Genomic DNA, 56357 nt, shown 5'->3' with positions numbered 1-56357 from the left:
TCCACCGAGCATGCCAGCCTGATCGTTTCCCTTACCCAACTGGGTTATGCCCTGGGCCTGTTGTTGCTGGTGCCGCTGGCCGACCTGCTGGAAAACCGCCGCCTGATGGTGGCTACCGCTGTCCTGGCCTGTTTCAGTCTGCTGCTGGCGGGCACCAGCAGCAGTGGTCAGGGGCAGTTGTTCCTGGGTTACGCACTGCTGATCGGTTTCAGTTCTGTGTCGGTGCAGATGCTTATCCCGCTGGCGGCGCACCTGGCGCCGGAACAGCAGCGTGGCCGGGTGGTGGGGAATATCATGGGCGGCCTGCTGCTGGGTATCCTGCTGGCGCGCCCGGTTTCGAGCCTGGTGGCTGACCACTTTGGCTGGCGCGCGGTGTTCATTGGCGCCGCCGGAGCCATGCTGGCGATCATCCTGTTGCTGGCGCTGACACTGCCGCAGCGTCGTCCCGAGCACAAGGCCAGCTATGCCGGGCTCATGCTGTCGCTGCTCACTCTGCTGCGCCGTTATCCACTGCTGCGCCACCGTTCGTTGTACCAGGCGTTGATGTTCGCAGCGTTCAGCCTGTTCTGGACGGCCGTGCCGATGGCCCTGGCCAGTGAACACGGCCTGTCGCAGAGCCAGATCGCCGTGTTCGCCCTGGTCGGTGCAGTGGGCGCCATCGCTGCGCCCATGGCCGGGCGCCTGGCGGATGCCGGGCATGCCCGCGCCGGCTCGCTGTTGGCGCTGATGCTGGCGCCGGTGGCCTTGCTGCTGGGGCTATCAAGCCCGGGTTACAGCGTGATTGGCCTGGGCCTTACCGGCGTGCTGCTGGACTTTGCGGTGCAGATGAACATGGTCATTGGCCAGCGCGAAGTGTACGCACTGGACCCGGCCAGCCGCGGGCGGCTGAACGCGGTGTACATGACCAGCATCTTCCTTGGCGGGGCGCTGGGGTCGGCGGTGGCCAGCGCGTTGTTCAGCCAGTTTGGCTGGCAGGGGGTGGCGCTGGTGGGGGCAGGCTTGCCGGGTGTTGCGTTGCTGGTCTTCCTGCTGAAGGCCCGGCGCGCCTGAACAGGGAGCGTGCTATCGGCCAAGCGGCAGCGCCACGCCAATCAAGGCGAACAGGCTGCCGCAGCAGCGATTGAAACCCTTGCCGCCCTTGGCCAGCCAAGGGCGAATGCGAAATGCCAGGCGCGCCAGCAGGTACTCGACCAGGAACTCGACGCTGGCGAAGGTCGCCGCCATTACCACGAACTGCAGCACCAGCCCACGCTGTGGGTCGATGAATTGTGGCAGGAAGGCACCATAGAACAGCAGCACCTTGGGGTTGGCCATGGCCGACAGCAGGCCTTGGCGGAACAACCCGGCATTGCCGAGCCGCGCGCTGCGCTCGGTCAGCTCCAATTGCAGGCCGGGGCTGCGCCACAGCTGGATACCCAGCCAGATCAGATAGGCGCCACCCACCCACTTCAAAACGCCCAACACCGAAGCCGAGGTTTGTAGCAGCGCGCTGAGGCCGAACATGGCCAGGGCGATCAAGGCGCTGAAGCCAAACACCCCGCCCACGATGGTGAACAACGTTCGCCGCGCGCCATACAGGGCGCCATGTGTCAGCGCCAACAGGCTGTTGGGCCCTGGGGTCAGCGACAGGCCGATGCTGGCCAGCAGGTAGATGAGCCATGTGTCGAGGGCCATGTTGGAAATGCCTGGTGATGTGGGGATGCCAGTCTAGGGCCTGATGATCCGGCTGATAGAGTATGATCTGGACATTTAATGGTCGTTTATGGACTCGCTGACATGCAGCCCGACATCCGCCTGCTGATCCTGCCGTTACCGGATTTTGCCCTGCTGCCGTTTGGCGCCTTTCTCGACAAATTGCGCTTCAGCGCCGACGACGAGGACTACAGCCAGCAGCGCTATTGCAGCTGGACCGTGGCCGGGCTCAGCCTTGACCCGGTGCAATCAAGCAGTGGTGCGGTGCTGCAGGTCGAGGCGATTGCCAGCCAGCTCGACCTGAGCAGTTTCGACTACCTGGTGGTGTTCGGCGGTCGCAATGCCATGGCCACTGCCGCGCTGGCGCCACGCTATCAGGCGCTGCTGCACCAGGCCGGCAAGGCCGGTGTGAAGCTGGTAGGGGTCGATAATGGCGCCTTCCTGCTGGCCGCCTGCGGACTGCTGCAGGGGCATGAGGTGGTGGTGCACTGGCGTCACGAAGCCGAGTTTCGTGCTGCCTTCCCGCAGCTGCGATTGCTGCGTGAGCAGTTGTACTGCATCGATGGCAATCGCATCACGTGTGCCGGCGGCACCGCCGCCATCGACCTGGCTGTTGCGCTGCTCTCACACGCTTGCGGGCGTACCCGCGCGCTCAAGGGGCTGGCCGATATGCTGGTGGACGAAACCCGCGACAGCCGTCATGCCTTGCGTTCGCTGGAGCTGGGCGCCGGGCAGGGGCGGCAGGTGCAGCGGGCACAGGCGCTGATGCGCCATCACCTGGGCTCGCCGTTGGCAGTGGAGCAACTGGCCAAGGAACTGGGCATCAGCCGGCGCCAGCTGGACCGCCAGTTTCAGGCCAGCCACGGCATGAGCGCCAAGGCCTGGTGGCTGGAAATGCGTTTGCAGCAGGCGCGCTGGCGTTTGCTCAACTCCAGTCATAGCCTGGCGCAGATTGCCGATGAAGTGGGCCTGGGCGATGCCAGCTACCTGGGCAAGTGCGTGCGCCGTCGGTTTGGCTGTACGGCCTTGGCCTTGCGAGCAGGCAGCGCTTACTGCGGTGTGCCGAACAGGCCTGTCCAGTAAATCCCGGCATCGCTCTTCGGGTCTACCGCATAGGCAGCCCCCAGTTCACGGAAGTCTGGGTTCATCAGCGTGGCGCAGTGCCCTGGGCTATCCAGCCAGCCGTCGACCACTTTGTGCGCAGTATCACGCCCGGCGGCAATGTTCTCGCCGATTTGCTGATACAGGTACCCGGCCAGTTCCGCCCGGTCACCGGGTGTGCGGCCATCCTTGTCGATGTGGTCGAAGAAGTTCTGGTTGGCCATGGACCGCGTGTGGTTGGCAGCCACCCCGGCCAGTACTGTGCTCCAGCTCAGTGGCGGGGCGGCGGCAAAGGGTTGGCCACCGCATTGGCGTGGCACCTTGCGCGCAGCGTTGATCTCCTGCAGCACTTTCTGCCCCTCGGCTTGCCAGTCACCCAGGCGGCCGCTGAGCAACGGCCGGGCCAGCACGATGCGCCAGTCGCGGCCCTCCTGGCTGACGCCGATATCGACGAATTGCGGGTCGAGCACTACCTGGCAGAAGCTTTCCTCGATGGCATGCATGGCGGCGCGCGCATCGCGCGGGCCCGACAGGCTGATGGCCTGGACGTTGACCATGGGGTAGGCCGCGCGGGTCATGGCCTGTTGCAAGTCGCGGGTGCCTTCTGGCGACAGCGCAAGGCGGGTGTCGCTATTGAGCGGCGGCAGCTCCAGCGACGCCTCGCCACCGCAGGGCTGGGCCTTGCTGCGGTACACATTGATCGAATCGATCAGTTGCGCCTCTTCGCCGGTGACAGCCAGTACCCCGGTCGAAACGACCAGGCCCAGCGACAAGGCGGCAACGGATGACAGGACGCGCATGTGGATCTCCCTATGACTGGCAGCGTCGTGGTATGCGCTGCTCATCCTACACAAGCCGGGGGCTTTTGGCCCTAGCTCGTGCAAAGCAATGAAAGCGCCGGCAATCGTTGCTGGCGGCAAAAGAGGGAGTAGACCACTGGTCGGCGGAAAAGTGCGATGAATTGCTAATCATTCTTATCGAGCCCGCACGGTCCGCCGCGTTCGCATCAACGCGCCAACGCCTGGTTCGGCTTGTAGAACAGGAAGTGGGTAGTCTGCGCTGTCTTGCGATACGCCTTGGCCCAATCGGGGTGCACGGTGCGGTCGTGGAAGTACAGCGCGCCGCCGGTGGGGTCCTTCAACTGCTGGTTCAGTGCCTTGCGTGCGATTTCTTTGGCGACATCGTAGCGCTGGGCTTCCTCGACCTGATCCGAGCGCCCGTCGCACCACCAGGAAAACTGGCAGGCCTTGCTTTCCACGCCCTGCTTGACCACCCCGCAGATGGTGTCCGGGAAGCCATCGTGGCCCAGGCGGTTGAGCACCACGCTGGCCACGGCGGTCATGTCCTCGGCATCGGCGCCTTTGGCTTCCCAGTAGATGGTGCGGGCCAGGCAGGTGATGCTGTCATCCAACGGCGCCTTGCCAACCGGGTCGACCGCCTGCGCTTCGCCTGGGGTCAGTTTTTCAGCTTTTTTGGGGGGAGGGGCATCTTCCACCACCTTTTCTTCAAGCACTTCGGCCTTGTCCTCGGCGACGGCGGCCTTGGCCGGGTCGGCCGCATTCAAGGGGCCAGCGAGCAGTGCCGAGGTGAGGCCGAGCAGCATCCAGTAACGGCGCATGGGCAAGCTTCCGAAGGGTGGAGTGAGTCTCAGTCTAGCCAAGCGTAAGCATTAACACCAAAGGCAGGGTGGCGGCGGCCGCTACGGTCTGCAGGGCGATGATGGTGGCCATCAAGGGCGCATTGCCGCCCATTTGCCGGGCCATCACATAGGATGACGAAGCGGTGGGCAGCGCTTGGAACAGCACCGCCACCACCGCCGCCTGACCACTCAGGCCGAGCACTCTGCACAGGCCCCAGGTGGTCAGTGGCATGACCAGGAACTTGAACGCCGACGCCGCCATCAGCGGGCGCACCTGCTGGCCCAGGCGAGCGCCGCCCAGTGCCGCGCCGACGCACAGCAAACCCAGCGGCAGGGCGGCCTGGCCCAAGGCCTTGATCGTGGGCTCGATCCCGGTCGGCAAGCCCAAACCGGTGGCCCTCAGCAGCAGCCCACCCGCACAGCCGACGATCAGCGGGTTGGCGAAGATTGCCCGTAGCACCGTGAGCGGTGAACTGTGGCGGGCGCTGAAGCGGGCGAACACCAGCACGCAGAGCAGGTTGACCAGGGGGACGATGGCAGCATTGGCTACCGCCGCCAGGGCAATCCCTGCACTGCCGTAGATGCCAGCCGCCAGGGTGGCACCAATGTAGTTGTTGAAACGAATACCACCCTGGAACACCGAGGTGAAATCGGCGCCATCGTGGCTTACCGCCCCTTGATACAGCATCAGTAATACGGCGCCGGCCAGGGTCGAAAGCATCAGTGCGCCGACCATGCCCAGCACCGGTACGCCATCAAGGTTGGCGGTGGCCAGGCCGTGCAGAAACAGCGACGGCAGCAGTACGTAGTAGCTCAGGCGCTCGGCGCCGGGCCAGAAGCTTTCGCCAAGAAAGCCGCGTAGGCGCAGGAAGGTGCCCAAGGCAATCAGCAGGATGATCGGGAGCAGGGTGGTCAGCAGCAAATGGAGCATGATCGACGTTCCGTGGTCGGGTACGCGAACAGACTACGGGTGAGGAACGGTCTGTAAAAACGTTGTTTTCTGCACTGACTATTGAGAAAAAATGCATTGTTGCAGCTTACGACTCCAAGGCTGTCTTCAGCACAGCACTCAAATGCCGTCGCTGGCTTTTCTCATGCTCCAGCAACACCACACGTCGCGTCAGCTGCGGCTCGCCAAACGGCAGGCAAGTGGCGGGCGGCAAGCGCTGCAGGTCGTCATCGGCCATGGGTACGATCGCCACGCCCAGGCCCATCACCGCCATGCGCGCCAAAGCTTCCTGGCTGTCCAGTTCCATCTGCTCGCTCACCTGCAAATGCTGGCGACGCAACTCCTGCTCGATCTGTCGCCCGGCCCAGGCGCGCTTGTCGAAGCGCAGGAATGGCTGGCTGGCCAGCAACTGCGGCACGCTGTGCCCGGCCAGTTCAGGGCTGGCGATGACCCAGAAGCGGTCTTCGAACAATGCAGTGAAGTCCAGGCTTTGCGGGTAAGGGCTGACGGGTTCGGTGGTGATCGCCGCGTCGAGTTCACCGTCCTCCACGCGTCGCGCCAGCTCCGCCGACATGCCCGAGGCCACGCTGATGTGCAACTGCGGGTGGTTGGCCTTGATCCACACCAGCGCCCTGGGCAGGCGCCGCGCCAACACCGTATGGATCGCCCCCAGGCGCAGGCGGCCGCGCAGGCTCGGGCCGCAGGCTAAGGCGTCGGCCAGTTCGTCGTAGGCAGCCAGAATGCTCTCGGCGCGAGCCACCGCCAATTGGCCTGCTTCAGTCAGGGCCACCTGCCTGCGGCTGCGGTCGAACAGGGGAACCTGCAACTCGTCTTCAAGGGTCTTGATGTGCAGGCTCACCGCTGAAGGGGTGAGGCTGAGCAGGTCGGCGGCGCGGGCGAAGGTGCCGTGGCGGGCGATGGTCACCAGGGTGCGCAGGGCTTTGAGAGACATGCGGGCGGGTCCAGGGTTGAACGGTCAGTGCTGCATTGTCAGGCTCGGCCGTTTCGCAGCACAAGGCTGCTCAGCGCCTATTACGCCCATACGCCTGGCTGATCCTGTCGATCACCATGGCCAGGGCAACAATTGCCAGCCCGGCCTGCACGCCCTGACCAACATTCAAGGTCTGGATCCCCGCCAGCACATCCTCACCCAGCCCACGGGCGCCGATCATCGACGCCACTACCACCATCGACAAGGCCATCATCACCGACTGGTTGAGCCCGGCCATGATGCTTGGCAGCGCCAAGGGCAGGGCGATGCGCCGCAACCGCTGCCAGCGGCTGGCGCCCAGGCCGTGGGCCGCCTGCAACAACGAAGGGTCGATTTGGCTCAAGCCCAGTTCGGTCAACCGCACCAGCGGTGGCAGGGCGTATATCAGCGTGGCGAATACGGCGGGCACCTTGCCCAGGCCAAACAGCATCAGCACCGGGATCAGGTAAACGAACGCCGGCAGCGTCTGCATCACATCCAGTACCGGCAGAAGCAACCGCCTGGCCAGCGGTCGGGCGGCCAGCAGGATGCCCAATGGCACGCCCACCAGCACGCACAGGCCGGTACTGACCAGCACCAGCGCCAGGGTTTGCAGCAGCTTGTCCCACAGCCCGAGCATGCCGATAAATGCTAGCAGCGCGACCAGTATTGTGCTGCGCACAACGCTGCGGGTGGCGTGCCAGGCCAGCAGGCCGACCAGCAGCAACAACAGCCACCAGGGCAGCAGGCGCAACAGGTTCTCCAGGCCGACCAGCAGTTGCAGCAAGTGGTCTGAGACGCTGCGCAGGTGGTCGCCGTAGTTCATCACCAGCCAGTCGACCAGGCGGTTGACGCTGTCGGCAAAGGAAAACTGCAGAGTCTGCGGGAAGCCGTCACTCACAGGCTGGCCTCGACCTTGGCGGCGATGTCCGCAGGCAGCCAGGTTTTCCACACATCAGGGTTATCGCGCAGGAAGGTCAGGGCTGCGTCGCGCGGTGGCGTGCGTTTTTCGCTCATTGCGGCCAAGGCCTGGTTCAGGCGATCGATGGGCAGGTCCACCCGTTCGAACACGCTGACCAGGTCCGGGTAGCTCTCACGAAAGACCTTGGACACGCCAATCGACAACTTCGCCGGCAGCGACCGGCTGCCCTTCGGGTTGGGGTTGCCGGCATCGGTGAGGGTGGCCCAGGCCTGGGCATTGAACGGTGGCTCTTGCAGGCGTACAAGCTTGTAGCGCCCCATCAGCGGGGTCGGGTTCCAGTAGTAGAACAGCACCGGTTGGCCACGACGGATAGCCGAGCCGATCTCGGCGTCCATCGCCGCGCCGGAGCCACTGCGGAAGTTGGTATAGAGGTCATTCAAACCGTAGGCCTTGAGCTTCTGGCTGTTGACCGTTTCAGACGTCCAGCCGCTGGGGCTGTTCAGGAAACGGCCCTTGTCGGGCGACTCGGGGTCGCGGAAAACCTGCGGGTAACGCTTGAGGTCCTCGACACTGCGCAACTCGGGTGCCAAGGGTTTCAGTTTGCGTGCGGCATCGCCTTCGATCACATAGGCCGGCACCCACCAACCTTCCTCTGCATTTTTCACCGTATCGCCCAGCGCGAACACCTGGCCGGCCTGTTCGGCCTTGACCCAGGCAGGGCTGCGCCCGGCCCACTCCTCGGCGATCACTTGCAGGTCATTGCGCGCCAGGGCCACCTCCATACTGACGGTGCTACCGGGCAGGGTGTCGGTGGTGTAGCCGTAGCCGCGCTCCACGATCAGCCGCAGGATTTCGGTGGTGAGGGCACCGCTTTCCCAGCCGATGGCGCCAAAGTGGATGGGCTCGCTGCGTTCTGCCGAGGCGGCGCTGTCGGTGGCGGCCAGGCTCACAGCGAGCAGCAGGCTGGCCAGCAGCATTGGAAGTCTGTTCATCGGGGCCTTCGATTGCCATTGAGTGGATGCGGGCAAGTGTAGACGAGGCCCCTGGCGCATCGCCGGCGCGGTCGGGGGAAGGTGCTCCCACTGCCCAGGCGTGCTGCGCGTTGCAAAGCTGGGCTCTTCTGCTTGGCATGCACACCTGAAGAGGCAGCCCCGATGACGCTGGATTTACATTTCGTGTATTACCGCAACTTTCGTTTCGATGGAAAACTTCATGTTCGCTGTTACGGTGCAGACCTGCACAAGGTCAATCGCATCCGCTACGAACTTGAACGGGCTGGCCCCGACGGCCCGGTTTCATTCCCGGGAAAGTCCGTGTACTCCCAGGCACGCAGCGGCAAGCCGAGCGACCATGGATGCCCTGCCACGTTGCTGGCCGAAGAAGAGGCGGGCGTGTATTCGATCCAGCCCAAAGTCGTGCTGCTCGATGAGCATGCTCGGGCGCTGGGCCGGCCGGTTGGCGCAGCTGGCGTTATCGACATGCGGCCCTTGGCACCCGGCACACCGTTCCCGCCGGTTGTCATCGAATTCATCCCCGGAGGGCACGAGCGATTTCTCCGAGAGCTGGAGCCGGGCTCAGGTTCTGCATGGGTCCGCTACTGGCCGAACCTTGAATCGGTACTCGCGTTGCGACCTGTTCTGGACGAACAGGAACAGGGCGAAGACAGGCTCCGGCCATTGCGCGACCATTACATTCTCGACCAGCCAGCCAGCATGCTCGGTGACACCTACCTCGCCTTGCTCAAGACTTTGGCGGCGCGGGAGTATGTGCAGTCACTGCAGTTCATGCCGGCAGCGCCCCAGCCAAGCCTAATTTTGCTCGGCCTGGCCGGGCTACTGGCAACGCTGCTGACCGGCGGCGCCGTGGTGGCGGGCAACCATGCCTATGAAAATGCTCAAGCTACACCCGATTTCGAGCCGCGCCAGCATTACCTCGACGCACCTGGCCCCCGGTGGCAAGGGCTGAATGTGCGCGAGGCCTGGGCGCAGCAGGTAACGGGTTACGGCGCGCGGATTCACTTCAGTGATGGGGGGTTGCACCCTGATCATGAAGACTTGCGCGGCAATCCTGCCTTGAAAATCGTCTCGCTCGAACCCAACCATGATCCCGACCACGGAACGGCTTCGGTGGGAATCATTCTGGCTGCGGGCAACGGTATTGGCGCGACCGGGATCAGCCGTAACAGCGAACTGTACCTGTACAACAACCGCGCGGAGGATGCCCAAGGCAGCTTCCAGGCGCTCAAGGACCTGCTACGGAATGTAGAACCCGGCGACATCGTGGGTATCAATCGGCAGACCGCCCATGCCGAGGTGCTGAGCACCATGTTGCCATCCTTGCACGACAAGGCCTGGTGGACTGTCATGCAGCAGTTGAGCCGGCGCGGTGCCGTGGTGGTCAATGCAGCAGCCAATGGCAGCAGCAGGACGCTTGCGGACAAAGGCACCCGTGCTGGCGAAGGTGTCGACCTGGCCAACTGGCCCTATTTTGCCGACCATGGCGATTCAGGTGCGATTCTGGTGGGGGCCTGCCATTCGTATGACGGCAAGCCCCACGCCTACTCCAATCACCATTACCGTTACCGTATGCTCAATGCCTGGGGCGACAGCGTAGTCACGCTTTCCTATGGCGATTTGCAGGACCTGCGTGGTGAGGAAAGGGACTACACAGGCCGCTATGCTGGCACTTCCAGCGCCACGCCGATGGTGTGCGGTGCATTGAGCCTGATCCAGTCCTACGCCATGGAGCAGCACCACGTCTACCTCAATGGCAACCAGATGCATCAGTTGGTCATGGCGTCTGGCTACGACGATGCCACGTTAGCGGGTACCGAGGTGCTGCCGATGGGCGCCAGGCCCAATGTGCATGGCGCGCTGGTGCTGCTGGACCGCATCCTCGGCGGCGGCAGGTTCGCGGCCTGAGGCGGGGCCGGCAGGTGCCGGCCCCGCCCGGCTCATACGCGAAACTGGTCCATCAGCGCCTGCTGCTGGTTGGCCAGGCTGTTCAGCGACTGGCTGACCCGCGCCGACTCGTTGGCCTGGCCTGACAGCGACTCCGTCACATCACGAATGGTCGCCACGTTGCTGTTGATTTCCTCGGCTACCGCGCTTTGCTCTTCGGCGGCCGAAGCGATCTGCAGGTTCATGTCGGTGATCACCGTCACCGCCTGGCCAATGCGCTGCAGTGCAGTGACGGCCTGGCCGACCTGCGCAACGCCACTCTGTGCCTGGCGGTGGCTGTGGTCCATGGCGCCGACCACTTCCTGGGTGCCGTTCTGCAAGGCTTCGATCACCTGGCGGGTTTCTTCCACCGACTCCTGAGTGCGTCGAGCCAGGTTGCGTACTTCATCGGCGACCACGGCAAAGCCACGGCCGGCTTCACCGGCACGGGCCGCCTCGATGGCGGCGTTGAGCGCCAGCAGGTTGGTCTGTTCGGCAATCGAGCGGATCACCTCCAGCACCGAACCGATCTTTTCGCTGTTCTGCGCCAGGCCTTCGACTTCGGCCATGGCGTCGCTCATGTTGGCGGCCAGGGTATCGATGCTGGTGGTGGTGCGGTCGATCACGGCCAGGCCTTCCCGGGTGGCCTGGTCGGCGTCACGCGCGGCCTGTGCCGCCTGCGCGGCGCTGCGGGCGACATCCTGGGCGGTGGCGCTCATTTCATGCGAGGCGGTGGCTACCTGGTCAACCTGGCGATACTGCTGCTCCATGCCGGCGCTGGTTTCAGTGGCAATTGCCGAGGACTGGTCGGCAGTGCCTCGGGCGGCCTGCACCGAGCGTTTGACCTCGGCGATGGTCGGCTGCAACTTGTCGAGGAAGCGGTTGAACCAGCCGGCCAATTCACCCAGTTCGTCCTGCTTCTGGTAGGTCAGGCGGCGGGTCAGGTCGCCTTCGCCGCTGGCAATGTCCTTGAGCATGGCAGCCACGCCGAGGATCGGCCGGGTAACGCCACGGGCCATCAGCCACACCATGAGCAGGCCGGCAATGGCAGCGGCCAGGCCCAGGCCCAATTCCAGCAAGGTGCCGCTGGTATTCAGCGCGTCCAGTTCCTGCTTCAGTGTTTCGGCCGGGCCGGTCAGGGCATTTTCCGGTACATCCAGCAACACGCCCCAAGGTTGTGCGTCGGGGATCGGCCGGAAGGCCGCCAGCACCTTCAAACGCTGCTGGTCGTGGAGGATAGTCATCTTGCCATTGGCCAGTTTGCCTACCAGTTCGGCGCCCTTGGCCGGGTCTACCTGGTCGAAGCGCTGGGCCAGCTTGCTGGCATCGGCGCTGTAGCCCGCCAGCAGGCCGACCGGGCTGAGTATGCCGACCGTGGTGCGGCCTTCGTAGAGGCTGCGGCTGGCCTCCTGGCTCAGTGCCTGCAGGCTGTTGAGGTTGATGTCGATGGACAGGGTGGCAATGATCTTGCCGTTGACCGCCAGCGGGAAGACGATGCTGGTCATCAGCACCTGCTGGCCGTCGATGTCATAGAAGTAGGGTTCTACCACGCACACCTTGCCGGTCGTGCGCGGGCATACCCACCAGGTGTTGGCTGGCTGGCCGCTGGGGCCGATCTCGGTGTTGGCCATGTCATGCTCAGGCAGCGCCATGGCGGTCAGCTGGCCGGCACGCGGCTGCGACCAGTACAGGGCAAAGCGACCGGTTTCGTTGCTGCCCAGCTCTGCCTTGCCGGCGAACAGGCTGTCCTTGCTGTCCAGGGCGTTGGGCTCGAACACCAGCGACAGGCCGAGGAGGTCGGGGTTGGCCTGTAGCGCGGCGCGCACCTGACGGGTCATGTCCTCGCGCAGGTCGAAGGCATCGAGAAAGCGCTTTTCGGCCTGCTCGCGCAGGAACAGCACCTGGCGGGCGAAGCCGGCGCCGTACTGGTAGGCATCCATGAACTGGCGGCGGATGTTCAGCGCCTGCACTTCACCCTGCGACTCGATACGCGACTGCGCCGCCTCGGTCAGCATCTGCATGCTGCTGGCCTTGACCAGGTCCGAGCTGTGGTCCATGCGGTACAGCGACAGGCCGACGAGCAAGGTGACGATGCCGGCCAGGCAGAGACCGGCGAGCAGGGTGATCTTCCACTGGATGGAAAGTTGTCGCAAAGGCATGGGGGCGGATCCCTTGTAATAAGAGTGTGGCTTGCGACTGTGTCGGCGGCCTGGGTTTTTTCTTTATTCAAACGTTCAATTTAATTATCAGGTCCGCTGCAAGGCATTGGTAATGTGACGCAACATGGCGCTTTTGACATCTGCCGCCCACTGCTTCAGAGTTCGCGCTTTTTTCCGCCGTAATGAGGTAAGCCAATCATGAATGCAGTGATCGCCGCGGTCGGCATCATGCTGATACTCAGCCTGTCCCGCGTGCACGTGGTCATCGCCCTGGTCATCGGCGCCCTGGTCGGTGGGCTGGTGGGTGGCCTGGGTGTCGAAGGCACGCTCAAGGCCTTCAACGGTGGCCTCGGCGGTGGCGCCACGGTGGCGTTGTCCTATGCACTGCTGGGCGCCTTTGCCGTGGCCATCGCCAAGTCTGGTCTGGCCCATGCCCTGGCCGATCGCGCCCTGGTCATGATCGACCGCCAGGGCCATGCCCATGGCGGCAAGGTCAAATGGCTGATGATCGGCCTGATGCTGGTGGTGGCCGTGTCGTCGCAGAACATCCTGCCCATCCACATTGCCTTCATCCCGTTGCTGGTGCCGCCGCTGCTGTACGTGCTGACGCGCCTGCGCATCGACCGCCGGTTGATCGCCTGTGTGATCACCTTTGGTCTGATCACGCCGTACATGTTCCTGCCGGTGGGTTTCGGCAACATCTTCCTCAACGAAATCCTGCTGGCCAACGTCGCCCGCGCGGGTGTCGACGTGAGTGGCGTCAATGTCACCCACGCCATGGCCATCCCGGCTGCCGGTATGCTCGTCGGCCTGTTGCTGGCGGTGTTCATCAGCTATCGCAAAAAGCGTGACTACGACCTGGCGCGTATCGAACAGGTGGAGCAGGTGAGCGTGCAGTACAACCCGCTGACCTTGCTGGTGGCCGGGTTGGCGATCGCTGCTGCCTTTATCGTTCAGTTGCTGTTGGACTCGATGATCATCGGTGCCATGGTTGGCTTCCTGATCTTCTCGCTGTCAGGCATCGTCAAGTGGAAGGATACCGACGACCTGTTCACCGAAGGCATGAAGATGATGGCCATGATTGGTTTCATCATGATTGCCGCGTCCGGTTTTGCCGACGTGATGAAGGCTACCGGTGAGGTGAAGAGCCTGGTGGAAACCTCGGCCCAATGGATCGACCACAGCAAGGGCATCGGCGCCTTGCTGATGCTGTTGGTGGGCCTGCTGGTGACCATGGGGATCGGCTCGTCGTTCTCCACTGTGCCGATCCTGGCCGCGATCTTCGTGCCGCTGTGCGTGCAACTGGGCTTCGACCCGCTGGCCACGGTGTGCATCGTCGGTACTGCCGGTGCGCTGGGGGATGCGGGTTCACCGGCCTCGGACTCGACCCTGGGGCCGACCTCGGGCCTGAACGTGGATGGCCAGCACCACCATATCTGGGACACGGTGGTGCCGACCTTCATCCACTACAACCTGCCGTTGCTGGCGTTCGGCTGGTTGGCGGCAATGACCTTGTAAGGCGGGGAGGGCGTCAGCCCTTGTCGGGGGGCGGCGAGATGCGGTTTAGCACGGTGCTGCCGTCCTTGCTGCGGGTCAGGTAGACCGGCAGCACCTTGGGCAGGTTGTTGACCAGGCGCCCCACTTCACGGGTGTTGTAGATACCGCTGATGCGAATGCGACCGGTACTGGCGTCGGCCAGCTGCAGCGGTGCGTCGAGGTAGCGGTTGATCACCGGCAGCGCTTGTTCCAGGCTCAAGTTGTCGAGCACCAGCTTGCCGCTGCGCCAGGCCAGGCTGTTGCCGTAGTCGTCGCTCTGCTCCAGTTGTGGCTCGAAGTCGCCCTTGTGGTAGCTGGCCTGCATGCCAGGGCCGAGGCGATAGCCGCCGGCGCTGCCATCGCTGGACACCAGCACCGAGCCTTCCACCAGGGTAACCTTGACCTGGTCCTGGTACTTCCACACGTTGAACTGGGTGCCGGTGACACGGGTCTGGCCACGGCCGGCACGCACGATGAACGGGTGGCTGCTGTCGTGCTGCACCTTGAAGAACGCCTCGCCGCGCTTGAGCGTGACCTGGCGCTGGTCTTTGTAGTTGAGGTAGGTGAGCTCGGTGTTGAGGTTGAGCTGCACCGTGCTGCCGTCGCTCAGCTCCACCGTCTGCATGCGGTCACTGGCTTCGAAGTGTTGGTAATGGTTGGGCAGCCAACCCTGCTCCCACCCCATCCAGCCTGCCAGTGGCAGCACTGCCAGGGCAATCGCCGCCGCAGACGCCAGCGGCCGCCAGTTGCGCGGGCGTGCGGCTTGCTTGGCGGGCGGGTTGAAGTCGATGACGGTGGCGTTGCGCGGCAGCAAGTCGGCGGTTTGCCAGATTTCCAGCATCGCCTGGTATTCCTCGGCATGCCGTGGGTCGGCCGCCTGCCAGCGGGCGAATGCCTCACGCTCGGCCGCCGTGCAATCTTCGGCGTGCAGGCGCATGCACCAGTGCGCGGCGGCGTCGGTGATGGCATCGTCTGGGCTGGGATTGAGGCGGTCGTGGTTCATTGCGGCTCCGGGTTTTGCGCATTCTACCCTTGCAGAAGGGCCCCCGAGAACCGGCGTAATGGCGAATGACTATCAGTTGTGCCGGTTTTTCGTCGGTTTTGCAACGGTTTTTCAGCGTCTGAGAACCCTTCGCGTACAAGAATACAAGCTGAAATCCACGGGGCTGCTGTGCAGCCCATCGCGACAAAAGGCCGCCCGCACAAGTGACCGCATGTCTCTTGTGGGGGCGGCCTTATGTCGCGCTAGGGACGCCAAGCGCCCCCAGGGCCTGTCAGAACTGTGCTGCCTCCAACCCATAAAGGCTGTCGCTGCCCGCTCTGATACTGGCCTCCAGCCCTAACCCGCGCGGCAATACCCGCTGGTAGAAGAACGCCGCACACGCAAGCTTGGCCCCATGAAACGCTTCGTCCTCATCACGCTTGGCCAACGCCACCGCCGCCATTCGCGCCCACATATAGGCATATGCGGTAAGCCCGAACAGTTGCAGATACTCGACTGCCACTGCGCTGACCAGGTTGGCATCCGCGCCGGCCCGCGCCCGTAGCCAGGCGCTGGTAGCCTCCAACCGCGCCAAGCTTGCCTGCAGTGCCTCGCGGTGCAATGGCGCATCCACACTGAACGCTCGTACTTCGGCGGCAAAGCTGGCCAACGCCTGACCGCCGTCGGCCAGCACTTTGCGCCCGAGCAGATCAAGGGCCTGAATACCGTTGGTGCCTTCATAGATTTGCGCAATCCGCACGTCGCGCACTCGCTGCTCCTGGCCCCATTCGCGGATGTAGCCGTGGCCGCCGTACACTTGCTGGCCCAGCACGCAGCTTTCCAGGCCGTTGTCGGTGAAGAATGCCTTGGCCACTGGTGTCAGCAGCGCCACCAGGCGCTGGGCATGTTCGCGCTCGCCGGCGTCTTCGGCATAGCGCGCCAGGTCCAACTGTTGGCCAACGTAGGCGGCGAACGCCCGGCCACCTTCGGTGAGGGTGCGCATGGTCAGCAGCATGCGCCGTACATCGCCGTGGTGGATGATCGGGTCGGCAGCCTTGTCCTGCGCCTGTGGGCCGCTAGCGGCGCGGCTCTGCAGGCGCTCGTTGGCGTAGCGGGCGGCGCTCTGGTAGGACGCCTCGGCGCAGCCGATGCCTTGTATGCCGATGGACAGGCGCTCGTAGTTCATCATGGTGAACATCGCCGCCAAACCTTTGTTGGGTTCGCCCACCAGGTAACCGAAGGCACCATCGAAATTCATTACACAGGTCGCCGAGGCCTTGATGCCCATCTTGTGCTCGATCGAGCCGCAGTGGGCGGCGTTACGCGCGCCTAGCTGGCCATTGGCCTCGACCCGGTACTTGGGCACCAGAAACAGCGAGATGCCCTTGGCGCCGGCGGGTGCGTCGGGCAGCTTGGCCAGCACCAGGTGGACGATGTTCTCGGTCAGGTCCTGCTCGCCACCGGTGATGAAGATTTTGCTGCCGCTGATGCGGTAACTGCCATCGGCTTGGGGTTCGGCGCGGGTTCGGATCAGCCCCAGGTCGGTGCCGGCATGGGGTTCGGTCAGGCACATGGTGCCGGCCCAACGGCCTTCGTACAGGGGCGGCAGGTAAGTGGCCTTGAGCGTTTCGCTGGCATGGGCATCGATTGCCAGGCAGCTGCCAGCGCTCAACGCCGAATACAGGCTGAAGCTGCAGTCGGCGGCGTAGAGCATTTCCTCGAACAGCACGCCGAGCATCTTCGGCATGCCCATGCCGCCGTATTCCGGGTTGCCACCCAGGCCGACCCAGCCACCTTCGCGGTAGGTGTTCCAAGCCTCGCGGAAGCCGTCGGGGGTGGTAACCACGCCTGCGTCGAAGTGCACGCCTTGCTCGTCACCGTTGCGGCTGAGCGGGGCGATCAACTGGGCGGTGACTTTGGCGGCTTCCTCGAGGATGGCGTCGGCGGTATCGGCGTCGATGCGCTCGGCCAGGGCGGGCAGGCGGGCCCACAGGGCCGGGGCGTTGAATACGTCATGCAGGACGAAGCGCATGTCACGCAGGGGGGCGGAATAGGTAGTCATCGTTGGCTCTTGAAGGAGGAAGTCAGGGTCGGCTCTTCGCGGGCAAGCCCGCGAAGAAGCGGCTGCGCTTTCAGAGGGCCTTGGCCCGGTCGCGCAGCACGTACTTCTGGATCTTGCCGGTGGAGGTTTTGGGCAGCTCACCAAACACCACGGTCTTCGGCACCTTGAACCCGGCCAGGTGCTCGCGGCACCAACTGGTGATATCGGTCTCGCGGGTGTCTTCCCGGCCCGGCTTGAGGGCAACGAAGGCGCACGGCGTTTCGCCCCACTTTTCATCCGGGCGTGCCACCACGGCGGCTTCCAGTACAGCCGGGTGCTTGTAGAGGGCGTCTTCGACCTCGATGGTGGAAATGTTCTCGCCACCGGAAATGATGATGTCCTTGAGCCGGTCCTTGATTTCGACATATCCGTCGGCATGCCATACGGCCAGGTCGCCGGTGTGGAACCAGCCGCCACGGAAGGCTTCGGCGGTGGCTTCAGGGTTTTTCAGGTAGCCCTTCATCACGGTATTGCCGCGCATGAAAATTTCGCCCAGGGTGTTGCCGTCGCGCGGCACCGGCTGGAGGGTTTGCGGGTCGGCGACCATCAGGCCGTCGAGGGTTGGGTAGCGTACGCCCTGGCGCGACTTGATCCGCGCACGCTCGTCCAGCGACAGCGCATCCCATTCGTCATGCCAGGCACACACGGTCACCGGGCCGTAGACCTCGGTCAGGCCGTAGGTGTGGGTGACCTTGATGCCCATTTCCTCCACGGCGCCAATCACCTTGGCCGGCGGCGCGGCACCGGCGACCATGGCCTGCACCGGGTGCTCGATGGCTGCCTTGGCGGCTTCGGGCATGTTGACCAGGGCGTTGAGCACGATTGGCGCCCCGCACAGGTGGCTGACCCGGTGCTCGCGGATCAGGGTGAGGATTTTCTGCGGGTCGACCCGACGCAGGAACACATGGGTGCCGGCCAGCGCGGTGATGGTCCAGGGGTAGCACCAGCCGTTGCAGTGGAACATTGGCAGGGTCCACAGGTAAACCGGGCGGTGCCCCATGGCCCAGGTCATCTGGTTGCCCAGTGCGTTCAGGTAAGCGCCGCGGTGGTGGTAGACCACGCCCTTGGGGTTGCCGGTGGTGCCGGAGGTGTAGTTCAGCGAAATGGCCTGCCACTCGTCATCGGGCCATTCCCAGGCAAAGTCCGGGTCCCCTTCGGCAAGCAGGGCTTCATAGTCCAGCTCGCTGACAGCGCGGCCCTCGCCATACTCCGGGTCATCCACATCAATCACCAGCGGCGGGTGTTCGAGCAGCGCCAGGGCGGCTTCGATGACGGCATGGAACTCGCGGTCGGTGATCAGCACCTTGGCCTCGCCGTGCTGCAGCATGAAGGCGATGGCCTCGGCATCCAGGCGCACGTTCAAGGTATTGAGCACGGCACCGATCATGGGTACGCCGAAGTGCGCCTCAAGCATGGCCGGGGTGTTGGGTAGCATCACTGCCACGGTGTCGCCACGGCCGATGCCACGGCCAGCCAGGGCACTGGCCAGGCGCCGGCAGCGTTGGTAGGTTTCCTGCCAGTTGCGGCGGATGGCGCCGTGGATGACGGCCGGGTAATTGCCGTATACGGCGGCGGTGCGTTCGATGAAGCTCAGCGGGGTGAGGGCGACATGGTTGACGGCAGCGGGCATCAGGCCCTGGGCATAGATCGACATGCGGTAATCCTGTAAGGGAGGCAGGCGCAGCCTGTGCGCTTGGCCCCCGATGGCTGATTGTTAGCTCTGTTCAGGGTGCAGGGAGGCGGACGGTGGGCCGCTCCCTCTGTCGCAGTTTTACGCGAGTCGCTATGGTAGTAGGAATATCGACTATAGCAATATAGTAAAACTACTATAACAATGAGCCGCCTATCGTGGATAACACTGCCTACCCCTTGCTCGCCAAAGACCCACAACCCAGCCTGTTGCTGGCCAGCGATGCCAGCCCGCTGGCGCTCAACCCAGCCCTGCAGGCCTGGGTTGCCGAAGGCCCGGCGCTGGTCCATTGGCTGCCGGCCAACTGTGCCGCCCTGGTGCGTGCCTGCCTGCGCCAGCATCGGGCGATCAGCGATGTCGAAGTGCAGGTCGGCGAGCGCATCGTGCTGTGGACGTTCATGCCGGATGACCAGGGCCAACAGGTGCTGGGCCGCTGTCGTGATGCCAGTGAAGAACGCCACGGCGCACGTGAAGCCAGCCGCGCCCGGCGCCTGTACCGGCTGATCATCGAAAACACCACCGACCTGATTTCCCGGCACAGCCCCGATGGCCGTTTTCTCGATGCTTCACCGGCAGCATTTCGCCTGCTCGGCCTGTGGCCCGAGCAACTGCGCGGCATGCCCGTGCACACCCTGCTGCACCCGCGTGAACGGCGCCAGGTACTGCGCCAGGCCGCTGCCGCGCTGGACCAGGACGGCTACCACACCATGACCTGCCGGGTGCGTCAGGCCGCTGGCGGCTACCGCTGGTTCGAAATCGCCAGCCGGGCGATCCGCGAGACCTACACCGGCGCGGTGGTTGAGGTGGTCAGTGTGTCCCGTGACATCACCTTGCGCATCGAAGCGCAGGAAAGCCTGGCACACAGTGCCCGCCTGGCCACCCTGGGCGAACTGGCTTCGGGCATTGCCCATGAGATCAACCAGCCGCTGGCTGCGGTGGTTAACTACGCCAACGCCAGCCAGCGTTACTTGCAGGGACTGGAGCGCGACCCGCAAGCCCGCGAGCGGGTAGGCCAGGGCCTGCAGCGCATCAGCGAGCAGGCCACCCATGCCGCCGAAGTGATCCGCCGCCTGCGCGCCTTTCTACGCAAGGGACCGCGACGCCTGCAGGCACTGGACGTGGCCGAGGTGGCCGGCGAAGCCATGCGCCTGTGCGCCTGGGAAGCCGCGCGTGACCAGGTGCAGGTCGAGCTGCGCATCAGCGCGCAACTGCCCTCGGTGTATGCCGACCGGGTGTTGCTTGAACAGGTGCTGCTCAACCTGTTGCGCAATGCCATCGATGCCAACCGCGAGCTGCACGGGGAAAAACCGTCACGTATCCTGCTCGGCGCCACCCGCGATGGCGAAGGTGTGCTCGTCGAGGTCGTCGACCAGGGCCCGGGCGTATCGCCCGAGTGCCTGGATGAAATCTTCACGCCGTTCACCACCAGCAAAGCCGACGGCCTGGGCCTGGGCTTGAGTATGAGCCGCAGCCTGATCGAAGGCTTTGGTGGCAACCTGTGGGCGCGGGCGGGTGTCGACGGCGGTTTGGTACTGTGCTGCCGGCTGGCGGTCAGCAGGGGTTAAGGAGAGGCTAGGGTGCAAGCGAAAGTGTATGTGGTCGATGACGACCAGGGTATGCGCGACTCGACGGTGTGGCTGCTGCAGTCGGTGGGCCTGCAAGCCTTGCCGTTTGCCAGCGGGCAGGCATTTCTCGACGCCTGCGTGAACGATGCGCCCGCGTGTGTGTTGTTGGACGTGCGCATGCCGGGGTTGGGCGGGTTGGCCGTGCAGCAGGCAATGCGTGAGCGTGGCCTGATGTTGCCGGTGATCTTCGTCAGCGGCCATGCCGATGTGCCGATCGTGGTGCGGGCGTTCAAGGCGGGTGCTTGCGACTTCATCGAAAAGCCCTACAACGACCAGTTGCTGCTCGACAGTGTGCAGGCCGCACTGGAGCACGCCGCGCGGGCACGCCAGGGCGACCAGGCGCTGGCCTTGGTGCAGGTGCGCATCGACGGCCTCACACCGCGTGAGCGTGACGTGTTCGTGCCACTGGTCCAAGGGTTGAGCAACCGCGAGATTGCTGAGCAGTTGGGCATCAGCGTGAAGACCGTGGACCTGTATCGGGGGCGGGTGATGAAACGCTTGCAGGCGGCTAGCCTGGCGGAGCTGGTAGGCATGGCGATTGCCTGCGGGGCGGTCGAGGCGTTGGGCCTGCAAGCGCGCTAGCCGCTTTTGCACGGCCCCTTGCTGGAGCGGCGTATCCCGTAGAAATCATGAAATTTTTCATAGCTAGCTAATCAAAGCTTTGACATTCACTGCCTAGGCAGTAATATTTTTACACAATTACCCGAGCAGTCTTCGATGGCCCATTTCTCTCCCGAAAACTTCCAGACCTGCGCCATCGGCATGTTGCTTGGCCGTGCGGCGATCCTGAAGGACCGCATTCTCGACTGGCACCTCGAATCAGAGGGCGTCACCGCCGCGCAGTTCAAGGTGTTGATCATCGTCACCCAGTACCAGGTGGATACCCCGGCCGAGTTGTGCCGCTACTTGGGCCTGGACAGCGGTTCGATGACCCGCATGCTCGACCGCCTCGAGCAGAAGGAGCTGATCGTGCGCAACCGTTGCGCCGACGACCGGCGCTTGGTGCGCCTGGCGCTCACGGCCGACGGCCAGCGTCTGGCCGACCGCCTGCCAGAAATAGGCGCCGCCGCGATGAACGAGTTGTGCGGCGTGCTGGCACCTGAAGAGCTCAAGACCCTGGAAGGCCTGCTGGCCAAGGTGCTGCTCGGTGCTGGCGACCCGTTGACGATCCGCCGTTTCGGCGACCGTTGAACCCTGTCACGAATTATCCAAGGTATTGTCATGGCCACTCCCGCAGACACCCCGACTCCCTCCGCCGAGCCCTCGCGCAAGCGCAAGGCCTGGCTGCTTGGCCTGCTGTTGCTGCTGATACTTGGTGGTATCGGCACGTGGGCCTGGTACAGCCTGGTCGGCCGCTGGCACGAAAGCACCGACGATGCCTACGTCAATGGCAACGTCGTGGAAATCACCCCACTGGTCACCGGCACTGTGACCGGCATCGGAGCCGATGACGGCGACCTGGTCCATGCCGGCCAGGTGTTGCTGCAATTCGACCCAGCCGACAGCGAGGTGGCCTTGCAGTCCGCCGAAGCCAAGCTGGCGCGCAGTGTGCGCCAGGTCCGCGGGCTGTACAGCAACGTCGACTCGCTCAAGGCCCAGCTGGAAACGCGCCAGGCCGAACTGCGCAAGGCGCAGCAGGACTTCAACCGGCGCAAGGTGCTGGCCGACAGCGGTGCGATTGCCGCAGAAGAGCTGTCCCATGCCCGCGACGACTTGAGCGTGGCCCAGGCCGCCGTCAACAGTGCACGCCAGCAACTCAGCACCAGCAGCGCGCTGGTCGACGACACCGTGGTGTCCTCGCACCCCGAGGTGATGGCTGCCGCAGCCGACTTGCGCCAGGCCTACCTCGACCACGCCCGCACCACCCTGGTTGCGCCGGTCACCGGCTATGTCGCCAAGCGCACCGTGCAGCTGGGCCAGCGCCTGCAGCCGGGCACCGCGACCATGGCGGTAATCCCGCTGGACCAGGTGTGGATCGACGCCAACTTCAAGGAAACCCAGCTGCGTGACATGCGCATTGGCCAGCCCGTGGAAATCAGCGCTGACCTGTACGGCAGCGAGGTCAAGTACAGCGGCACGGTCGACAGCCTTGGCGCGGGTACTGGCAGTGCCTTTGCCTTGCTGCCGGCGCAGAACGCCACCGGTAACTGGATCAAGATCGTCCAGCGTGTACCCGTGCGTATCCACCTCAGCCCCGACCAGCTCAAGGACCACCCGCTGCGGATCGGCCTGTCCACCGTGGTGGAAGTCGACCTGCACGACCAGAGCGGCCCGACCCTGGCCCAGCAGCCACCGCAGCAGGCCAGTTACACCACCCAGGTGTATGACCGCCAGCTGGTCGAAGCCGATAACCTGATTGCTCAGCTGATTCACGAAAACAGCGCTCCCGGCAAGACGGCGCAGCGATGAGCAACAACGCCGCTGCCCAGTTCACGCCGCCAAGCCTGCTGCTGACCACCATCGGCCTGTCGCTGGCGACGTTCATGCAGGTGCTCGACACCACCATCGCCAACGTGGCCTTGCCGACCATTTCCGGCAACCTGGGGGTGAGCTATGAGCAGGGTACCTGGGTTATCACTTCGTTCGCGGTGAGCAACGCCATCGCCTTGCCGTTGACTGGCTGGCTGAGCCGCCGCTTTGGTGAGGTGAAACTGTTCATCTGGGCCACACTGCTGTTCGTGCTGGCTTCGTTCCTGTGCGGTATCGCCCAGTCGATGCCCGAGCTGGTCGGGTTTCGTGTGCTGCAGGGTGTGGTCGCCGGGCCGTTGTACCCGATGACCCAGACGCTGCTGATTGCTGTTTATCCCCCGGCGAAACGGGGGATGGCCCTGGCATTACTGGCGATGGTCACGGTGGTGGCGCCGATTGCCGGGCCAATTCTGGGTGGCTGGATCACTGATAGCTACAGTTGGCCGTGGATCTTCTTCATCAACGTGCCGATCGGCCTGTTCGCTGCCGCGGTGGTGCGTCAGCAGATGCGTACGCGGCCGGTGGTCACCAGTCGTCAACCGATGGACTACATCGGCCTGCTCACGCTGATCATCGGCGTCGGCGCCTTGCAGGTGGTGTTGGATAAAGGCAACGACCTGGACTGGTTCGAGTCATCCTTCATCATCGTCGGCAGCCTGATCTCGGTGGTGTTTCTGGCGGTGTTCGTGATCTGGGAGCTGACCGACCGCCACCCGGTGGTCAATCTACGTTTGTTCGTGCATCGAAACTTCCGCGTCGGCACCATCGTGCTGGTCGGGGGGTATGCCGGGTTCTTCGGTATCAACCTGATCCTGCCGCAGTGGTTGCAGACGCAGATGGGCTACACCGCGACCTGGGCGGGCCTGGCGGTGGCGCCGATTGGCTTGCTGCCGGTGATCATGTCGCCTTTCGTGGGCAAGTATGCGCACCGGTTCGACTTGCGGGTGCTGGCGGGGCTGGCGTTCCTGGCGATCGGTACCAGTTGTTACATGCGCGCGGGGTTCACCAGTGAAGTGGACTTCCAGCATGTGGCCTTGGTGCAGTTGTTCATGGGTATTGGGGTGGCGTTGTTCTTCATGCCGACCTTGAGCATTCTGCTGTCCGACCTGCCGCCGCACCAGATTGCCGATGGTTCTGGGCTGGCGACGTTCCTGCGCACCTTGGGCGGGAGTTTTGCGGCTTCGTTGACGACGTGGATCTGGATTCGGCGGGCGGACCAGCATCATGCCTACCTGAGCGAGAACATCAGCCAGTTCGACCCGGCGACGCGGCATACACTTGAGCAGTTGGGTGGGGCCAGCCCGCAGAGCTATGCGCAACTGGAGCAGATACTCAATGGGCAGGCTTACATGATGTCCACGGTGGACTACTTCACTTTGATGACCTGGGTGTTTGCTGGGTTGATTCTGTTGGTGTGGTTTGCCAAGCCACCGTTTACGGCCAAGGCGGGGCCGGCGTCGGCTGGGCATTGAGCACGTACACGATTAGATTCAAACGCTCTTGCTCTTGCTCTTGCTCTTGCTCTTGCTCTTGCTTCGGCGTTTGCTTCTAAGCGCGTGATAGTCCAGGCGACGATCTGCGTGAATGAATGTTTACTCGGTGTGAAGGCCCACATCCAAGAAGCAAGAAGCAGAGTTTGTCTGTTTTGACCCGGCGCACAGTCCGTTTGCGATGGCGACACTGACTCACCTTTTCGCCCTTACGGCGAGTCACTTTTTGTCAAACGCGACAAAAAGTAACCAAAAAACGCTGCGCTCCCATCATCCGGCCCCTACGCTGCGCTCCGGGGTCCCCTCACTCCGGCCTTGCTCCCGGGAGGACCGCGCTGCAGGCCCCATCCTGGGGCCCAGCGCTTGACGGGCATCCATGCCCGTCACCTCCCTCCGCAAGGCCTACGTTCGGCCTCCTGAAGTCGCGAAGATCAAGATCAAGATCAAGATCAAGATCAAGATCAAGATCAAGATCAAGATCAAGATCAAGATCAAGATCAAGAGCAAGATCAAGATCAAGAGCAAGAGCAAGAGCAAGAGCAAGAGCAAGAGCAAGAGCAAGAGCAAGAGCAAGATCAAGAGCCGGAGTGGGGTGGGAACCGGAGGTGGGAGCTGACCTTGGTCATTCCCCTACGTCGCCTTTTCGCCTATTGTCGATCCTCCCTTCCCCAAACGATTGGCACATTCATGGAGAACGTCATCGTCATCACCGGCGGCAGCCGCGGTATCGGCGCCGCCACGGCGTTGCTGGCCGCCCGTCACGGCTACCGCATCTGCATCAATTACCACACCGACGACCAAGCTGCGCAAAACATCCTCGGCCAGGTACGCGCCCTGGGCGCCGAGGCCATTGCCGTGCGCGCCGACGCCAGCGTCGAGGATGAAATCATCCAACTGTTCCAGCGCGTCGACGAAGAACTCGGCCCGGTCACCGCATTGGTCAACAACGCCGGTACCATCGGCCAGCAAAGCCGCGTCGAGGAAATGTCCGAGTTCCGCCTGCTCAAGATCATGAAGACCAACGTCGTCGGCCCCATGCTCTGCGCCAAGCACGCCTTGCTGCGCATGGCGCACCGGCATGGCGGGCAGGGCGGGGCCATCGTCAACGTGTCGTCGATGGCCGCACGGCTTGGTTCACCCAATGAATATGTCGACTATGCAGCCTCCAAGGGCGCGCTCGATACCTTCACCATCGGCCTGGCCAAAGAGGTGGCAGGCGAGGGCGTACGGGTCAATGGCGTACGACCGGGCTATATCCACACCGGTTTCCATGCGCTGTCCGGTGACCCGGATCGCGTCAGCAAGCTCGAACCCGGCTTGCCCATGGGCCGCGGTGGACGCCCCGAGGAAGTGGCCGAGGCCATCCTCTGGCTGCTCTCGGACAAAGCATCCTATTCCACCGGTAGTTTCATCGACCTGAGCGGAGGGCGCTGAACGCGCCCGTCAATCCTCCAGCAGTTCTCGTACCCGCTCGGCCAGCACTTCCAGCTCGAACGGCTTGGTCAGCACCAATGTACCTTGCAGCAACTGGCCGTCGCTGAGCGCCGCGCTTTCGTCGTAGCCAGTGATGAACAACACTTTGATGTCTGGGTAGCGCTCACGGCAGCGTTCGGCCACCTGGCGACCATTCAGGCCGCCCGGCAGGCCGATATCACTCAGCAGCAGGTCTGGCCGTTCGCCACGTTGCAGGTGCGCGAGGGCAGTCGGGCCATTCTCGAAAGCGTCCACTTGGTAGCCCAGCTCCTCCAGCACTTCGCCGACCACCATGCGCAAGGCCGCCTGGTCCTCGATCAGCAGGATTCGCCGTGCCGCCGTGCTGCTTTTTTCAAGTCGCGTGTCGCGGGCCTTGGGCGCTGGGGCTTTGGGTTGCTCATGGTGTCGTGGGAACAGCAGCTCGATTCGTGTACCTTCACCAAGTACGGACAACACGCGCAATTGCCCTCCCGATTGGCGCACGAAGCCGTAAGTCATCGACAACCCCAGGCCGGTGCCCTGGCCGATAGGTTTTGTGGTGAAAAACGGGTCGACTGCGCGCTCCGCCACTTCGGCCGACATGCCTTTACCGTTGTCGACGATGCTTAGCCGCACGTACTCGCCGGCAGGTATCTCCAATGCCTGGGCCTGCGCTTCGTCAATTTGCAGGTTGTCGCCGATGATGTCGATCAAACCACCCGCAGGCATGGCGTCGCGGGCGTTGATGCAAATGTTGAGCAGGGCACTTTCCAGTTGTGGCGGGTCGATGAAGGTCGGCCACAGCTGGCTGGCGAACTGGCTGTTCAGGGTAATTTCCGGGCCTATGGTGCGGCGCAGCAACTCTTCCATGCCGGCCACCAATGTGGCCACCTGCGTGGAGCAGGGTTGCAGGGTCTGCTGGCGGGAGAACGCCAGCAGCCGGTGCACCAGCGAAGAGGCCAGCTGCGCCGAGCCGCTGGACAGCTCCAGCAACGGCTCCAGGGCGTCGAAGCGTGATTGGTCCAGGCGTTGGCGCATCAGTTCCTGAGCGCCGAGTATGCCGCCCAGCAAGTTGTTGAAGTCGTGGGCGATGCCGCCGCTGAGCTGGCCCACGGCTTCCATCTTCTGCGCTTGACGAAGGGCTTCTTCGGCCTTGGCCAAGCGATCCTGCTCTTGCACCCGCTCAGTGATGTCGTAGGCGAACAGAAAGGCCCCTTGTATTTCTCCTTCATGGTCGCGCAGGGCGTTGAAGCGCAGCTCGTAATGGCGCGCCAGGGGCTCCTTGCCGAAGGTGCCGACTTCTACGAACTGCTCACCCGCCAGGGCGCGCTTCCACAAGGTCAGGTTCAGCGCCTGACCGTGAAGCCCATCATCTATCAGATCTGTCAGGCAATCGCCGATTTCCGGGGTTTTCCCAAACAGCAGCTGGAAATCAAGCTTGGCCTGGCGGTTGATGGCCAGCCAGCGCATGTCGTTGTCGAGCACATGCACATTGACCACACTGTGGTCGACCAACTCTGCAAACAAGCGTCGCTCTGCCAGTGCCGTGTTCACGCGTTGCTCGAGCTCTTCGTTCAGGCGCTGCAGGGCTTGCTCCGCACGCCGGCGTTCGGTCACGTCCTTGAACAACACGGCTACCTGACGCTTTTCGGCTGGCTCTACGCGAAAAGTGGTTACTGATAGCACATGGCCGGTGGCGACCAGCTCCTGCTCGAAGTGCAGGGGGTCGCCGGTACGAAGTACAGCGCCATAGCGCGCCACCCAGTCATCGGCCTCGTCAGGCACCATCTCGCGCAGCTTCTGCCCGACCACGTTGGGAATACCAGCGTGCTTGGCGTAGGCCGCGTTGGCCAGCACATGCACATAGTCACTCAACGGACCGTGCGGGCCGTCGAAGAATTCGATGATGCAAAAGCCTTCGTCCATGGTGTCGAACAACGACCGGTAAAAGCCCTGATCATGGTCTTGAAGGCTGGCAAGACGTGCTTCCAATAGTGCGTTCTGCCGTTGCAGAGCTTCGACTTGTTGACGCAGGGAGAGCAGGTCGCGGGAGGGCATGCCGTTGTCCGACAAAAAGAGGAGAAGCAAACTTTAACGTGTTCACCTGCTGGCGGATAGACGATCAGCGTTGCGGCGGCGCAATACCCAGCAAGCGGTTTACCCGACTGCAGAAGCTCTGCAGGTCGAACGGTTTGGACAGCAGCTCGGTGCGGCTGTCGGGACGGGTACTGGGCGGGAGCTCGGCAGCGTCATGGCCGGTGATCAGCAATACCGGGGCGTTGGCCTGAAACCCTTGAAACGCCTCTGCCAGCTGATAACCGTCGATACCTCCGGGTAGGCCGACATCTGTGATGAGCAAGTCCGGTAGCGGGCCCGCATGCAGCGCCTCAAGTGCCGGGCGGCCAACGTCGAAAGCCTGTACTTCATGGCCAAGTTCAGTCAGTACTTCGACGAGCACCAAGCGCATGGCGGACTGGTCCTCCACTAGCATGACCCGCTGCACACGGGGGGCGGAAAGCACAACACAGGTTGTGGCTGGCACAGGTGGGTTGTCGGCACTGATGTACTCTTCCTGAGGAAAATACAGGTGAATGCACGTGCCTTGCCCAGCCACGCTTTCGATCTGCAACTGCCCGCCGGACTGGCGGACGAAGCCATAGACCATGGACAGCCCCAGGCCGGTACCTTGTCCGAGCGGTTTGGTGGTGAAGAAGGGTTCAAGGGCTCGCTGCATCACTTCGTTGGACATGCCCATGCCGGTATCGGTGACGCGAATGTGCAAATACCGCCCTGCGGGCAGGTCCAGTTGCCCGGCCTCGGCCACAGCAAGGTCACTGTTTGCACACGAGATGCTGAGGATACCGCCCAAGGGCATGGCATCTCGGGCATTGATGCACAGGTTCAGCAAGGCATTTTCCAGTTGCTGCGGATCGATGCGAATCTGCCACAGTCCGGCCAATGTCTGGTCGTGGAAATCAATGTGAGGACCGGTAGAACTGGCGATCAAGTCTTGCATACCGGCAACCAAGCACTGCACATCGATGGGTTGCGGCATCAGCGTTTGCTGGCGCGAGAAGGCCAGTAGGCGCTGTACCTGCGTGGCGGCGCGTATCGTGGTGTTGCGGCAAAGTTCCAGCATGCGCGCGGTGTCGGCGTGGCGTTGTTCGCGCAAGCGCTGCTCGGCCAGTTCCAGCGCACCTAGCAGGCTGCCCAGCAGGTTATTGAAGTCGTGGGCAATACCACCGGTCAACTGGCCGACCGCTTCCATTTTTTGCGACTGACGCAACGCTTCCTCGGCCTGGCGCAGGCGTTGCTGTTCGGCCGTGCGCTCGGTGATGTCATAGGCGAACATGTAGCCGCCCTGGATGCGTTGCTGAATATCGAGCAACGGGTGGCAACGGATTTCGTAATGGCGTGGTGCGTCAACGGGCCCGAGGGTGATGGTGTCGATGAACGCTTCGCCGGCCATTACGCGCGGCCATACTGGGGCCAGACGGTCCATGATGTCGGGTTGGTTGGTCAGAAACTGCGATACGTGGTCGCCAATCTGCGGTACGAAACCTCGGTAACGTTCGAAGGTTTCGCGTGCCGTACGGTTGATGGCCACCAGGCGCATCTTGCGGTCGGCAGCGAATACATTGGCCAGGCTGCTGTCGAGCAGTTCGCCCAGCAGCTTGATGTGTGCTTGTGAGGTGTCTTCGCGCTCTGCCAGGCGCGCCTCCAGCTCTGCGACACGCGCTTGCAACTGGATAATCGACGGAGGCGCGTCTGGTTGCATGGCGAGGGCCCGATGAACGGATCGAGCAACTATAGTCGCCCCTCGGGCCGGTCGCTATCAAAACGAGCGAATGATCCGCCCAAGGGTTTCCATGGCCCGCTCGGCACCGTCGTGCCAGGGGCTGCCGTAGTTCAGGCGGATGCAGTTGCCGAAGCGCCGGGTGGGTGAAAAGATTGGCCCGGGAGCGATACTGATCCCTTGCGCCAAGGCCATGTGGAACAGCTTGAGGGCGTCCATTTGCTCGGGCAGTTCCAGCCATAGGAAGTAGCCGCCAGAGGGCTGGCTGACCCGCGTCTGCGCCGGGAAGTGGCGCGCGATGGCCGCCAGCATGTTGGCCTGCTGGCCTTCCAGGGCGTAGCGCAGTTTGCGCAGGTGGCGGTCGTAGCCGCCGTGTTGCAGGTAGTCGGCGATGGCCGCCTGGGCCGGCATCGAGGCACACAACGAAGTCATCAGTTTCAGCCGCTCGATCTTCTGCGCAAAGCGCCCGGCGGCCACCCAGCCAATGCGATAGCCCGGTGCCAGGCTTTTGGCGAACGAACCGCAGTGCATGACCAGGCCTTGGGTGTCGAAAGCCTTGGCTGGCTTGGGCGCCTGTTGCGAGTAGTACAGCTCGGCATAGACGTCGTCTTCGATCAACGGCACCTGATGGCGTGTCAGCAACTCAACCAAAGCCTGCTTCTTGGCTTCTGGCATGCTCGCACCCACCGGGTTCTGGAAGTTGGTCATGCACCACACGGCTTTAACCGGGTGCTTCTCCAGGGTTTGCGCAAGTACCCCCAGGTCCATGCCCTCGCGCGGGTGAACCGGAATCTCCACGGCCTTGAGCTTGAGCCGCTCCAGCACCTGCAGGCAGGCATAGAAGGCGGGGGCTTCGATCGCGACCAGGTCACCCGGCTGGGTCACTGCCTGCAGGCACAGGTTCAAGGCTTCCAGCGCACCGTTGGTGATCAGCAGCTCTTCCATGGGCAACATCAGCCCGCCGACCATGTAACGCAGTGCGATTTGCCGGCGCAGCTGCGGGTTGCCCGGCGACAGGTCAGTCACCACCATGCGCGGGTCCATGCTGCGGCTGGCGCTGGCCAGCGAGCGCGACAAGCGTTGCAGGGGGAACAGCTCGGGGCTGGGGAAGGCCGAGCCGAACGGTATGGTGTTGGGGTCTTTGATCGAGTCGAGGATGGAGAACACCAACGCGCTGACGTCCACGTCGGTAGACTCGCTGACCGGCTGCAGCGCCTGCGGCTCGCTGAACTGGCGCGGAGCGTGGGCGTTGACGAAATACCCGGAGCGCGGCCGGGCGCGAATCAACCCGCGCCGCTCCAGCAGGTAATAGGCCTGGAACACAGTAGACGGGCTGACCCCGTGGGTCTGGCTGGCGTAGCGCACCGAAGGCACGCGCTGGCCGGGGCCCAGCACCCCGGAGCGAATCAGTTCGGCAATGTCGTCGGCGAAGCGTTCGTAGCGTTTCATTCTGGCCTTCTGTCGAAGCCTGGCAGGCAAGGTGGCGTCAGTGTAAGGGATCAACGGTTCATGGGGGCGACGAAGCGACTGTGCGCCACGCTACGGATAGCGGGGTCGTCACGTTCGCTGATTTCAAAACTCAGCGTCTGCGAGCTGCTGGTCGGGCGTTCGGCGAGCATCGCCACCGACACCGGCAATTCGCTCATTTCACCCGCAGGGATGACCAATGCGGTGTTGCCCTGCAAGGCAAAGCCGTCGGCGTCCACCAGGCGCAGCTCATAATGCTGGGTACGTTCGGTCTTGTTGATGACCTTGAGCAGGTAGATGTTCTCGATCTGGCCCAGGGCGTTTTCACGGAACAGGCCGCGGTCCTTGATCACATCCAGCGACACCATCGGGCGCAACTGCAAGGCCACCACCAGCGCCCCGATCATCACCACCAGTGCAGCGGCGTAGCCCAGCAGGCGCGGGCGTAGCCAGTGAGTGGTACCGCCTTGCAGGCTGTGCTCGGACTTGTAGCCAATCAGGCCGCGGGCGTAACCCATCTTGTCCATCACCCCGTCACAGGCGTCTATGCACGCGGCGCAACCGATGCAGGCCATCTGCAAGCCATCGCGAATGTCGATGCCGGTGGGGCACACCTGCACGCACAAGGTGCAATCGATGCAGTCGCCCAAGCCCTGAGCTTGAACGTCACTGCCTTTCTTGCGGGGGCCACGGGTTTCGCCACGACGCGGGTCATAGGCGACTGCCAGGGTGTCCTTGTCGAACATCACGCTCTGAAAGCGCGCATACGGGCACATATGCAGGCACACGGCATCGCGCAGCAGGCCGGCGTTGATGTAGGTGGCGGCCGTGAAGAACAGAACCCAGAACAACGCCACGCCACCCAGTTGCAGGGTGAACAGCTCTGCAGCCAGTGGCCGGATCGGGGTGAAGTAACCGACGAAGGTCAGCCCGGTGACTACGCCAATGGCCAGCCACAGGCTGTGCTTGAGCGTGCGGCGCGCCAGTTTGTTCAGGCTCCAGGGCGCGGCGGCCAGCTTGATGCGTTGGTTACGGTCACCCTCGGTCACCTTTTCGCACCACATGAACAGCCAGGTCCAGGTACTTTGTGGGCAGCTGTAACCGCACCATACCCGCCCGGCATAGACGGTGATGGCAAACAAGCCAAAGGCGCAGATGATCAGCAGCGCTGACAGCAGGATGAAGTCCTGTGGCCAGAACGTGGCGCCGAAGATATGGAATTTACTGTTGCCCAGGTCCCACAGCACGGCCTGGCGGCCGTTCCAGTTCAGCCAGGCGGTGCCGAAGAACAGCACGAACAGGGCGCCGGCAAAGCCGATGCGCAGGTTGCGGTACAGCCCGGTGAAGCTGCGGGTATGGATGCCGCTGTCGGTGCGTCGCGGTTGGGGGCTGGCTGGGGCGGTGGCGATCTCTGTAAAAGGGATTCTATCGTTCATGGCTCGGTGCTCATCAGGCCTCGATCAGGCATGAGCACTATGGCCTTGAACCTGTTATCAGCACAGGTTCAGGTTTTGCGATAAAAACCATATCAGATTTACCGCTTGGCCCCGCCAGGCCTTAGATTACCGAGCCTGGCACGCTAGCCTTCAGATGCCTGCGGCTATCCACCGCACCCGCCACGGTGAGTGCGTCGGCCTCGGCTTCAGTGATCGGCACACGCTGGCCCGCAAGCAGGGCCACCGACATATGCAACTGTTCGTCGGTGATGATTTCGATATCAGGGCCTTCACCTTCGATGCGCAGGTCTTCGCCGATCAGTGTGCAACGGCGCGTGGTTTCGTCGACTTCAATGGGCATGGGGTGGTCCTCCTGGGGGTGGTTACAGGGTGGACCGCGGTTTGGGGCTGGTTGCTGCATCGGCAGGCTGAGCGGCACTTTGCCCTGTGTGCAGAGGTCAACCATGCAAGCACGATGTTCAGGCAGGGGGCACCACCGCGATGGACGTCATCTGGCAAGCAATCCAGGCCGAGTTCGCCGATGTCACCGATGAGCGCGAGGTTACACAAATCCTTGTGCGCCTGCTGATGGCTGCGGTACTTGGCGCCGTGCTGGGATTCGAGCGTGAACACAAAGGCAAGTCTGCCGGGGTGCGTACCCATATGCTGGTCTCGCTGGGGGCCGCCTTGTTCGTGCTGGCACCCAGTATGGCCGGGGCTGACGAGCAAGCGTTGAGCCGGGTGATCCAGGGCATCGTCGCCGGGATCGGCTTTCTGGGGGCGGGCACCATCCTCAAGGGTAACGGCCAGGACACCAGCCATGTGAAAGGCCTGACTACTGCTGCCGGGTTGTGGATGACAGCAGCCATCGGTACAGCAGCTGGCATGGGCCGCGAAGCCACGGCACTGATCAGCACGGTACTGGCCCTGTTGGTACTGGGCACGATGCCGTTACTGGTAGAGAAGGTCGAAGGGCAGGATGAGGAGAAGCAGAAGGAGGAAGAGGGCAGGAAGCACTGAGGGGAGCCGAAGCTCCCCTCAAAGCGTTGTTGCCTGCTCTTTTTTTATTATTGGGACCGGCCTATTGTTGTTTTTGTCGGCTTGTCCTGGTGTTGCGGGCGACCCCCATGCGGGGTCAAGAGCAAACGTATTTTTTTGAGCGCTGACCTGCTTTCATCATGGCTGATCCGAACCTGGCTGCTGCTACCTTGAGGTAGTTTTATTGTTCTGTGCCAGACCGCGGGGCGTACCCCTGAAAAGCGTGTCGACTCCAAAAAAATCTGCTTGCTACGCCTCTGCCGTGTTGTTCTTGTTATGTCAGAGCCGTTACCTGTTGTTTTTATTGGGTGTCACATTTTTTTTGTTGTTGTACCGAAGATATAGCAGGGTGCGTGCCAACTTTTACAAACCCTTTAAAATCAAGCGCTTAGCTTTTTTCGTCAAAACCGCTTGGCCTGAAATTTTGTCGATTTGTTTCCCTGTTACCCGATTTTTTGCTGTGAAACGTGGGGCGGTAACACTTCACCCACACGTATGTGACACCCGTGTGACTTATTGCGCGCTGCGCGCCCGTGCTACCCGCGACCCGTTGTCGCGGCCCAGCACGCTGCTGATGCGCTGGCCGGCGGCGATCAGCCGGCCCAGGTCGATGCCGGTTTCAATACCCAGCCCTTGCAGCAGGTACACCACGTCTTCACTGGCGATGTTGCCGGTAGCGCCCTTGGCGTAAGGGCAACCGCCCAACCCGGCCACCGAGCTGTCGAACACGCTGATGCCTTCAAGCAGGCTGGCATAGACGTTGGCCAGGGCCTGGCCATAAGTGTCATGGAAGTGCCCGGCCAGTTGCTCGCGCGGTACTTGCGCCGAGACCACCTCGAACAGGCGGCGGGTGTCGCCGGCGGTGCCGGTGCCGATGGTGTCGCCCAGCGAGACCTCGTAGCAGCCCATGTCGTGCAGGGCGCGAGCCACCGGGGCCACCTGCTCGGCACTGACCTTGCCCTCATAAGGGCAGCCGAGCACGCACGACACATACCCACGCACGCGCACACCATGGCTGCGCGCAGCCTCCATGATGGGCTCGAAGCGTTTGAGGCTGTCACTGATCGAGCAATTGATGTTGCGCTGCGAGAACGCTTCGGAGGCCGCAGCGAAAACCGCCACTTCTTTCACCCCGGCAGCCAGGGCGTCCTCGAAACCGCGCAGGTTCGGCGCCAGCGCTGCATAGGTCACGCCTGGGCGTTGCTGAATGCCGGCGAACACCTCGGCAGAGCCGGCCATCTGCGGCACCCACTTGGGCGAGACGAAACTGCCCACTTCGATATAGGCCAGGCCTGCTTCGGTGAGGTCGTCAACCAGTCGCACCTTGTCGGCGACACTGATGGGCTGGGCTTCGTTCTGCAGGCCGTCGCGGGGGCCTACTTCGACCAGGCGGACGTGTTTGGGCAAGGACATGGCGGGTTTCCTGTGGCGTTCAGCGGTTGTCTTTGTTGTTCAGGGTGGCGGCCAGGGCTTGTTCGCAGCGCTCCTGGGCGGTGTCCAGTTCCAGTTGCATCTGGTGAATGTCGAGCATCTGCTGCTCCAGCTGGGCACGACGCTCGGCGATTTTCGCCAGCATGCTGTTGAGCTGCTTGAGGTTGCCGCTGGTGGGGTCGTACAGCTCGATCAGCTCGCGGCACTCGGCCAAAGAAAAGCCGATGCGCTTGCCGCGCAGGATGAGCTTCAGGCTGACCTTGTCGCGCGGCGAGTAGATACGCTCCAGGCCACGGCGCTCTGGGCTCAACAGGCCCTGTTCCTCGTAGAAGCGAATCGCGCGGGTGGTGATGTCCAGCTCGCGGGACAGGTCGGAGATGCTGTAGGTCTGGGTGCTCATGCTGGGGCTCGGCGTGGGGTATGCGGCTATCCTGAAGGCAGGTTGACGTATACGTCAAGCAGGCGGCTGCAAATCAGTCAGGCTGCCCCGATCGCCGATATCCATTGGGCGTCTGCCCGCTCAAACGCTTGAACCACCGCGCAAAGTAAGTCGGGTCGGTGAACCCCAGGCTATCCGATAACTGCCCGATGCTCATCCGCGTGTAAATCAGGTTACGCCGAGCCTCCAGCAACAAACGCTGGTGCACAACCTGCAGCGCAGTCTGGCCACTGAGCGCCCGGCACAGCTGGTTAAGCTGCAAGCTCGGTACATTCAGCCGCGCGGCAAAATCCTCTACCGACAGATGCTCGCGATAATGCGCTTCAACCAGGCGCAAATACTGCCCCAGCAACAGGCGGTCACGCTCATCGCGGTTACGTGGCGCTTGCCCCAACTGTTGGCGGCGGCTGATCCATACCATAAGCGCGGTAACCAATGCTTCAAGCATTGCCGCGCGCGCCGGGGCATTGCCTTGGTACTCCTGATGCAGGGTGTCGATCAGGCTGCGCAGGTGCACGCGCTCATGCCCCAGCGGGTAACAGGCAGGTTGTGCCAGCACGGTCAGTGGCGCACCCAGGCGTTGTTCCAGATTCGCTACCAGCGCAGTGCCGAAGGTCAGCACGTAGCCCTGGATATCGGCGCTGAAGCGAAAGCCATGCACGGTCATCGGCGGTACCACCTGGATCGCCGCCTCATCGATGGCACTGCGCACCCCCTCGATCTCCACCTGGGCCTGGCCGCGCTGCACATACAGCAATTGGAACAGCTCGGCATGCTGGTGCGGCTTGATCTCCCAGTGATGCAGGCGGCTGCGTGCCGGGATCGATTCGCAATGCATCAGGTCAGTGCCGGGCCACGCCTGGTTTTCGCCATACAGCTTGAACAACGGGACGCCGGGGAGGGTGGATTTCATCTGGGCTGACCTGTCCGTTAATCGAACGTTTTTTGTAAAAGTGCAGGTTTTGCATGGAATAGCACAGTTAACTGGCGTTTTTTGCCAGTAAAAATGCAAGGGCAAACCCTAACAGCAGATGCGGGCCCACTGCCAGTCCTGGGCCGGCATCGTCCGAACAAGAGACAACAACAATGAAAACTCAGGTTGCAATTATTGGTGCAGGTCCATCGGGCCTGCTGCTGGGCCAGCTGCTGCACAAGGCCGGTATCGATAACGTCATCCTCGAACGCCAGACGGCCGAATATGTCCTTGGCCGCATCCGCGCCGGGGTGCTGGAGCAAGGTACTGTCGACCTGTTGCGCGAAGCCGGAGTCTCAGAACGCATGGACCGCGAGGGCCTGGTGCACGAAGGTGTCGAGCTGCTGGTTGGCGGGCGCCGCCAGCGCCTGGACCTCAAGGCCCTCACCGGTGGCAAGACGGTGATGGTCTATGGGCAGACCGAAGTCACCCGTGATCTTATGCAGGCCCGTGAAGCCAGCGGCGCGCCAATCATCTATTCAGCCGGCAATGTCCAGCCGCACGAACTGAAGGGCGAGAAGCCGTACCTCACCTTCGAAAAAGACGGCCAGGTGCATCGGGTGGACTGTGACTATATCGCCGGCTGTGACGGCTTCCACGGCGTCTCTCGGCAAAGCATTCCCGAGGGCGTGCTGAAACAGTACGAGCGGGTTTACCCGTTTGGCTGGCTGGGCCTGCTGTCGGACACCCCACCGGTCAACCACGAGTTGATCTATGCCCACCACGAGCGAGGTTTCGCGTTGTGCAGCCAACGCTCGCAAACCCGCAGCCGCTACTACCTGCAGGTACCTTTGCAGGACCGGGTCGAAGCATGGTCTGACGAGCGTTTCTGGGACGAGCTGAAAGCCCGTTTGCCAGCCGACGTGGCGGCAGACCTGGTTACGGGCCCAGCCCTGGAAAAAAGCATTGCGCCACTGCGCAGCCTGGTGGTAGAGCCGATGCAGTATGGCCACTTGTTCCTGGTGGGTGACGCCGCGCACATCGTCCCGCCTACCGGCGCCAAAGGCCTTAACCTGGCCGCTTCGGACGTCAACTACCTGTACCGCATTCTGCTCAAGGTATACCGCGAAGGGCGCACCGACCTGTTGCAGCAGTACTCGCCGCTGGCCTTGCGCCGGGTATGGAAAGGCGAGCGCTTCAGCTGGTTCATGACCCAGCTGCTGCATGATTTCGGTAGCCACAAGGATGCCTGGGACAAGAAGATGCAGGAGGCTGACCGCGAGTATTTCCTGACCTCGCCAGCGGGGCTGGTGAACATTGCCGAGAACTATGTGGGGCTGCCGTTCGAAGAAGTGGTGTGATTTCTAAGGGGCGCTTTGCGCCCCAGCATTTCAACGCCAGGCTTTACTCGTGGGCCAGCAGCATCTCCATCTGCCGATACCCCCGCTGCCGCGCATGCTCCAGCGCGGTCACCCCGTCCTTGTCGGCAATCTGCCGATCCGCCCCGGCCGCCAGCAACCGCCGCACGATCTCCACATGCCGCGGCCCGCCATCGCCCAGCACCACGGCCTCCATAAGCGCGGTCCAGTGCAGCCGGTTAAGGTGGTTCACGTCAACGCCGGCATCAATCAACATTTGCACGGTCTCGACATGCCCGCGCTCGGCAGCCGGAATCAGCGCGGTGCCGCCGTAACGATTGGTGCTCTTGAGGTCCGCCCCGTGGCGCAGGGTCAGCCGCAGGATGTCGTTCAGGCCCCGGGCGCCAGCATACAGGTAGGGGCTGTCGTCGATGTTGTCCTTGGCATTCACATCGGCCCCGGCTTCGATCAGGGCTTTCGCCGCCGCCAGCTGGTTGCCGTGGGTCGCCACCAGCAGGGCAGTGCGCCCTTGCTCATCACGGCTGTCCAGCCGGGCACCTTGCCCCAGCAATTGTTGCAAAGTGCGCACGTCATCGTGGCGGGCGGCGTTGTGCAGGCGGTTGTCCACAGTGCGGGTCTCGGCGTGGGTGGCAAGGCTGGTGCACAGGGCAAACAGCGTCGCGGCAATTGATAAACGCATGGGCTGGCTCCTTATCGACCTGGCTACATCCTAGAAAAATCGCGGCAAGGCTTGAAGTTAACTTTGCGCATGACCGACAGTGCCTGGCTGAATAGTTGAAGGCAGGAAGCAAGACGATGAAATTTTCTACGCCGCTGATGAGCGCTCTGTGCCTGGTGGCTGCCAGTGGCTGGGCCTGTGCCGACCAGGTGCTGCCCGCACCACCGGAGCTGGCCTCTGGTTACCGCAGCGGGCTGCAGCCGGTGCACGCCAGCCGGCACATGGCCGCTGCCGCCAACCCGCTGGCCAGTGAAGCGGGGCGGGCGATATTGCGTGCCGGGGGCAGTGCGATTGACGCTGCCATCGCCATGCAGATGGTGCTGACCCTGGTCGAACCCCAGTCCAGTGGCATTGGCGGCGGGGCGTTCATCTTGTATTGGGACGGCAGGCGCGTACAGGCATTCGACGGTCGCGAGGCTGCGCCGGCGGCGGTGACAGAGAAGCTGTTCCTGCAAGCCGACGGTACACCGATGCCGTTCCGGGCAGCGCAGATTGGTGGCCGTTCGGTCGGCGTGCCAGGGGTGCTACGTGCCTTGAAACTGGCCCACGATCAACACGGTAAGCTGCCTTGGCGCGACCTGTTCGCCCCGGCCATTGCCCTGGCACGCAACGGTTTCGCGGTTTCCGAGCGCCTGCACACGTTGCTGGCCGGGGACCCCTACATTGGCCGTTCACCCGCAATGGCTCGCTATTTTCTGGATGAACAGGGCAAGCCGCTGGCAGTGGGCACAACACTGCGAAACCCTGAGTTGGCCTACACCTTCGAGCGGATCGCGGCAGAAGGCCCCGAGGCGTTCTACAGCGGTGAAATTGCCGAAGCCATTGTGGCCAAGGTGCGCAGCCATCCCAATGCGGGTTACCTGTCGCTGCAGGACTTGCAGCAGTATCAGGCCAAGGAGCGCGAGCCGGTGTGTGGCCCTTACAAAGCCTGGCGAATATGCGGCATGCCGCCGCCATCGTCGGGCGGGGTGACGGTGCTGCAGACCTTGGGCATGCTCGAAGCCGTGCAACGCGCTGCGCCCCAGCGCGACCTGGCAGCGCTGCGTCCGCTGGCCACCTCGTCCCCGGCCCGGCTGGAGGCACCGCCACTGGCCGTGCATCTGATTGCCGAGGCCGAACGCCTGGCCTATGCCGACCGCGCCCAGTACCTGGCTGACAGCGACTATGTGCCGGTCCCGGTCAAGGCCCTGACCGATCCTGCCTACCTGGCCAGCCGCGCCGCCTTGATCGGTGAATACAGCATGAAGCGTGCACTGCCGGGCCGGCCGCAAGGCGCGGACCTGGCCCTGGCGCCTGACCGCTCGCCATTGCGCATTTCCACGTCGCACCTCAGTGCCGTGGATGACAGTGGGCAGGCCTTGGCCATGACCAGCTCGGTGGAGGCCGCATTCGGTTCGCACCTGATGGTCAAAGGCTTCCTGCTCAACAATCACCTGACCGACTTTTCCTTCACCCCCCAAGAGCACGGCAAGCCGGTGGCCAACCGGGTGCAGCCGGGCAAGCGGCCACTGTCGGCCATGGCGCCGACCTTGGTGTTCTCGCGTGCCTCTGGCGAGCTTGTGGCCAGCCTCGGCTCGCCGGGCGGTTCTCAGATCATTGGTTACGTGAACAAGGCGCTGGTCGGCCTGCTGGATTGGCAGCTCGACCCGCAGCAGGCCGCCGGCCTGCCCAACTTCGGCAGCCGCAATGCGGGTACCGAAGTGGAAGCAGGGCTGGCCAGCTCGTCGCTGATCCGCCAGTTGGCGGCCTGGGGACACGACGTGACACCGATGACCATGACCAGCGGCATGCAGATCATCCAGCGCAGTGGCGAGGGTTGGTCAGGTGGTGCCGACCCTCGGCGGGAAGGTGTGGCCCTTGGCGACTAGCCGTGATAGAACGCAGGTTCGCCATTCAGTAGTTGAATACCAAGATGCCTATCAGCGTGAAATCGAATAGGGCTCTGTTCGACCTCGACCTGCTGCGCGCCATTGTCGTGGTGGCCGATTGCGGCAGCTTCACCACCGCTGCCGCGCGCCTGCATTCGACCCAGTCGACGATCAGCCAGAAGGTGCGCCGCCTGGAAGACATGGTTGGCCACCGCCTACTGGTACGCGGCAACCGTGATGTGCTACCGACCGATGCCGGGCAAACCCTGCTCGGCTATGCCCGGCACATGCTGGCGCTGAACGACCAGATGCTCGAAGCCCTGGCCGGGGCGATGGTGGGTACCACCGTGCGCCTTGGCGTGCCCGAGGACTTCGTTGGCGGGCGTACCACCAATGCGTTGTCGGCCTTCAGCCGGCTGCAGCCACAGGTGAAGCTGGAAGTGACCAGTGGCTTGTGCCGGGACCTCAGCCAGGCCTACGACAATGGTGAACTTGACCTGGTGCTGCTCAAGCAGCGGCGTAACACCCGCGAGGGCGTGGCCTGCTGGCCAGAGCGCCTGCAATGGATCGACAGCGCGCGTACGCCCGCCTTCGAGCTCGACCCGATCCCGCTGGTGACCTTCCCGCCACGCGGCCTGTACCGCGAAGACATGATCAACGCGATCGAAGGCATGGGCCGACGCTGGCGTATCAGCTTCACCAGTTCAAGCCTCAGTGGCATCCAGGCCGCGGTCGCCGATGGCATGGGCGTGAGCCTGCTGCCACCAAGGGCGGCCACTGGTGAGCACCGGGTGCTGGGGGCAGGGCAAGGGCTGCCGGAGGTCGACAGCTATGAGATCGTCATCGTCCACCGGCCGACGGCAGATGTGATGGTCAAGGCGTTGGCCGAGGTGATGACGCAGCTATTGGCAGGTGGTGGCATCTGACGCGGCCTGACGATCTGACGCGGTCGCTGTAGGAGCGGCCTTGTGTCGCGAAAGGGCTGCAAAGCAGCCCCAGAATTTCAGCGGTGGTGCACAAGTTGCTGGGGCCGCGTGGCGGCCCTTTCGCGACACAAGGCCGCTCCTACACCGACCGCGTCAACCAGCACCAAGGCTGCGAGTCATCCGGCGCAGGTGTACGCCGCAGCCAGGCGGGGCGACAGGTGAATGCCGGCAATCATGCAGCGCACCGAGCCGCCGGCCATCTCGATGGTCGGCACGTCCAGTGGCACCAGCCGCGCCGAGCGTTCGATGCGTTGGCGTTGCTCGGCGTTCAGGCTGTCGAAGGCCTTGCGTGACAGCGCCAGAATGCGCCCGTCACGCCCGGACAGTTCGATGGCATTGCCGGCAAACTGGCTGATTTGCTGGTTGCTCAGGTCGATCACATCGCGCCCCGATTCAATCAGGCGCATGCGCACTTCCTCGGCTCGCGCCTTGTTGGTGAAGGTGCCGAAGCCTACCAGGGCAAACTCGGTCGCCACGCACATCAGCACATTGGTGTGGTAGATCGGCGTGCCTTGTTCATCGGCCGTGTCGAACACCATCGGCTCAAAGTTGAAGTGTGTGCTGAAACGTTCGAGAGCAATCGGGTCGGCGCGGTTGGAACGCGCGGTGTAGGCCACCCGTGACAGGTGGTCGAACACCATGGCGCCGGTCCCTTCGAGGAACAGTTCGTCCTGCTCCAGCCCTGAATAGTCGATGACATCCTGTACGCGGTACTCATGCTTGAGCATTTCGATCACATCGGCGCGCCGCTCGCGGCGGCGGTTGCGCGAGTACATCGAGTAGATCGCGATGTGCCCTCCGGGGTGGGTGGAGAACCAGTTGTTGGGGAATACCGAGTCAGGGGTATTGAGTTCGCCGAAGTCATCGAACAGGTGTACGCGTACGCCTTCGGCCTCAAGGCGACCGACGGCCTGGGTGACTTCATCACGTGCCACCTCGGCCAGCGCTTGTGCGGCGAGGCTCGGGTGGCTGCGTTGAAACGAGTTGTCGGCTGCGGTCTCTGGGTTGGGGGTGAAGGCATGTGGCCGGACCATGACCACGGCTGCAGGTGCTTGAATCGAACGCGTTGGAAATGCCATGTGGGAATACCGGGTTGGGAGCAGGGTCAGGCAACGCGTCGGATGCGGCTTTTGCCCGCGCGGCCGCGGGTATGGCTGAACAGGTCTTTCGGGTCGTCTTCTACCCATGGCACCAGGTCGATCTTCGCGCCCATGCCGCGCTTTTCAGCCTGCTGTAGTACGTACCGTAGTACGGTGTAGTCTTCCAGGGCGAAGCCCACCGAATCGAACACGGTGACTTGGCTGTCGCTTTGGCGGCCCTCGCTTTCACCGCGCAGCACGCGCCACAAATCGATCACCGGGAAGTCTGCCGGCAACTGCTGGATGTCACCTTCGACACGGGTTTGCGGTTCGTACTCGACGAACACTCGGGCCTTGCGCAGTACATCGGCGTGCAGCTCGGTCTTGCCTGGGCAGTCACCACCCACAGCGTTCAGGTGCATGCCGGGTTCGAGCATGTCGGGGGTGATGATGGTGGCGTAGGCCTTGTCGGCGGTCACCGTGGTGATGATGTCCACGCCTTTCACCGCTTCGGCCACCGAGCCGGCCCGGCGGATGGTCAGGCCACTGTATTCCTTGAGGTTGGCGATCAGCTTGGCGGTGGCCAGCGGGTCGGTGTCGTAGGCTACGATTTCTTCGATGCCCAGGTGCTTGTGGAAGGCCAGTGCCTGGAACTCGCTTTGTGCGCCGTTGCCAATCAACGCCATCTTGCGCGAATTGGGCCGGGCCAGTGCCTGGGCTGCCATCAGCGATGTCGCAGCGGTGCGCAGGGCGGTGGCGATGGTCAGCTCGGACAGCAGCACCGGGTAACCGGTGTCGACATCGGCCAGCACGCCGAAGGCCATGACCGTATGCAGGTCGCGGGCCGTGTTGGCCGGGTGGCCGTTGACGTATTTGAAGGCATAGCGGCTGTTGTCGGCGACCGGCATCAGTTCAATTACACCCACTTCCGAATGGCTGGCAACTCGCGCAGACTTGTCAAACTCCTGCCAGCGTTTGAAGTCTTCGCGAATGGCTGCCGCCAGTTCACCAATGAAGGGCGCTACGCCAATGTCATGTACCAAGTCCGACATGGTTGGAACATCAATGAAATACGTCATGCTCTTGCACCTTGTTATTGCGCGGTCACCCCTGTACTTCCGGGTACACGCTTGAGATTGTTGAAGTGGCGTGAACATTTTGATGAAAGGTTGCGTCAATCGGAAGAATGCAGGTTGCCAGTTTTGTCAACTTTCTAGACAATCTGCCACCCCAAAGTAGCAATCTGATTATTTGGCAGGCCTATGGACACTATTGATCGGGAACTGATTGCACTGTTGCGGGACAATGCACGCACCCCCGTGCTGACCCTGGCAAAGAAGCTCAAGGTGGCACGGGCAACCGTGCAAAACCGTATTACCCGGCTCGAAGAGCAGGGCGTGATCATCGGCTACACGGTACGCCTGCGCTCCGATGCGCTGGAGCAGGGCGTGCGCGCAATCACCAGCATCGGTATCAGCGGCCACCACGCCGCAGAGGTCAAGCACGCGCTGCGTGGGCACCCCAACGTGGTGGCCATCCATACCACCAATGGCCGCTGGGACCTGATGGCCGAGCTGCGCGCCGACACCCTCGAGGCCTTCGACCGGGCGTTGAACACCATTCGCTCGATACCACACATCGAAAACACCGAGACCAGCATTCTGCTTTCGACCTACAAGATGTGACTGCCGGGTCAAGCCTTCTGGCAGGTGCATTGTGCAAACTGTCACCCGGGCTTTTCACACTGCACAAAATCCCGATGGGGGTGTGCATTCTGTAGCGTTCCGCTTGACCGGGGCCGCTGGCAGAATGAAACGGCTTTCGCGGGACTGTATCGGACGCGCCACTTGGGTGCGTTTCAATAAAACAAATACACCCGCTGCGAAGTTGCACCGGGCACTGTTTTTTCATCTGAGTTAATACCCACGTTTCGACTGACTAGAATGGCGAGAACCTGCACTTTAGTACCAATTAAATGGTGCGGCGCGGGGCGGCGGGGTTTTACAAAAAAGAATAAGAGGTCAACTATGCAACCAACGTGCAACGCGCAAAGCGCAGTTCCAGAAGAAAGCCGTGTGCTCAAACGGCGGCTGGAAAACCGGCACATACAGCTCATTTCCATCAGTGGTGCGATTGGTACCGGCCTGTTCATGGGTTCGGGCAAGATCATTGCGCTGTCTGGCACCTCGATCATCCTCGTCTACGCTATCATCGGTTTTTTCGTGTTCTGCATCATGCGCGCCATGGGCGAGATGCTGCTGGCCAACCTGCAGATGGAATCGTTCGCCGACCTGGTGCACAACTACCTGGGCCCACGGGCCGGTTACATTCTCAGCTGGTCGTACTGGCTCAGCTGGGTAGTGGCAGCGGTGGGTGACGTGGTGGTGGTCGCGGGGTTCGTGCAGTACTGGTACCCCGATGTGCCCACCTGGCTACCGGCCTTCGGTACCATGTTCCTGCTGCTGGGGCTGAACATGCTGGCGGTGAAGGCCTTTGGCGAAGTGGAGTTCTGGTTTGGCCTGATCAAGATCGTCGCCATCGTGCTGTTGGTGGTGACCGGCCTGGTAATGGTCGCGACCTCCTACACTTCGCCGGCAGGGGTAACCGCCTCGTTCAGCCACCTGGTAGCACCGGGCGTGGTCATGCCACATGGCATCCTGGGCTTTCTCGCCGGGTTTCAGATCGCCATCTTCTCCTTTGTCGGCACCGAGCTGATCGGCACCGCAGCGGCGGAGGCCAAAGACCCGGAGAAGACCCTGCCCAAGGCAATCAACACCATCCCCGTGCGCATCCTGTTGTTCTACATCTGTTCGCTGGTGTGCATCATCAGTGTGGTCTCCTGGGCCAATGTGCCGGCCAACCGCAGCCCATTCGTTGAACTGTTCCTGCTTGGCGGGTTGCCCGCAGCCGCTGGCATCATCAACTTCGTGGTGCTGACGTCGGCTGCGTCGTCGGCCAACAGCGGTGTCTACTCGGGCTCGCGGATGCTCTACGGCCTGTCACATCAGCAGCAGGCGCCTGTGGCGTTCGGGCGGCTGTCCGGCTCGGGTACGCCCGTGCGGGCGCTGGTGTTCTCGGGGGTGTGCATGGCGATTGCCTTGACGCTGCTGTTCGTGATTCCAGAAGTGATGACCGTGTTTACCCTGGTGTCGACCATCTCCGCAGTGATGATCATCGTTACCTGGTCACTGATCCTGCTGTCCTACTTCGCTTACCGTCGGCAGAATCCGCAGGCCCATGAGCGGTCCAGGTTCAAGCTGCCAGGTGGCAAGGCCACCGCTGCGCTGGCGCAGCTGTTCCTGATCTTCGTGCTGTGCCTGCTGGCCCTGGAACCGGACACCCGCACGGCGTTGTACGTGATGCCGTTGTGGTACGCGGGCCTGCTGCTGGCCTACCGGCGCCGGGCCAAGGCATGTATGCGGCCACAGGCAGCTACCGCCGCCTAGCGTTCGCGGCCGTAAAGCGCAGGGCTGCCCACACCTCAAGGCTGGCGCTCAGCCACCGCCCGCAACGTACGCAACGTCACCACTGGCGCATCCACCACGAACCGATTGGCAAGCCAGCCCGGCACGTCCCCGGCCGGGTCGGCTTGCAACTGATACGTCACTTCGGTTTCGCGCTCACCCAGCGGCTTCATCCGCCACTCGCCGCTCAGGTGCTGCACGCGGATCAGCCCGTCCACCTTGGGGATCCTGTCGGGCTCGGCACTCAGGTGCCGCAGCAGGGTGCCGTCGTCCAGGCGTTCGCTGGTCACCTTCAGCACGATGTCCCGCGGCATCGTCGGCCAGGGCAGGTTGGTGGTCAGGTACACCCAGGTATTGGCGCCGTCCACGTCCAGCAAACGCATCTGGTCACAGGCGTACAGCCATTTGCAGGCTACGCGCAGGTTCTCTTGCAGGTCGGTAAGGGTGCGTACGCTGGCTTTCATGGTGCTCACGCCACGAAATTGCTGGTAGGGCGAATCCGCTGCGGCGCTCAGGTACACGCGAATGCCTTCGCGATCGTAGGCCAGGTTCCAGTCATCGGCAGCCAGGGCAGAGGTGCACAGCAGCAGGGCGGCGAGCAGCAGGCAGCGGTTCATGGCTGGTACCGCGCGAGGGATGGGTGTTTGAGTATGCGCGGCAAACAGAAAGCCCGCCAGGTTGGCGGGCTTGCGGGCATCAGCCTGGGCTTAGCGCTTAGGGTTCAGTGTCAGGTGTACGTGACGGTTCACGTCCTTGTACAGCAAGTAGCTGAAGTTGCCTGGGCCGCCGGCGTAGCAGGCTTGCGGGCAGAAGGCGCGCAGCCACATGAAGTCGCCAGCTTCCACTTCGACCCAGTCCTGGTTCAGGCGATACACCGCCTTGCCTTCCAGCACGTACAGGCCGTGTTCCATCACGTGGGTTTCAGCGAACGGGATCACGCCGCCCGGCTGGAAGGTGACGATGTTCACGTGCATGTCGTGGCGCATGTCGGCCATGTCGACGAAACGGGTGGTTTTCCAGCGGCCTTCGGTGCCCGGCATCTCGATGACGGTGGCGTTGTCACGGTGGGTGACGAAGGATTCTGGTACGTCCAGGCCTTCAACTTTCTGGTAGTGCTTGCGCAGCCAGTGGAAGGTGACGTTGGACTTGCTGTTGTTGCGCAGGCTCCATTCGGCGCCCGGGGCCAGGAAGGCGTAGCCGCCTGGTACCAGGGTGTGGTGCTTGCCTTCGACGGTGATGTCCAGTTCGCCCTCTACGATGAACACCACGGCTTCCGCGTTCGGGTCCAGCTCAGGGCGCTCGCTGCCGCCTTCCGGGGCCAGCTCGACGATGTACTGGGAGAAGGTTTCGGCAAAGCCGGTCAGCGGGCGGGCGATGACCCACATGCGCATCTTGTCCCAGAACGGCAGGTGGCTGGTGACGATGTCACGCATCACGCCTTTAGGGATGACAGCGTAGGCTTCGGTGAACATGGCACGGTCAGTCAGCAGCTCGGTTTGAGCCGGGTGCCCACCGTGGGGGGCGAAGTACGAATGGTTCGACATGGACGATCTCGACTTGTTGTTCTCTCCCCGTGCCTTGAACCGCACCGGCCGGTGCGGCGCAGGGGATGTGGCGACAGAATAGGGTCGAGCGCGCGCCATCCACAAATTAAATGTTGGAATACCCGGTATTTGATTGCTGAATGTCTACCTGACGCCCAACATGCTGTTCCGGTAACTGGTCGCCTTGGCCGAACAGTTTGTGGCGCAAGGTACCTTCGGTGTAGTTCAGCGGGTAGCGGCCGCGGCGCTGCAGCTCGGGCACCAATAGCTCGACCACATTGGCCAGGTCGTCCGGTTGCACGGCGTACGTCAGGTTGAAACCATCGATGCCGGTCTGGTCCAGCCAGCTTTCCAGCTGGTCGGCCACCTCGCTGGCGGCACCCACCAACACCGGGCCTCGGCCCCCCAGGCCAACGAACTCGGCGGCCTCGCGTACGGTCCAGCGGCGGCCAGGGTCGGCTGCCGTAAAGGCCGCCAAGGCAGCGCGGCCAGCGTCGTTTTCGACGTATTCGATCGGCGCGTCGGGGTCGAGGCCCGCAAAGTCGATACCGGTCCAGCCCGACAACAGTGCCAGGGCGGCGTCCAGGTCGACATAGCGCCGGTATTCGGCGAAGCGAGCCTCGGCTTGCTCCCTCGTGGGGGCGACGATCAATAGCGCCTGGGCGTAGATCAGCACTTCGTCACGGCCACGCCCAGCTGCCTCGCTGGCCTGGCGAATGCCGTCGGCGTAGCGGCGCAACACCGTGGGCGTTGGGCCGCTGATGAACACGCATTCGGCATGCCGTGCGGCAAACTGCTGGCCGCGTGCCGAAGCCCCGGCCTGGAACAGCACCGGCGTGCGCTGCGGCGACGGCTGGCACAGGTGCATGCCGGGCACCTGAAAATGCTCGCCCACATGGTTGATGGGGTGTACCCGCGAGGGTTCGATATAGCGCCCACTGTCGCGCTCCAACAGCACGGCATCGTCGTCCCAGCTTTTTTCCCACAGTTTGTACAACACCTGCAGGTATTCCTCGGCCAGGTCGTAGCGTTGGTCGTGGCCCAGTTGACGCGCCAGGCCCAGGTTGCGGGCGGCGCTGTCCAGGTAGCCGGTGACGATGTTCCAGCCGACCCGGCCATTGCTCAGGTGATCGAGCGTGGACATGCGCCGGGCGAAGGGGTAAGGGTGTTCGTAGGTCAACGAGAAGGTGACACCGAAACCCAGGTGTTCGGTAACGCCGGCCATCGCCGGCACCAGCAGTAGCGGGTCGTTGACCGGCACCTGCACGCCGCCGCGCAGGGCGGCTTCAGGGCCGCCCTGGTAAACGTCGTAGATGCCCAGTACATCGGCAATGAAGAGTGCGTCGAACAGGCCCCGTTCAAGCAGGCGGGCCAGGTCGGTCCAGTAGTTCAGGCGGTTGAACGCCACGCTGGTGTTGCGTGGGTGGCGCCACAGGCCGGGGGATTGGTGGCTGGCAGCGTTCATGCTGAAGGCGTTGAAGCGGATCGGGCGAGGCATGGTCGGCGCGCTCCGCTCAAGGCAACACGGAAGCCGGGTAGACCGCATCGGCCACCTGCAGCTTGCGTGGAATCAGGCCTAGGCCCTGGAAGGTATCGGCCAGCTTCTGTTGTTCGGCAACGATCTGCGGGGTAATGGCCACGGCGTTGTAGTTGCGCCGTTCGCTGGCCACTTCCAACACGTTGGCGCTGATACCCAGCTGCGGAGCCAGCAGCGCGGCGACTTCGGCTGGCTTGGCGTTGGCCCACTGGCTGACCTTGCCCAGTTCGGTAAAGAAGGTCTTCAGCAGCGCACGGTGCTGGTCGGCATAGCTGGCGGTGGACAGGTAGAAGGTGCGGTTGTTGGACAGGCCGCTGCCGTCGCGCAGGTTTTTCAGCCCTGGTTGGCTTTCTGCGGCGGCGAGGAACGGGTCCCACAGGGTCACCGCCTGGACACTGCCCGATTGCAGCGCGGCCACGGCATCGGCGGCATTGTTGACGTAGGCGGGGGTGATGTCCTGATAGCTGAGGCCCGCTTGTTCCAGCGCGACGGCCAGCAGGTACTGGGCATTCCAGCCACGGCCGGTAGCCACGCGCTTGCCTTTGAGGTCCTGCACGCTGGCCAGGTGGTCCTGCTCGCGCACCACCAGGCCGATGCCGCGTGGATACGGTTGTTCGGCAGCCAGGTACACCACCGGCTTGCCTGCGGCTTGGGCGAATACCGACGGGGCGTCGGCAGCGTGGCCGAGGTCGATGGCGCCAGTGCTCAGCGCTTCGAGCAACTGCGGGCCGGCGGCAAACTCGTGCCAGCTCACGTTCACGCCTTGCGGTGCCAGGGCCTTCTCCAGCGCGCCGCTGCCTTTGAGGATGTTGATGCTGTTGAACTTCTGGTAACCGATGCGCAGGGTCTTGGCGTCATCGGCAATGGCTTCGGACCAGGGCAGCAAGGCGCTGGCGACACTGGCCAGCAATCCGCCGATCAGCAGACGGCGTAGGGGAGAGAAGGTGCGGGCGGGCATGGGCATAGTTCCTTGAATCGGCTGAGAGGCGATGCATCCAGACTAAGGAGCCGGCGTTAGGCTTTCAATTTATATATTCCAGTTTGTTAGATTGTTTTGTTATTTTTATATCCTTTTGTTTTGTAACTGTACGGTGGGTTTCGACATTTTTTTCACATTCGCTTGCTAGGATCCCCAGCAATCCCGAGGAGCCCTACATGCCGCACATCCTGCGCAAGCGCAGCACCCGCATCGCCTTGACTGCCACCACTGGCCTGCTCGTGGCCACCCTGGGCTTCTTCGCCTGGCAAAGTTTCTACCCGGTTCAGGCCGCTTCCGGTTGGGATGTCGAGGTGTTGCATCGCGACGTGACCAAGGCCGCCTCGTTGCTGCCACAAGCCGATGGCAGCTTGCTGGTCAGCCGTGAGCTGGACGACGGCCGGGGCAGCATCCTCAAGATCACCGCTAGCGGTGATCGCGTGGTGGTGATCGACAACCTGTCCAAGCCTGATGGCATGGTGGCGGCGCAGGGCGGTTGGGTGTTCAGCCAGGAAGGTGGTCAGGCTCCCGTCAGCCTGTCTCGCGATGGCCAGGTAACCCACCTGTTCGATGGCGAGAGCGTGCAAGGCCTGTGGAACGACGGCGACCATCTGTTCGCTATCGAAGACCGCAAGGGCAACGGCCGCCTGATGCGCTATGACTGGAACAGCGGCCAGCTCGATGTGCTGCGTTCCGGCCTGACCGAAACCGAAGGCCTTACCCGTTGCAGTGATGGCCGCCTGCTGTATACCGAAAAGGCCAATGGCAAGGTCCGCGCCCTGTCCGACGATGGCCGCGACCCAGTAGTGGTCGACGGCCTGCGTAACCCTACGTTCTTGTACTGTGACCAACGTGGCCTGTGGATCAGCGAGGACAACACGCACCGCGCGCGCTTGTTGCTCATCGACGCTGACGGCGTCCAGCACACCATGCTGACCTTCCTCAAGGCGCCGCAGTCGATCGTGGCAGACGGCAAGGGCGGCTACTTGCTCGCCGAGGGCGGGCGCAATCGCGTGCTGCACCTGACCCCGCCACCGACGCGCGACACCGCCCAGCGCGACTGACCCCGCACTAGCTGGGCAGCCGCTGCTTGCGCCTTGGCAGCAGGCCCAGCACCAGCATGCAGCCAAGCAGAATTATCAGGCCACCTGCTGCCTGCAACAGGCTGAGGGCTTCATCGAGAAACAGCGCGCCGACCAATACCGCTACCAGCGTGACCACGAACTCCACGCTGATGGCGCGGGTCGCGCCGATGCGGGCTACCAGGCCAAAATACAGTACATAGGTGGTAGCGCTCATCACTGCGCCGCTAATCAGCAGGTAAAGCCAATCGCCCGCCTGTGGCACGCTGGGCACCGGTACTACCAGCAGCAGCGGCAGGGTCAGCAGCCCGCCAGCCAGGAACGCGCCGCCGGTGACTGTCCACGGGTCCTGGCCGCGCAGGTGCAGGCTGGCGTAATTGCTGCCGTAGGCGGCGCTGATGGCGCCTAGCAGCGAAGCGATGCAGCCGTGGATGAAATCGTCATCTACAGGGCGGGCCGGAAAACCGACCAGTATGACGATGCCGACAATACCCAGCAGCAGCCCGGCCAGGCCTTGCGGGGTGATTTTCTCCAGCCCCCACACCCGCCCGATCAGCATAGAAAACAGCGGAATGGTGGCGACAAAAATGGCCGCCATGGCCGTACCGATACGTGGGGTGGCGTATGACATGCCGATCAGTTGCCCGGCCACCGTGGTCGCGCCCACCACCAGCAAGGGTACCAGCAGCGAGCGCAGGCGCAGCCTGCGGCCCAACAGGGCGGCAAGGGTCGCCAGGGTGCCGCTGGCAATCAGTGCCCGTAGGCTGACCGCGCCCACCCAGCCAAAGGCATGCACCACCTTGAGCAGCACCAGGAAAGAAAAGCCCCAGGCGATGGCCAGGAACAGGTAGGCGGCGAGGTCGCGCGGGTGCATGAGGCAGGGTCCATCCACGGCAAGGGCAGGCAGGCTAGCGGGTTGCGGGGCGCGATATCAAGGCCCGCCAGCCACAATGCGTTATGGCTACCCGACCAACAGCGTGCTTCCCTGCGTGGCCGCGCTCGCGGATAATCCCCCCACATTCCAATAAATAGCCTGTGAGTGGGTATGAGTGATTCCGTAGTCAGCCTCGGCCAGCCTGAAACCGAAGGGGGGCGCAAAACGCGCAAGAACAACCCCGAGAAAACCCGCGAGGACATCCTCCAGGCCGCCATCAACGAGTTCGTCCAGCAAGGGCTGGCCGGCGCACGCGTGGACGCCATCGCCGAGCGTACCGCTACCTCCAAGCGCATGATCTACTACTACTTCGGCAGCAAGGAGCAGCTGTACTGCGAGTGCCTGGTGAAGCTGTACGGGGATATTCGCAAGACCGAGCAGAGCCTGGACCTGGAGTCGTTACCGGCTGAGCAGGCGATACGCCGGCTGGTGGAGTTCACCTTCGATCACCACGACCGCAATGTCGATTTCGTGCGCATCATCTGCACCGAAAACATCCACTACGGGGAATACGTCAAGCAGTCGCCGGCCATTCGCGAAATGAGCAGCCTGGTGCTCGAAGCCTTGGGCAACACCCTGCATCGTGGCGTGCAGGAAGGCGTGTTCCGCACCGGCATCGAGGTTATCGACCTGCACATGCTGATGAGCTCGTTCTGTTTCTACCGGGTGTCGAACCGCCACACCTTTGGCGAGATCTTCCAGATCGATCTGTCTGATGACCAGGTCAAGCAGCGCCACAAGGCCATGATCTGTGACGCCGTATTGCGCTACATCCGCGCCTGAACGCCGCTCACTCGCCCAGCCGCTGCTCACGTGACGGCGGGTAACCAAAGTACGCCGCATAGCACTTGCTGAAGTGCGACACCGAAACAAAGCCGCAGGCCACTGCCACGTCCATCACCGACAGGTCGGAGTACTGCAGCAGGCGGCGGCTTTTGGTGATGCGCAGCTCCATGTAGTAACGCCGTGGCGACGTGCCAAGCTGGGCCTGGAACAGCCGGTCGATCTGCCGCCGCGAGCGCCCGCTGTAGGCCGCCAGTTGGTCGAGGCTGAGGGTTTCCTCAAGGTTGTTTTCCATGAGCTCGACGATGGTACGCAGGTGCAGGCTCATGGACTTCTTCGCCCCCGGGCCAACCTGGCGGTAGCGCGCACCGGAGAACGACAGGATTTCCTCCACGCCTTCGGCCAGGCCGTCACCATACAGCCGGCGCACCAGGCCCAGCATCAGCTCCATGGCGCCGTTGGGGCTGGCGGCGCTCAGGCGGTCGCGGTCGAGGGTGAAGCTTGCCGGGGTAATACGTGTTTGCGGGCTGCGTTCGGACAGGCTGGCGCGCTGTTCGGGGTGGATGCTGCAGCCATAGTCGTCCAGCACCCCGGCGCGGCCAAGAAACCAGGCACCGTTCCACAAGCCGCCCAGGGCCATGCCGTGGGTGGCGCAGTCGTCCAGCAGGCGGTCGAGTTCCGGGTACTTCAGCGGTGTGCGCAAGCCGCCACAGATCACCAACAGGTCCAGCTCCCGCAACGCTTCGGCGGACAGCTCGGTGGCCACCAGTTCCAGCCCCAGGTCGCTGAGCACGCGGTCGCCGTCCAGCGACAGCGGGGTGAACTGGAAGCTGTCGGCGCGCAACAGGTTGGCTGTGACCAGCACGTCCATGGCCACGGTGAAACTGGCCATCGAGAAGTGTTCGAGCAGGACGAAGTCGACCCGATAGGGAGCCTGGGCACTGGCGCTGCTGGTTTTGAGCCGCAGCATGTTGCTGGTGCTGGTCTTCTTGCTGAACTGGCGTGGCGTGGGCACTCTGGACTCCGCTTCCTGGCTGGCCCGCAGAGTGTGGACGGTGCCCGGAGGAAAGACAATCTCCCCGGTGGCTGTGTCGCATTGCAGGTCGTGTTCAGGCAACCGGTCTAGCCTGGCGCAGTGGTTGCAACTGCGTGAGGGCCCTTGAGGCGGGAAAATCAATCTGAACCCTCAGCGCTTGCAGCAACCCAATCCATAACATGCCAATTGGGAGAGCGCTCATGGAAATCGGTACGATCTGGCTCATCATCGCGGCCCTGGTCATCCTGCTGGAGATCTGGGCCATCTGGCACATCATCGGCAGTGAGCGGCGCGCCGAACGCAAGATGCTGTGGATTGTGTTCGTGGTCTACGCACCATTCCCCGGGTTGCTGTTCTGGGCCTGGCGCGGGCCGCGGGCGGTGAAAGGCAGGGCGGTACTGCAGGAGAAATGACGGTACTCGGCATCAGGCGCGGGGGCGCCTGATGCCGTCGAGGTTCATCTGGGCAGGATGTCGAAGCGTACGGCCGGGCCCAACCCGTCCACCATCAGGCAGCCGTAGAATTCTACGGTGGACAGAACGCGCAACTGTTTGAGCGCGTCATGGATGTAATCGTGAAGCAGCTTCTCAGCTTCCCGCTTGCGGTCTGCGACAGTGGCGCTTTTGAGGGTGATGACCCCGAGCAAAGTGGTTTCGATATGCTCGACGGTGTCCAGGCCGAGCTTCACGCGCAGGTGCAGGCGCGCTTGCGCGGCGTCGGCTTCATCGTGGGCAGCGTTGTGCGGTTTGATGGTATAGGCCAGCTGAAAATCATACTTGCTCATGAGCATTTCCTTGTTATGGACAGGCCTCCATGCCGGGTCCTGCAATCTACTACCGGGCCGCCAGTGCGCAAACAGACGCGTGGTTCAAGCAGCACATTGCCTTGTGCGAAACGTCCTACTCTGTGCTTGACCTCGAGTTAACTCAAGGTCTGATACTGCGCCACTCTTTCAACCAAGCGAGGGCGTGTCGTGACCCCATCAAGTGCATTCCAGCTAAGCAACCCCGAAGGCCTGTACGACCCCAGTGGCAACGCCTATTCCCATGTCGCCGAAGTGCGCGCCGACAGCCGTCTGCTGTTCATCGCCGGCCAGGGTGGAGAGGACAGCAACGGCCAGTTGTCGCCATTGTTCGCCGAACAGGCCCGCCAGGCACTGGCCAACCTGGAGCTGGCCCTGGCGTCGAAAGGTGCCAGCCTGGCGCAGGTGTTCAAGTTGACCCTGCTGATTGTCGAGCATTCCGAAGCGCGCCTGCGCCAATGGGTGGCCGAGGCCGACAAGGCCTGGGGCCCGCACATGAAACCGACCTGCACGCTGATACCGGTGCCCCGGCTGGCGCTGGATGCCATGTTGGTCGAGATCGAGGCCGTAGCTGTGCTGTAGCGCCGGGCGATTCACCGGTGGCGCCCAGGAATCACTTTGTTGTATATCGGTGCTGGCCCTTTCAGCATTGCCGCCATGACAACAATGTTTACTCAGAGGTGACCACACCATGAGCACCGGCACCACCACGCTTGCCCACCGCAAGGCCAGGGCCTGGCTTTGGCCTGCACTGTTCAGCCTGGTGGCTTTCGCTGCCAACTCGGTGTTTTGCCGGCTGGCGCTGAAAGACGGGGCCATCGACCCGGCATCCTTCACCGTGGTGCGCCTGACCAGTGGTGCGTTGTTTCTGTTGTTGCTGATCCGCCTGCGCAGGCCGGCGCAGGCCATGGGTGGCAGTTGGCGGGGCGGCCTGGCCCTGTTCCTGTACGCGTTCCTGTTTTCTGCGGCGTATCTGCAATTGGGGGCAGGCGCGGGCGCATTGTTGCTGTTCGGTGCAGTGCAGATCACCATGTTCGGCTTTGCCTGGTACAAGGGTGAACACATCACGGTGCGCATGCTGCTGGGCATGCTGATCGCCTTTGCCGGCCTGCTGGTGCTTCTTTTGCCCGGTGCCTCGGCGCCGCCGTTGGCCAGCGCCATGCTGATGGCATTGTCCGGCGTGGCCTGGGGCGTCTATACGCTGCTGGGTAAGGGCTCGCCCAGGCCGCTGGCCGACACCGCCGGCAATTTTTCCCGCAGCCTGCCTTGCCTGATGCTGCTGCTACCGATGCTGTTGCTGGGCGCCGGCCCGCACTTTACGCCACTCGGCTTGTTGTATGCCCTGGGCTCCGGTGTGCTGGCTTCTGGCGCCGGCTACGCCGTGTGGTATGGCGTGGTCAGGCAGATCAGTGCGCAACAGGCGGCGACCCTGCAGCTTAGCGTGCCGGTGATTGCCGCATTGGGTGGGGTTGCCTTGATCGGTGAGCCGTTGTCGTTGCGTTTGCTGATTGCCTGCGTGGTGGTTTTGGGCGGTATTGCCCTGGCGCTGGCACCGCGTCGTTAAAAGAAGCTGCGCTGCGCCTTGAGGGTGACCACGCTGTCGCAATAGGTGTTGATGCCCGAGTACGCGTCACAGCCGCCGCCACTGAGGCTGGAGTTGCTGTAGATCAGGTTCAGGTCGATGCCCAGCCAGGGCCGCGACAGCTCCAGCGACCAATCGGAAAAGGCATTCACCTGGCTGCCATCGCCAATGGTAAAGGGCGTGCCCAGGCGGTGGTGGGCGAGCTTGACGGTGAAGTCTGCGTCGAACAATGGCAGTTGGCCGAAGTCGGCGAACAACGTGCCAGTGCGGTTGTCGGGGTTGTCACGCAGCGCCCCGCCGAAGCGGCTGCCCAGCACCGAGATACCCCCGTACAGGGCGTAACTGTCGGGG

The 56357-nt window shown here is 63.1% G+C and carries 52 protein-coding genes (1 of these 52 running past the window's edge); 22 read left to right on the top strand and 30 right to left on the bottom strand.

Annotation, left to right across the window (positions count from 1 at the left end):
- Positions 1 to 1050, top strand: the 3' portion of a protein-coding gene (locus tag APH42_RS13275; RefSeq protein ID WP_060493466.1) for an MFS transporter. The gene continues 150 nt to the left of window position 1, outside the view; the window shows 1050 of its 1200 coding nt (coding positions 151-1200); the start codon falls outside the window, past its left edge; it ends in the stop codon at positions 1048 to 1050.
- A gap of 12 nt (positions 1051 to 1062) precedes the next feature.
- On the opposite strand, the gene APH42_RS13270 is transcribed toward APH42_RS13275, so the two are convergent.
- Complete coding sequence (locus tag APH42_RS13270) at positions 1063 to 1674, bottom strand: LysE family translocator (protein WP_012272002.1); 612 nt, start codon at positions 1672 to 1674, stop codon at positions 1063 to 1065.
- A gap of 102 nt (positions 1675 to 1776) precedes the next feature.
- Here APH42_RS13270 and APH42_RS13265 point away from each other — a divergent pair, with 102 nt between their 5' ends.
- Complete coding sequence (locus APH42_RS13265) at positions 1777 to 2775, top strand: GlxA family transcriptional regulator (RefSeq protein ID WP_012272003.1); 999 nt, start codon at positions 1777 to 1779, stop codon at positions 2773 to 2775.
- On the opposite strand, the gene APH42_RS13260 is transcribed toward APH42_RS13265, so the two are convergent.
- The 6 genes from APH42_RS13260 to APH42_RS13235 form a co-directional block, all read right to left on the bottom strand.
- A complete protein-coding gene (locus APH42_RS13260) occupies positions 2742 to 3593 on the bottom strand; it encodes a CAP domain-containing protein (RefSeq protein ID WP_012272004.1) in 852 nt (283 codons plus the stop codon). The two genes, APH42_RS13265 and APH42_RS13260, sit on opposite strands and share 34 nt — an antisense overlap.
- 206 nt (positions 3594 to 3799) lie before the next feature.
- Positions 3800 to 4411 (bottom strand): cell wall hydrolase, encoded by a 612-nt coding sequence (locus tag APH42_RS13255; RefSeq protein WP_012272005.1) that lies wholly within the window; start codon positions 4409 to 4411, stop codon positions 3800 to 3802.
- Positions 4412 to 4445: 34 nt separating this feature from the next.
- Entirely contained in the window at positions 4446 to 5363 is a 918-nt protein-coding gene (locus APH42_RS13250; protein ID WP_060493465.1) for an AEC family transporter, read from the bottom strand.
- 106 nt (positions 5364 to 5469) lie between these two features.
- Complete coding sequence (locus APH42_RS13245) at positions 5470 to 6333, bottom strand: LysR family transcriptional regulator (RefSeq protein ID WP_060493464.1); 864 nt, start codon at positions 6331 to 6333, stop codon at positions 5470 to 5472.
- A gap of 70 nt (positions 6334 to 6403) precedes the next feature.
- Positions 6404 to 7252, bottom strand: a complete 849-nt coding sequence (locus APH42_RS13240) for a proline/glycine betaine ABC transporter permease (RefSeq protein WP_012272008.1) — start codon at positions 7250 to 7252, stop codon at positions 6404 to 6406.
- Positions 7249 to 8265: an ABC transporter substrate-binding protein gene (locus APH42_RS13235; protein ID WP_060493463.1), complete on the bottom strand. Its 1017-nt coding sequence runs from the start codon at positions 8263 to 8265 to the stop codon at positions 7249 to 7251. Before APH42_RS13235 ends, APH42_RS13240 begins: the two co-directional genes overlap by 4 nt.
- Positions 8266 to 8427: 162 nt before the next feature.
- On the opposite strand from APH42_RS13235, the gene APH42_RS13230 reads away from it, so the two are divergent.
- A complete protein-coding gene (locus tag APH42_RS13230) occupies positions 8428 to 10194 on the top strand; it encodes a S8 family peptidase (protein WP_060493462.1) in 1767 nt (588 codons plus the stop codon).
- A gap of 32 nt (positions 10195 to 10226) precedes the next feature.
- On the opposite strand, the gene APH42_RS13225 is transcribed toward APH42_RS13230, so the two are convergent.
- A complete protein-coding gene (locus APH42_RS13225) occupies positions 10227 to 12371 on the bottom strand; it encodes a methyl-accepting chemotaxis protein (protein WP_060493461.1) in 2145 nt (714 codons plus the stop codon).
- Between the two features lie 198 nt (positions 12372 to 12569).
- Here APH42_RS13225 and APH42_RS13220 point away from each other — a divergent pair, with 198 nt between their 5' ends.
- Positions 12570 to 13889: a Na+/H+ antiporter family protein gene (locus APH42_RS13220; protein ID WP_060493460.1), complete on the top strand. Its 1320-nt coding sequence runs from the start codon at positions 12570 to 12572 to the stop codon at positions 13887 to 13889.
- 13 nt (positions 13890 to 13902) lie between these two features.
- Here the strand turns inward: APH42_RS13220 and APH42_RS13215 are convergent, their stop codons facing one another.
- The 3 genes from APH42_RS13215 to APH42_RS13205 all read right to left on the bottom strand — a co-directional run bounded on the left by APH42_RS13215 (position 13903) and on the right by APH42_RS13205 (position 18644).
- Positions 13903 to 14910, bottom strand: coding sequence for a FecR family protein (locus APH42_RS13215; RefSeq protein ID WP_012272013.1), 1008 nt, complete (start codon positions 14908 to 14910; stop codon positions 13903 to 13905).
- Between the two features lie 271 nt (positions 14911 to 15181).
- Positions 15182 to 16951, bottom strand: a complete 1770-nt coding sequence (locus APH42_RS13210) for an acyl-CoA dehydrogenase C-terminal domain-containing protein (RefSeq protein ID WP_060493459.1) — start codon at positions 16949 to 16951, stop codon at positions 15182 to 15184.
- A gap of 70 nt (positions 16952 to 17021) precedes the next feature.
- Complete coding sequence (locus tag APH42_RS13205) at positions 17022 to 18644, bottom strand: acyl-CoA synthetase (protein ID WP_060493458.1); 1623 nt, start codon at positions 18642 to 18644, stop codon at positions 17022 to 17024.
- 194 nt (positions 18645 to 18838) lie between these two features.
- On the opposite strand from APH42_RS13205, the gene APH42_RS13200 reads away from it, so the two are divergent.
- The 7 genes from APH42_RS13200 to APH42_RS13170 all read left to right on the top strand — a co-directional run bounded on the left by APH42_RS13200 (position 18839) and on the right by APH42_RS13170 (position 25698).
- Positions 18839 to 20245, top strand: coding sequence for a sensor histidine kinase (locus APH42_RS13200; RefSeq protein ID WP_060493457.1), 1407 nt, complete (start codon positions 18839 to 18841; stop codon positions 20243 to 20245).
- 12 nt (positions 20246 to 20257) lie between these two features.
- The gene (locus APH42_RS13195) at positions 20258 to 20887 is read left to right on the top strand and encodes a response regulator transcription factor (protein WP_012272017.1); all 630 of its coding nucleotides are present in this window, start codon (positions 20258 to 20260) and stop codon (positions 20885 to 20887) included.
- Between the two features lie 135 nt (positions 20888 to 21022).
- Positions 21023 to 21496, top strand: coding sequence for a MarR family winged helix-turn-helix transcriptional regulator (locus APH42_RS13190; RefSeq protein ID WP_012272018.1), 474 nt, complete (start codon positions 21023 to 21025; stop codon positions 21494 to 21496).
- A gap of 30 nt (positions 21497 to 21526) precedes the next feature.
- Complete coding sequence (locus APH42_RS13185; RefSeq protein WP_060493456.1) at positions 21527 to 22714, top strand: HlyD family efflux transporter periplasmic adaptor subunit; 1188 nt, start codon at positions 21527 to 21529, stop codon at positions 22712 to 22714.
- On the top strand, positions 22711 to 24246 hold the full coding sequence (locus tag APH42_RS13180; protein ID WP_012272020.1) for a DHA2 family efflux MFS transporter permease subunit: 1536 nt from the start codon (positions 22711 to 22713) through the stop codon (positions 24244 to 24246). Before APH42_RS13185 ends, APH42_RS13180 begins: the two co-directional genes overlap by 4 nt.
- Before the next feature lie 394 nt (positions 24247 to 24640).
- On the top strand, positions 24641 to 24880 hold the full coding sequence (locus tag APH42_RS13175; RefSeq protein WP_060493455.1) for a hypothetical protein: 240 nt from the start codon (positions 24641 to 24643) through the stop codon (positions 24878 to 24880).
- 71 nt (positions 24881 to 24951) lie between these two features.
- Positions 24952 to 25698, top strand: a complete 747-nt coding sequence (locus APH42_RS13170; RefSeq protein WP_012272022.1) for an SDR family oxidoreductase — start codon at positions 24952 to 24954, stop codon at positions 25696 to 25698.
- Between the two features lie 9 nt (positions 25699 to 25707).
- Here the strand turns inward: APH42_RS13170 and APH42_RS13165 are convergent, their stop codons facing one another.
- The 5 genes from APH42_RS13165 to APH42_RS13145 form a co-directional block, all read right to left on the bottom strand.
- Entirely contained in the window at positions 25708 to 27774 is a 2067-nt protein-coding gene (locus tag APH42_RS13165) for a PAS domain-containing protein (protein ID WP_060493454.1), read from the bottom strand.
- A 64-nt stretch (positions 27775 to 27838) separates the two neighbouring features.
- On the bottom strand, positions 27839 to 29494 hold the full coding sequence (locus tag APH42_RS13160) for a PAS domain-containing sensor histidine kinase (RefSeq protein ID WP_060493453.1): 1656 nt from the start codon (positions 29492 to 29494) through the stop codon (positions 27839 to 27841).
- Between the two features lie 57 nt (positions 29495 to 29551).
- Positions 29552 to 30961 (bottom strand): GntR family transcriptional regulator MpaR, encoded by a 1410-nt coding sequence (gene mapR / locus APH42_RS13155; protein ID WP_012272025.1) that lies wholly within the window; start codon positions 30959 to 30961, stop codon positions 29552 to 29554.
- A 50-nt stretch (positions 30962 to 31011) separates the two neighbouring features.
- A complete protein-coding gene (gene ccoG, locus APH42_RS13150) occupies positions 31012 to 32415 on the bottom strand; it encodes a cytochrome c oxidase accessory protein CcoG (protein ID WP_012272026.1) in 1404 nt (467 codons plus the stop codon).
- Positions 32416 to 32536: 121 nt separating this feature from the next.
- Entirely contained in the window at positions 32537 to 32776 is a 240-nt protein-coding gene (locus APH42_RS13145) for a DUF3203 family protein (protein ID WP_012272027.1), read from the bottom strand.
- Between the two features lie 140 nt (positions 32777 to 32916).
- Between APH42_RS13145 and APH42_RS13140 the strand changes: the two genes are divergently transcribed.
- Positions 32917 to 33435, top strand: coding sequence for an MgtC/SapB family protein (locus tag APH42_RS13140; protein WP_003247836.1), 519 nt, complete (start codon positions 32917 to 32919; stop codon positions 33433 to 33435).
- A 531-nt stretch (positions 33436 to 33966) separates the two neighbouring features.
- On the opposite strand, the gene APH42_RS13135 is transcribed toward APH42_RS13140, so the two are convergent.
- From APH42_RS13135 to APH42_RS13125, 3 genes are all read right to left on the bottom strand, one after another.
- Positions 33967 to 34866: a hydroxymethylglutaryl-CoA lyase gene (locus tag APH42_RS13135; protein WP_060493452.1), complete on the bottom strand. Its 900-nt coding sequence runs from the start codon at positions 34864 to 34866 to the stop codon at positions 33967 to 33969.
- A 19-nt stretch (positions 34867 to 34885) separates the two neighbouring features.
- Positions 34886 to 35284 carry a MerR family DNA-binding transcriptional regulator gene (locus tag APH42_RS13130; protein ID WP_003247847.1) on the bottom strand — a complete coding sequence of 133 codons (399 nt, stop codon included), beginning with the start codon at positions 35282 to 35284 and terminating at the stop codon, positions 34886 to 34888.
- A gap of 73 nt (positions 35285 to 35357) precedes the next feature.
- The gene (locus tag APH42_RS13125) at positions 35358 to 36236 is read right to left on the bottom strand and encodes a helix-turn-helix domain-containing protein (RefSeq protein ID WP_060493451.1); all 879 of its coding nucleotides are present in this window, start codon (positions 36234 to 36236) and stop codon (positions 35358 to 35360) included.
- Between the two features lie 173 nt (positions 36237 to 36409).
- Between APH42_RS13125 and pobA the strand changes: the two genes are divergently transcribed.
- On the top strand, positions 36410 to 37597 hold the full coding sequence (gene pobA, locus APH42_RS13120) for a 4-hydroxybenzoate 3-monooxygenase (protein WP_060493450.1): 1188 nt from the start codon (positions 36410 to 36412) through the stop codon (positions 37595 to 37597).
- A 43-nt stretch (positions 37598 to 37640) separates the two neighbouring features.
- Here the strand turns inward: pobA and APH42_RS13115 are convergent, their stop codons facing one another.
- The gene (locus APH42_RS13115; protein ID WP_060493449.1) at positions 37641 to 38294 is read right to left on the bottom strand and encodes an ankyrin repeat domain-containing protein; all 654 of its coding nucleotides are present in this window, start codon (positions 38292 to 38294) and stop codon (positions 37641 to 37643) included.
- A gap of 116 nt (positions 38295 to 38410) precedes the next feature.
- Here APH42_RS13115 and ggt point away from each other — a divergent pair, with 116 nt between their 5' ends.
- Together ggt and APH42_RS13105 are read left to right on the top strand one after the other, a co-directional pair.
- Positions 38411 to 40201, top strand: coding sequence for a gamma-glutamyltransferase (ggt, locus tag APH42_RS13110; RefSeq protein ID WP_060493448.1), 1791 nt, complete (start codon positions 38411 to 38413; stop codon positions 40199 to 40201).
- A 44-nt stretch (positions 40202 to 40245) separates the two neighbouring features.
- The gene (locus APH42_RS13105) at positions 40246 to 41127 is read left to right on the top strand and encodes a LysR substrate-binding domain-containing protein (RefSeq protein WP_060493447.1); all 882 of its coding nucleotides are present in this window, start codon (positions 40246 to 40248) and stop codon (positions 41125 to 41127) included.
- A 176-nt stretch (positions 41128 to 41303) separates the two neighbouring features.
- Here APH42_RS13105 and ctlX read toward each other — a convergent pair whose 3' ends face one another.
- Both ctlX and APH42_RS13095 read right to left on the bottom strand, forming a co-directional pair.
- On the bottom strand, positions 41304 to 42266 hold the full coding sequence (gene ctlX, locus APH42_RS13100; RefSeq protein WP_060493446.1) for a citrulline utilization hydrolase CtlX: 963 nt from the start codon (positions 42264 to 42266) through the stop codon (positions 41304 to 41306).
- Between the two features lie 26 nt (positions 42267 to 42292).
- Complete coding sequence (locus APH42_RS13095; protein ID WP_060493445.1) at positions 42293 to 43345, bottom strand: ornithine cyclodeaminase; 1053 nt, start codon at positions 43343 to 43345, stop codon at positions 42293 to 42295.
- Between the two features lie 183 nt (positions 43346 to 43528).
- Between APH42_RS13095 and APH42_RS13090 the strand changes: the two genes are divergently transcribed.
- Together APH42_RS13090 and APH42_RS13085 are read left to right on the top strand one after the other, a co-directional pair.
- Complete coding sequence (locus APH42_RS13090) at positions 43529 to 43951, top strand: Lrp/AsnC family transcriptional regulator (protein WP_012272037.1); 423 nt, start codon at positions 43529 to 43531, stop codon at positions 43949 to 43951.
- Between the two features lie 342 nt (positions 43952 to 44293).
- A complete protein-coding gene (locus APH42_RS13085) occupies positions 44294 to 45712 on the top strand; it encodes an amino acid permease (RefSeq protein WP_012272038.1) in 1419 nt (472 codons plus the stop codon).
- Positions 45713 to 45747: 35 nt separating this feature from the next.
- Here APH42_RS13085 and APH42_RS13080 read toward each other — a convergent pair whose 3' ends face one another.
- From APH42_RS13080 to APH42_RS13065, 4 genes are all read right to left on the bottom strand, one after another.
- Positions 45748 to 46347 (bottom strand): START domain-containing protein, encoded by a 600-nt coding sequence (locus tag APH42_RS13080; protein ID WP_012272039.1) that lies wholly within the window; start codon positions 46345 to 46347, stop codon positions 45748 to 45750.
- 90 nt (positions 46348 to 46437) lie between these two features.
- Positions 46438 to 47274 (bottom strand): bifunctional allantoicase/(S)-ureidoglycine aminohydrolase, encoded by an 837-nt coding sequence (locus APH42_RS13075; protein ID WP_016499386.1) that lies wholly within the window; start codon positions 47272 to 47274, stop codon positions 46438 to 46440.
- A 106-nt stretch (positions 47275 to 47380) separates the two neighbouring features.
- Positions 47381 to 48772 carry an LLM class flavin-dependent oxidoreductase gene (locus tag APH42_RS13070; RefSeq protein WP_060493444.1) on the bottom strand — a complete coding sequence of 464 codons (1392 nt, stop codon included), beginning with the start codon at positions 48770 to 48772 and terminating at the stop codon, positions 47381 to 47383.
- Positions 48773 to 48788: 16 nt separating this feature from the next.
- Positions 48789 to 49769: an aliphatic sulfonate ABC transporter substrate-binding protein gene (locus tag APH42_RS13065; RefSeq protein ID WP_012272042.1), complete on the bottom strand. Its 981-nt coding sequence runs from the start codon at positions 49767 to 49769 to the stop codon at positions 48789 to 48791.
- 197 nt (positions 49770 to 49966) lie between these two features.
- On the opposite strand from APH42_RS13065, the gene APH42_RS13060 reads away from it, so the two are divergent.
- Complete coding sequence (locus APH42_RS13060) at positions 49967 to 50851, top strand: hypothetical protein (protein ID WP_060493443.1); 885 nt, start codon at positions 49967 to 49969, stop codon at positions 50849 to 50851.
- A gap of 7 nt (positions 50852 to 50858) precedes the next feature.
- Here APH42_RS13060 and APH42_RS13055 read toward each other — a convergent pair whose 3' ends face one another.
- On the bottom strand, positions 50859 to 51743 hold the full coding sequence (locus APH42_RS13055) for a DMT family transporter (protein WP_012272044.1): 885 nt from the start codon (positions 51741 to 51743) through the stop codon (positions 50859 to 50861).
- Positions 51744 to 51914: 171 nt separating this feature from the next.
- Here APH42_RS13055 and APH42_RS13050 point away from each other — a divergent pair, with 171 nt between their 5' ends.
- Entirely contained in the window at positions 51915 to 52586 is a 672-nt protein-coding gene (locus tag APH42_RS13050) for a TetR/AcrR family transcriptional regulator (RefSeq protein WP_012272045.1), read from the top strand.
- Positions 52587 to 52593: 7 nt separating this feature from the next.
- Here APH42_RS13050 and APH42_RS13045 read toward each other — a convergent pair whose 3' ends face one another.
- Positions 52594 to 53601, bottom strand: a complete 1008-nt coding sequence (locus tag APH42_RS13045; RefSeq protein ID WP_041166479.1) for a GlxA family transcriptional regulator — start codon at positions 53599 to 53601, stop codon at positions 52594 to 52596.
- Between the two features lie 221 nt (positions 53602 to 53822).
- Here APH42_RS13045 and APH42_RS13040 point away from each other — a divergent pair, with 221 nt between their 5' ends.
- On the top strand, positions 53823 to 54035 hold the full coding sequence (locus APH42_RS13040; protein ID WP_012272047.1) for a PLDc N-terminal domain-containing protein: 213 nt from the start codon (positions 53823 to 53825) through the stop codon (positions 54033 to 54035).
- 44 nt (positions 54036 to 54079) lie between these two features.
- Here APH42_RS13040 and APH42_RS13035 read toward each other — a convergent pair whose 3' ends face one another.
- Positions 54080 to 54406, bottom strand: coding sequence for a hypothetical protein (locus APH42_RS13035; protein WP_012272048.1), 327 nt, complete (start codon positions 54404 to 54406; stop codon positions 54080 to 54082).
- A gap of 189 nt (positions 54407 to 54595) precedes the next feature.
- Between APH42_RS13035 and APH42_RS13030 the strand changes: the two genes are divergently transcribed.
- Both APH42_RS13030 and APH42_RS13025 read left to right on the top strand, forming a co-directional pair.
- A complete protein-coding gene (locus APH42_RS13030) occupies positions 54596 to 55006 on the top strand; it encodes a RidA family protein (protein WP_060493442.1) in 411 nt (136 codons plus the stop codon).
- A gap of 109 nt (positions 55007 to 55115) precedes the next feature.
- Positions 55116 to 55988 carry a DMT family transporter gene (locus tag APH42_RS13025; protein WP_060493441.1) on the top strand — a complete coding sequence of 291 codons (873 nt, stop codon included), beginning with the start codon at positions 55116 to 55118 and terminating at the stop codon, positions 55986 to 55988.
- Here the strand turns inward: APH42_RS13025 and APH42_RS13020 are convergent.
- A partial coding sequence (locus APH42_RS13020) for a TorF family putative porin (RefSeq protein ID WP_218187656.1) occupies positions 55985 to 56357 on the bottom strand: 373 nt, incomplete at its 5' end. The two genes, APH42_RS13025 and APH42_RS13020, sit on opposite strands and share 4 nt — an antisense overlap.

It is taken from the genome of Pseudomonas sp. NBRC 111140 (genome assembly GCF_001320885.1).
Lineage (GTDB): Bacteria > Pseudomonadota > Gammaproteobacteria > Pseudomonadales > Pseudomonadaceae > Aquipseudomonas > Aquipseudomonas putida_P.
The sequence above is the reverse complement of the archived record's forward strand: the minus strand, read 5'-3'. Positions and strand labels throughout refer to the sequence as shown.

Bases quoted from the DNA above. Each gene is read 5' to 3' on its own strand.
- APH42_RS13160 (WP_060493453.1), bottom strand. From the start codon at position 29,494: ATGCAACCAGACGCGCCTCCGTCGATTATCCAGTTGCAAGCGCGTGTC.
- APH42_RS13085 (WP_012272038.1), top strand. From the start codon at position 44,294: ATGCAACCAACGTGCAACGCGCAAAGCGCAGTTCCAGAAGAAAGCCGT.
- APH42_RS13165 (WP_060493454.1), bottom strand. From the start codon at position 27,774: ATGCCCTCCCGCGACCTGCTCTCCCTGCGTCAACAAGTCGAAGCTCTG.
- APH42_RS13190 (WP_012272018.1), top strand. From the start codon at position 21,023: ATGGCCCATTTCTCTCCCGAAAACTTCCAGACCTGCGCCATCGGCATG.
- APH42_RS13140 (WP_003247836.1), top strand. From the start codon at position 32,917: ATGGACGTCATCTGGCAAGCAATCCAGGCCGAGTTCGCCGATGTCACC.
- APH42_RS13090 (WP_012272037.1), top strand. From the start codon at position 43,529: ATGGACACTATTGATCGGGAACTGATTGCACTGTTGCGGGACAATGCA.
- APH42_RS13225 (WP_060493461.1), bottom strand. From the start codon at position 12,371: ATGCCTTTGCGACAACTTTCCATCCAGTGGAAGATCACCCTGCTCGCC.
- mapR (WP_012272025.1), bottom strand. From the start codon at position 30,961: ATGAAACGCTACGAACGCTTCGCCGACGACATTGCCGAACTGATTCGC.
- APH42_RS13125 (WP_060493451.1), bottom strand. From the start codon at position 36,236: ATGAAATCCACCCTCCCCGGCGTCCCGTTGTTCAAGCTGTATGGCGAA.
- APH42_RS13215 (WP_012272013.1), bottom strand. From the start codon at position 14,910: ATGAACCACGACCGCCTCAATCCCAGCCCAGACGATGCCATCACCGAC.
- APH42_RS13070 (WP_060493444.1), bottom strand. From the start codon at position 48,772: ATGCCTCGCCCGATCCGCTTCAACGCCTTCAGCATGAACGCTGCCAGC.
- APH42_RS13130 (WP_003247847.1), bottom strand. From the start codon at position 35,284: ATGAGCACCCAGACCTACAGCATCTCCGACCTGTCCCGCGAGCTGGAC.
- APH42_RS13185 (WP_060493456.1), top strand. From the start codon at position 21,527: ATGGCCACTCCCGCAGACACCCCGACTCCCTCCGCCGAGCCCTCGCGC.
- APH42_RS13170 (WP_012272022.1), top strand. From the start codon at position 24,952: ATGGAGAACGTCATCGTCATCACCGGCGGCAGCCGCGGTATCGGCGCC.
- APH42_RS13025 (WP_060493441.1), top strand. From the start codon at position 55,116: ATGAGCACCGGCACCACCACGCTTGCCCACCGCAAGGCCAGGGCCTGG.
- APH42_RS13075 (WP_016499386.1), bottom strand. From the start codon at position 47,274: ATGTCGAACCATTCGTACTTCGCCCCCCACGGTGGGCACCCGGCTCAA.
- APH42_RS13220 (WP_060493460.1), top strand. From the start codon at position 12,570: ATGAATGCAGTGATCGCCGCGGTCGGCATCATGCTGATACTCAGCCTG.
- APH42_RS13210 (WP_060493459.1), bottom strand. From the start codon at position 16,951: ATGACTACCTATTCCGCCCCCCTGCGTGACATGCGCTTCGTCCTGCAT.
- APH42_RS13105 (WP_060493447.1), top strand. From the start codon at position 40,246: ATGCCTATCAGCGTGAAATCGAATAGGGCTCTGTTCGACCTCGACCTG.
- APH42_RS13265 (WP_012272003.1), top strand. From the start codon at position 1,777: ATGCAGCCCGACATCCGCCTGCTGATCCTGCCGTTACCGGATTTTGCC.
- APH42_RS13205 (WP_060493458.1), bottom strand. From the start codon at position 18,644: ATGTCGATCTATGCCCAGGGCCTGATGCCCGCTGCCGTCAACCATGTC.
- APH42_RS13035 (WP_012272048.1), bottom strand. From the start codon at position 54,406: ATGAGCAAGTATGATTTTCAGCTGGCCTATACCATCAAACCGCACAAC.
- APH42_RS13135 (WP_060493452.1), bottom strand. From the start codon at position 34,866: ATGTCCTTGCCCAAACACGTCCGCCTGGTCGAAGTAGGCCCCCGCGAC.
- APH42_RS13270 (WP_012272002.1), bottom strand. From the start codon at position 1,674: ATGGCCCTCGACACATGGCTCATCTACCTGCTGGCCAGCATCGGCCTG.
- APH42_RS13040 (WP_012272047.1), top strand. From the start codon at position 53,823: ATGGAAATCGGTACGATCTGGCTCATCATCGCGGCCCTGGTCATCCTG.
- APH42_RS13050 (WP_012272045.1), top strand. From the start codon at position 51,915: ATGAGTGATTCCGTAGTCAGCCTCGGCCAGCCTGAAACCGAAGGGGGG.
- pobA (WP_060493450.1), top strand. From the start codon at position 36,410: ATGAAAACTCAGGTTGCAATTATTGGTGCAGGTCCATCGGGCCTGCTG.
- APH42_RS13235 (WP_060493463.1), bottom strand. From the start codon at position 8,265: ATGAACAGACTTCCAATGCTGCTGGCCAGCCTGCTGCTCGCTGTGAGC.
- APH42_RS13230 (WP_060493462.1), top strand. From the start codon at position 8,428: ATGACGCTGGATTTACATTTCGTGTATTACCGCAACTTTCGTTTCGAT.
- APH42_RS13115 (WP_060493449.1), bottom strand. From the start codon at position 38,294: ATGCGTTTATCAATTGCCGCGACGCTGTTTGCCCTGTGCACCAGCCTT.
- APH42_RS13145 (WP_012272027.1), bottom strand. From the start codon at position 32,776: ATGCCCATTGAAGTCGACGAAACCACGCGCCGTTGCACACTGATCGGC.
- ccoG (WP_012272026.1), bottom strand. From the start codon at position 32,415: ATGAACGATAGAATCCCTTTTACAGAGATCGCCACCGCCCCAGCCAGC.
- ggt (WP_060493448.1), top strand. From the start codon at position 38,411: ATGAAATTTTCTACGCCGCTGATGAGCGCTCTGTGCCTGGTGGCTGCC.
- APH42_RS13175 (WP_060493455.1), top strand. From the start codon at position 24,641: ATGCCCGTCACCTCCCTCCGCAAGGCCTACGTTCGGCCTCCTGAAGTC.
- APH42_RS13095 (WP_060493445.1), bottom strand. From the start codon at position 43,345: ATGACGTATTTCATTGATGTTCCAACCATGTCGGACTTGGTACATGAC.
- APH42_RS13055 (WP_012272044.1), bottom strand. From the start codon at position 51,743: ATGCACCCGCGCGACCTCGCCGCCTACCTGTTCCTGGCCATCGCCTGG.
- APH42_RS13260 (WP_012272004.1), bottom strand. From the start codon at position 3,593: ATGCGCGTCCTGTCATCCGTTGCCGCCTTGTCGCTGGGCCTGGTCGTT.
- APH42_RS13255 (WP_012272005.1), bottom strand. From the start codon at position 4,411: ATGCGCCGTTACTGGATGCTGCTCGGCCTCACCTCGGCACTGCTCGCT.
- APH42_RS13080 (WP_012272039.1), bottom strand. From the start codon at position 46,347: ATGAACCGCTGCCTGCTGCTCGCCGCCCTGCTGCTGTGCACCTCTGCC.
- APH42_RS13065 (WP_012272042.1), bottom strand. From the start codon at position 49,769: ATGCCCGCCCGCACCTTCTCTCCCCTACGCCGTCTGCTGATCGGCGGA.
- APH42_RS13245 (WP_060493464.1), bottom strand. From the start codon at position 6,333: ATGTCTCTCAAAGCCCTGCGCACCCTGGTGACCATCGCCCGCCACGGC.
- APH42_RS13060 (WP_060493443.1), top strand. From the start codon at position 49,967: ATGCCGCACATCCTGCGCAAGCGCAGCACCCGCATCGCCTTGACTGCC.
- ctlX (WP_060493446.1), bottom strand. From the start codon at position 42,266: ATGGCATTTCCAACGCGTTCGATTCAAGCACCTGCAGCCGTGGTCATG.
- APH42_RS13180 (WP_012272020.1), top strand. From the start codon at position 22,711: ATGAGCAACAACGCCGCTGCCCAGTTCACGCCGCCAAGCCTGCTGCTG.
- APH42_RS13250 (WP_060493465.1), bottom strand. From the start codon at position 5,363: ATGCTCCATTTGCTGCTGACCACCCTGCTCCCGATCATCCTGCTGATT.